Origin of the sequence: Niveispirillum sp., from assembly GCF_052437035.1 — a bacterium.
Taxonomy (GTDB): domain Bacteria; phylum Pseudomonadota; class Alphaproteobacteria; order Azospirillales; family Azospirillaceae; genus Niveispirillum.
On the sequence record NZ_JBQVOH010000011.1, the window covers coordinates 57,672 to 113,982 of the forward strand.

A 56,311-nucleotide genomic window follows, 5' to 3' on the forward strand; every position below is an offset into this window, starting at 1 on the left:
TCGGGTTCAGGTCCATGGCCAGATCGGACAGCAGCCCGCGCGCATCCACCGTAACCACCAGCACCCCGAACGGCACCCCGCCCGGCCCCGCCACGGGTGATGCCATGCGCAGCACGGGGCGGGCCATCACCTCCACCTGCGGCGTGCCGCGCACGATATCCAGGTCATCAACATGGATGGCACCCGGCTCCAGCCCCGCGACCTTGCCCATGGCGGCCAGATCGGCCTTCAGCCGTTCTTCGGCCTCCAACTGCCCATCATCATTATCGACGCTGGCCAGCACCTGCCCATCGGCAAGGGACAGGTAGCTGACCCGGATCACGCCCGGCCGCGCCTGGATGAAGCCGCTGAAGATCGCCTCCATGCGGCGGCGCCACAGCGTCGCCGTGGAGTTTTCGACCGTGTCAAATCCGCCCGCCGTCACAGCGCGGGCCAGACCGGATGCGGGCGGTGTCAGTGTCAGGAAGCGCACCTGGGCGCGCCAATCCTCCAGCGTGCGGGACAGGATATTGGCCCGCTGCACCGCCAGGGTCCGCAGCCGCACATCCATTTCCGCCTGATAGCGCGACCGCTGCTCACCCCCCGCCACAAAGGCGATGGCCAGGACAAGCAGCGCCAGCCCTGCGACCAGCAGCAGCATGGTCCTTGGCCGCAGCCCGCCTTCATCGCCCGGATCGGAAATCAGCACCCCGTCACCCCTTTGGTGCGATACAGACCTGTCGCCTGCACACTTTCACACGTATGCCAGTTGGACGGGTTTCCCGCACGGGGAATAGATATACGGGGGGCTAGAATCCCGGTGCAATGGGTTAGAAAAACAGAAAATCCGCCAGCGCCGTGACGCTTACATGCGTGAAGCACCCAGACGGCAGGCGTGGCAGGTGCAGGATAGGCGGCCCATCGCCCAGAAAGGGGCGTAGGGCGGCAATCGTGTCGGCAGGGGGCACGGTTCCCCCCGGCGTTTCCGACAGAACCAGGGCGGAAAGCGACAGCCCGCGCGCCCGCATGACCTCCACCGCCGTCAGGATATGGCTGATCGTGCCCAGATAGGTTCCGGCCACCAGGATGCCGGGCAGGCGCAGTTCGGCCATCCAGTCCAGGACGGTGGCCCCGTCATCCACCGGCGCCATCACCCCGCCAACCCCTTCGATCAGCAGCGGACCTTTCGCATCGGTGATCCGGCGGCGGCATGCGGCCAGCATGGCGCTGTAGGGCACCAGTCGCCCCTCCAGCCTTGCCGCCATGTTGGGGGCCAGCGGTGCCGCAAACCGCCAGGGCGACACCCGGTCCAGCGTTTCCGGCGTCATGTCCAGGCCCATGGCTTCAATCAGGGCGGCGGGATCGCTGCCTGTTGGGTCATCGGGATCAATGCCGCTGACCAGCGGCTTGAACGCATCCGGCGACAGTCCCGCCGCCCGCCAATGCCGCAGCAGGCAGGCGCTGACAAAGGTCTTGCCGATATCGGTGCCGGTGGCGGTGACAAAGTAAGCGCCCATGGTCAAATCCATCGTATCCTTGTGGAGCAGGTCGTTACCCTACCACCCCCCTTTCCCTCAACCCCCCCATGCATAACGGGGGATGCTGGCCTGCATTTGGGTCCTGACAGGCTCCGGTAACAGGTTTTATACCACTAGCCGGAACCCGCATGTCCTGTTGAAGGGATGAGAGATGAGCATCGCCGCCACTGCCCCGCACGCCGCCCTGGCCGGCAATCCGATCCGCAATGATTGGAGCCAGGCTGAGGTGGAGGCCCTGTTCAACCTGCCCTTCATGGACCTGCTCTACCGTGCGCAGACCCTGCACCGGCAGTTCTTCGACCCGAACGAGGTGCAAATCTCCACGCTGCTGTCGATCAAGACCGGCGGCTGCCCGGAAGATTGCAATTACTGCCCGCAATCGGCGCAGTTCGACACGGGCCTGAAGGCCTCCAAGCTGATGCAGGTCGAAAAGGTGCTGGCCGAGGCCCGCGCCGCCAAGGAGCAGGGGGCCTCGCGCTTCTGCATGGGTGCCGCCTGGCGCTCACCCAAGGATCAGGACCTGGACACGGTCTGCGCCATGGTGGAGGGCGTGAAAGCCATGGGCATGGAGACCTGCGTCACGCTCGGCATGCTGCGGCCTGATCAGGCGCTGAAGCTGAAGGATGCGGGTCTGGATTACTACAACCATAATCTGGACACGTCCGAAGAGCATTACGGCAACATCATCACCACCCGCACCTATCAGGACCGGCTGGACACGCTGGACGCCGTGCGCAGTGCGGGCATCAATGTCTGCTGCGGCGGCATCATGGGGTTGGGCGAGGGGCGGGAGGACCGCGCCAGCCTGATCCGAACGCTGGCCACCCTGCCGCAGCACCCTGACAGCGTGCCGATCAACCTGCTGGTCAAGGTGGAGGGCACGCCGCTCGATCAGGCCGATCAGGTCGATCCCATCGAGTTTGTCCGTACCATCGCCGTTGCTCGCATCACCATGCCGGCCAGCGTCGTCCGCCTGTCGGCCGGGCGTGAGGATATGAGCGATGAAATGCAGGCCCTGTGCTTTGCCGCCGGTGCCAATTCCATCTTCTACGGCGAACGCCTGCTGACCACGCTGAACCCGGCGCAGCAGCGCGACATGAAGCTGTTCCAGAAGCTGGGCCTGCGGTCGATGCAGGTCGAGGTGGAAGCGGACGCCTGCGAATGACGGGCAGCCCCGGCTGGCTGAACGACGGCATGCGGCATATCTGGCTGCCCTACAGCCAGATGAAGCATGCCGATCCGCCGCTGCCCGTGGTGGCAACCGATGGCACGCGCATCCATCTGGCCGATGGGCGCGTGCTGATCGACGGCATCGCCAGCTGGTGGACGGCTTGCCACGGCTATAACCACCCGCATCTGCGCGCAGCGCTGGAGGATCAGGCCGCGCGCATGCCGCATGTGATGTTCGGCGGCCTGTCCCATGAACCGGCGCTGACGCTCGCTACGCGGCTGGCGAAGCTGCTACCCGGTGATCTGGAACGGGTGTTCTTCGCAGAAAGCGGGTCGGTCGCGGTGGAGGTCGCCATGAAGATGGCGATCCAATACTGGCTGAACAAAGGGGAGCGGGGACGGTCCAAGATACTGTCCTTCACCGGCGGCTATCACGGCGACACCATCGCCACCATGGCCGTCTGCGACCCGGAGGAGGGGATGCATTCCCTGTTCACCGGGCTGCTGCCGGAACATTTCGTGAAGCCGCTGCCGCGTGACGGTGAAAGTCTGGCCGCCCTGGAAGGCTTCCTGGACCGCCATTCCGGGCAGATTGCCGCCATCCTGGTGGAACCGCTGGTGCAGGGGGCGGGCGGCATGGTCTTCCATGACGCCGCTGTCCTGCGCACCTTGCGCGATCTGGCCGACCGTTACGGCCTGCTGCTGATCTTTGATGAGATTTTTACGGGCTTCGGGCGCACGGGCCACATGTTCGCTTGCACGGCGGCGGGGGTGGTGCCCGATATTATCACCCTGTCCAAGGCGCTGACCGGCGGCACCCTGCCGCTGTCGGCCACCATCGCGCGGGCCCACGTGTTCGATGCCTTCTGGTCGGATGATCCGATGGCGGCCCTGATGCATGGGCCGACCTACATGGGTAATGCCCTGGCCTGTGCGGTGGCCAATGCCTCGCTCGATCTGTTCGACTCACACCCCCGTATGGCGCAGGTGGCGGTCATCAATGGTTGGCTGAAAACGGGTCTGGAACCCTGCCGGGGCCTGCCCGGCGTCATTGATGTCCGCACCCTGGGCGCCATTGGCGTGGTGCAAATGGATAGAATTGGCGATTTACGTGGTTTGAAGCGACTTTTGGTGGCTGAGGGGGTGTGGATCAGACCGTTCCGCGATATTCTCTATCTTACGCCGGCCTTCACGGCGACGGAGGAGGATGTGATGCGTCTGACGGGGGCGATCACCCGTGTTTTGGAACGGGGTCACCCATGAGCGGTGCTGCCGGCTGGCTGGACATGCTGGCGGCCCAGGCGCTGGACGCGCTGGAGATGACGGGCCGCCGCCGCAGCTTGCGCGCCTATGACCGCGACAGCATCCGCCTGCGCCTGCCCGACGGCAATGTGCTGGTCGATGTCGCGTCCAACGATTATTTGGGTCTGGCCCAGGACCCCGGCATCATCGACCGCGCCGCCGAATATGTGGCCCGCTTCGGGGCTGGCAGCGGCGCCTCGCGCTTGGTCTGCGGCACCCTTACCGCGCATCGGGAGGTGGAGGAAAAGCTGGCCGCCTTCTTAGGGACTGAAGCTGCCCTGCTGTTCGGCACGGGTTTCCAGGCCAACGCCACCTTGCTGCCGGCTCTGGCCGAACTGCTGGGCACCGACGCGGAACTGCTGGTCGACCGGCTGTCCCATGCCAGCATCCTGAACGGGGCCTTTACCCAAGGCGTGAAGGCCAAGCGCTTCCGGCACAATGACCTGAACCATCTGGAAGATATGCTGAAGGAAGCATCCGGTCCCCGCATGGTGGTGACCGAGTCCGTGTTCAGCATGGATGGCGACCGCGCCGACCTTGCCGCCATCGCCGATCTGGCCGACCGGTATGGCGCTCCCGTCTATCTGGACGAGGCGCATGCCATCGGCGTGCTGGGGCCGGAGGGGCGGGGACTGGCGGCGGAGATGCCGGGCCGCATCGCCATCACCATGGGCACCTTGGGCAAGGCGTTCGGCGGCTTTGGCGCCTATGTCGCCGGCTCACGTTTGCTGATCGATTATCTGATCAACCGCTGCGCCGGGTTCCTTTACACCACGGCCCCGCCGCCCGCCGTGCTGGGGGCGCTCGATGCCGCCCTGGATGTCATCCCGTCACTGGACATGGAACGCATGCGGCTGGCCAGCATGGCCGACGCGGTGCGCATGGCGGTGCAGGGTGTCGGCTATGATACAGGGGCCAGCAGCACGCAGATCATCCCCGTGATCGCCGGCACCGAACAGGCGGCACTGGGCCTGCAGCAGATAGTGGAGATGGCGGGCTTCCTGGCCGTCGCCATCCGCCCGCCGACGGTCCCCGCCGGCACGTCTCGCCTGCGCCTGTCGCTGTCGGCGGCGCTGGATGATCATACGGCGGGTCAGTTGCTGACCGTCCTGTCCTGCCTGCCGCCGCCGGGCATGGGTCTGCCCTGATGACCCGCCCCCTGTTCCTGTTCGTGCATGGCTGGGCCGGCACGCCCCGCCTGTGGGACGCTGTGCGCGCCGCGCTGTCGGCGCGGGGGGTGGAGGCGGGGAAGATGTTTGTGTCATCCCTCCCCCTCCCAAGCCCTGACGGTCTTGGGTCCCTCCCTCTACCGCAAGCGGGCGAGGGGCGAACCTTTCTCCCCTCGCCCACGAAGGTGGGAGAGGGAGGGGCCCATCGCGACAGCGATGGGAGGGTGAGGGAACCACGGCCTGAACCAAATCCACGCCCCCTCATCGCCATCGGCCATTCCCTGGGTGCCGCTTGGCTGCTGGCCCATGGCCCGGCTCTGTCCGGTTTCGTCGCCATCAACGGTTTCACCCGCTTCACCAGCGTCCCCGATTTTCCCGCCGGCACCCATCCGCGCATCCTGATGCAGATGCGCCGCCGGTTGCTGGCCGATCCATCTGCGGTGCTGGCTGATTTCCATGCCCGCGCCGGCCTGCCCCTGCCGGATGACCTGCCCGATACAGACGCGCTGGCGGCGGGCCTGGACCTGCTGGGCAGCATCGACGCGCGTGCGGCCTTTGCGGCCCTGTCCGTTCCCCATATTGCCCTGTGCGGCGGCGATGATCTGATCGTGCCGCCCGAACAATCGCGTGGCAGCTTCCCTGACCCGGTGATGGTGCCGGGTGCCGGCCATGCCCTGCCGGTGACGCATCCCGACCTGTGCGCCGATCACATCCTGTCCCTGGCGGCACGATGCTGAATGACGCGGACAAGCGTGCCGTGGCCCGCCGCTTTGCCGCCGCCGCCACGCGCTATGACGCGTCGGCGCGGGTGCAGGCGCGCATTGCCGCCGCCATGGCCGAAAGGCTGGCCGCGTTTGATCTGCCGGATGGGGCGCGGGTACTGGAAATCGGCTGCGGCACGGGCCTGCTGACGGCGGCTTCCCTGGCCCGCCTGCCCCATGTCGGGCACTGGCTGGCCACCGATATTGCGCCCGGCATGGTGGCGGCCTGCCGGGGCCGTCTGTCCAACGAACCCCGCCTGTCGGTGGCCGCCATGGATGGGGAGGGGCCGGCCACCACCGGCCTGTTCGACCTGATCTGTTCCACCCTGGCCCTGCAATGGTTCCCCGATGCGGGCGCGGCCCTGGCGCGGTGGCGCGGTCTGCTGCGGCCCGGTGGGCTTCTGTGCGTGGCGACCCTGGGTGTCGATACCTTTGCCGAATGGCGGGCAGCATTGGCGGCGGCGGGTGCGGCGGGTGCCGGGCCCGCCTATCCCGATGCCGCCACCCTGTCCCGCTGGCTGGGTCCCGGTGGCCGGGTGCAGCGGCAGGATTTCGTGGAACACCACCCCGATGCCCGCCATTTCCTTCTGTCCCTGCGCGGCATCGGCGCCGATTACGCACCGACCCGCCTGCCCGCATCCACCCTGCGCCGGGCCATGCGCGGGCTGGATGCAGCCAAGCCCGTGGACATCACCTATGATGTGCGCTGGCTGACCTTGCGGGCGCCTTAGCCATTCGTTTTCCTCAAGCGCCGGCGCTGTTTCCGCCAGCCCGAAAACAGCTCTAAAATTCCCATGGATGAAAATCCCGTCTCCCGCGTTTACGCTTCATTGGGACAGGATTTGGCCGGGATGAGTGACGATCTTTTCCATCAGCAACTGACGGGCCATCTGACGGCCCTTCGCCGCTATGCCTTCGTGCTGACCCGGTCTGCGGACGAGGCGGAGGATCTATTGCAGGATTGCCTGGCCAAGGCGGTGGCATCGGCGGCGCAATGGCGACCGGGCAGCGACCTGAAGGCCTGGTTGTTCCGCATCCTCTATACCTGCCATATCAGCCGGCGGCGGCGACAGCAGGTGCGCCTGCGGTCGGTCACCAGCCTGGAGGAGGAGATGGCCGAACCGGCCCAGCCGCCCGATCAGCTGGCGCGGCTGGAGGCGGCGCGGGTCGTCGCCCAACTGGAAGCCTTGCCGGAAGGACAGCGTCAGGCCATCCTGATGGTGGCCGTTGAAGATCTGAAATATGAGGACGCGGCCAAGCGTCTGGGCATTCCCATCGGTACCTTCATGTCGCGCATCGCACGGGGACGGGAAGCCCTGCGACGCGCGCTGGAGGGAGAGGAACGCCCGGCCCTGCGCGTGCTGGAGGGGGGCAAGAATGGTCGATGATGTGACCGCCGACGGGATCGAGGAAAGCGATCTGCACGCCTTCCTGGATGGCGAGCTGGACCCCGCTCGCGATGCCAAGGTTCGGGCCTATCTGATGGATCATCCCGACGCGCATGAACGGCTGGCCCGCTATGCCGAACAGCAGCTGGCGCTCGCCGCCACCGCGCAGGAACCCTCCTGGCCCGCCTTGCCGGCCCCGCTGGTGGAGGGGTTGGAACGCGGCCTGCGCCGGGGCCTGTGGCGGCAGCGCCTGTCACGCGTGGCGGCGACGGTGCTGCTGGTGGCCATGGGCTGGGGGGCCAATGATTTGCTGCGCCGGCCCGTCTTTGCCAGCCTGCCCGACTATGCGCAGCAGGCGCTCGACGCGCATGAGATTTTCGCCAACGATCCCACCCGGCCCGTGGAAATCCCCGGTACCAAGCCTGATGAGATCCGCCGCTGGCTGTCGGCCAAGCTGGGAGAGCGGGTGGCCATCCCCGATCTGCGGCGTCTGGGGTTGAGCCTGGTTGGCGCCCGCGTCCTGGGTACCGATGAGGGCGCGACGGGGCAGCTTCTTTATGAGGATGCGATCGGTCGTCGCATGACCCTGTCGCTGGCCCCGGACGAGGCGGCAGCCCCAGACAGCCCCGAGCTGGAGGAGTTCCAGGGCCTGGAGGTGGGCATGTGGCGGGGGGAGGATTTCGCGCTGGCCGTCATTTCCAATGACATGCCCGTGGAACTGGACCGGCTGATCCAGGCTGTGGACGTGGCCCTGCTGCCGGACGCCCAAAAAAATTAACTGAGGCATGGATGAAAGAGGAAACACCTGCGTTTCCTCTTCATGACCCGCACTGTGTCCCGCCCCGCCCCTGCATCGACGCCGCCATCCTGCCTTGCGCGGGATGCGCGTATCGACCTGTTCCGGGGGGCGGCCCTGCTGGCCATTTTTGTCAACCACATCCCAGGCAATCCCGCCCGTTTCCTCACCTGGAACTGGCTGGGTTTCTCCGATGCGGCGGAACTGTTCATGCTGCTGGCGGGGCTGTCGCTGGCCCTGGCCTACTGGGGTTTTCATGCCCGCCATGGCTGGCTGCGGCTGGCCCTGCGTCTGGGGTCCCGTTCCTTCCGGCTGTACCGTACCTATCTGCTGCTGGCCCTGGCGCTGGCGGCGGGCGGGGCGGCGGCCTTTGCGGCCACAGGCGACCGGGCCATCGTCTGGCATCTGGGTATCGAACCCTTGCTGGATGATACGGTCGCGGCCCTGCCAGCCCTGTTCGCGCTGCAATACCTGCCCGGCTATGCCGATATCCTGGCAACCTATGTGCCGCTGATGCTGGCCAGCGCCTTTCTGCTGCCGCTGGCGGCGCGGGGCACGTGGCTGGTGCTGCTGCCGTCGGGTCTGCTCTGGGCCTATGTGCAGGTGACGGGCGCCAACCTGTCGGCGGGGTTCCAGGGTGAGCGCTGGATGTTCAATCCGCTGGCCTGGCAGTTCCTGTTCTGCATCGGCCTGTGTATCGGGGTGGGCGCGAAGCGCGGCCTGTCCTGGCCCCGTCACCGGCTGCTGGACATGGCTTCCATCGCCTGGGTCCTGGCCGGCATGGTCGCGGTGGAACCGTGGCGGCACCTGGGGTTCGACCATCCGCTGCCCGCCTTCCTGACCCTGCCGCTGGGGCCCAAGGAAGGGCTGGGCTGGCCCCGGCTTCTGCATATCCTGGCGCTGACGCATCTGGTGGTGCGATTCCTGCCGGCGGGTGCCGATGTGTTGCGCGCCGCCTGGCTGGCACCGCTGCGCCTGCTGGGCCGGCAGCCGCTGCCCGTCTTCGCGCTTGGCGCCGTCCTCAGTTTCGCAGGGCATTATGCACTGATCGCCTGGCCCGATCCCGGCTGGGCGCGGATCCTATTCATCAATGCCGGTGGGGCTACTGCCCTGCTTCTCCTGGCTGCCCTCCTGGAGTGGCAGGCCGCCGGCATGCCACGGCCCGACATGCCCCTTCGCGGGCCGTGGCACCCTTTCCACAGCGCTTTGACGCGCGCAACCGACCCCTGACCAGTGACCATTATGATGATCCCCCCGCTCGATCCTGTGCGTCCCGGTGTTGGGGAGCTTGCTCCCTGGTTCTTGGCGCGCTCCGGCGATGTGCCACAGTTCCACCTGTCCAGCCTGGGCGGGCGCAACATCGTGCTGTGCTTTCCCGGCAATGATACGCATACCGCCTTCAGCGCACTGGACCTGCTGGCGACGGCAGGCAACGAACTGAAGGAAGTGCATGCCGTCTGTTTTGGGGTGGTGCCCGATGCGGACGCGCCATTCTTGCAGCAGCGCTGGCCCCGGCTGCGGTTCTTCCACGACGACGCCACCTATCGCCTCCGGCAGCTCTACAATATTCCGCCGGCGGGTGGATGGATCGTTATCGACACCATGATGCGCATCCTCATCCGGGCTCCCTTGGAAGCGGGGGTGTCGGTGCTCCAGCAGGTGGCATCCCTGCCGGCAAGCGGACTGGCCGGTTCCGTGCATCGCCCCGCCCCCGTCCTGACGGTGCCCGGCATTTTCGAACCGGAATTCTGCCGGTATCTGGTGTCCCTCTATCAGCAGCAGGGCGGCACGGAATCCGGCTTCATGCGTGATGTGAACGGTCAGACGGTGGGCGTCGTTGATCATAGTTTCAAGCGGCGCCAGGATCTGGAGATCCAGGAGGAAGCCGTTCGTATCGCCGCCCGGCAGCGTATCGAACGCCGTCTGATCCCCATGATCACCCGTGCCCTGAATTTCCGGACAACCCGGATGGAGCGCTATATCGTCGCCTGCTATGACGGATCGGAGGGCGGGTTCTTCCGTCCCCATCGCGACAATACCACCCGGGGCACGGCCCATCGCCGCTTCGCTGTCACCATCAATCTGAATGAGGAAGAGTTCGAGGGCGGGGAACTGCGGTTCCCTGAATTCGGCCCCCGTACCTATCGCGCGCCCACAGGGGGTGCCGTCGTCTTCTGCTGCACCCTGCTGCATGAGGCGACGCCGGTAACCGCCGGCACGCGCTACGCCTTCCTGCCCTTCCTCTATGATGAAGAGGCTGCGAGGCAGCGGGAGGCCAATATCCGCTTCCTGGGCGATGGTACGGCGCAGTACAAGGCACAGGCCAGTTAGGGGCAGTCGTCACAAAACTGTCGCCGTCCGCATGTTACCCCGCTGCCTGTCCAGGAATGCCGGATGGGGCGGATATGGCGGGCGCAGAGGCAGAACGGGTGCTGGGGGTGGAGATGCTGGAAACGGCTCTACCCCGGCACCGCGACCTGTTGCAGGCCTATTTCCGCAACCGGCTGCCCTGTCCGCAGGATGCGGAGGATCATGTGCAGGAGGTTTATTCCCGCGTCATCGCGGCCACGGCCCCGCGCACCGGCATCGCCAACTGGAAGGGCTTCCTGCTGCGCGCCGCTGCCAATCTGCTGACCGATAATTTCCGGCGCGATCAGGCCCGCGCCGGGGGGCGGCATGTGCCGCTGGACGATGATCTTGATGCCGGCAGCGATGATGTCGCCACCCCCGAACGGGTCGTCGCGGCGCGTCAGCGCCTGGGCCATGTCCAGGCCGCCCTGGCCGAACTGGAACCCGTCTGCCGCGACGCCTTTCTTCTGTGCCGGGTGGAAGGGTTGAGCCATCGCGACATTGCCGCCAGGCTAGGGATCGAGGTCGGGACCGTAACCCGGCATGTCGAACGCGCCCTGATCCATCTGGCGCGGCGCACCGGCGGGCGGGGTGCGGCATGAGCCTGCCTGCCGATCATGATCTGGAACAGGCGGCCCGCTGGATGGCGCGGCTGCGTGCCGGGCAGGATGCCGCCACCCGCCGTGATTTCCGTCGCTGGCTGGAACAGGACCCCGCCCATGCCAACGCCATGGAACGGGTGGCCAGCGCCTGGGAACAGGCGGGCCCCCGCGCGCCGGTGCCGGCGGCGCGTCATCAGCCACGGCCCTTCATGGCGGGCTTTGCGGCGATGGCGGCGTGCCTCGCCCTCCTGTTGGCCGTGCCGCCGCACTGGCTGGCCTGGGCGCGGGAAAGCCATGTGACGGCGAAGGGGGAGATACGGGCGGTCCAGCTTTGGGATGGCAGTGAGATCCGCCTGGATGCCGACAGCGCCGTGGAGGTGGCTTATGGCCCATTCAGCCGGGATATCCGCCTGACAAGGGGGGAGGCGTCGTTCAAGGTCGCGAAAAGCCGCCTGCGCCCCTTCGCGGTAACCGCCGACCACCTGACCGTGGTGGCGACCGGCACGGAATTCATTGTCGAGGATGCCGCCGATACGCGCGTCACCCTGCTGGAAGGCGGGGTGGATCTCCGCGACCCGGTCAGCGACCGGGTGACAGGCCGCCTTGCCCCCGGCCAGATGGCGGTGGCCGACGGCACCACGCCGCCCCGCATCGCCAGCGCCGATATCGAACAGGCCGGCGCCTGGCGGCAGGGTCGCCTGATCTTCAACCAGACCAGCCTGGGCGAGGCGCTGACCCGCTTCGCCCGCTATGGCGGCCCTCGCGTCACCCTGTCGGAAAACGCGGCGGCGCTGCAGGTCAGCGGCGTCTTCGCCACGGGCGATGTCGAAAAATTCGTGGCCGTGGCCGCCAAACTGCATGGGCTCGCCATCACACGCGGCGGTGACGGCGGCATGACGCTGACGGTGGAGCGGGGGAAAAGGCGGGGGTAGGGCGGCTATTCAAACAGCTCGGCATGGGTGCCGCAGGTGACGAGATACAGAACATCCCCGTCAATCTAGTACATCAGCAGGAAATCGCCGCCGATATGGCACTCCCGGTACTGCCGCAGGTCGCCTTCAAGTTGGTGATCCTTGTATTCTGCTGGTAACGGACCGTCATTGGCCGCCAGCATCAGGATTGCCTTCTTCAGAGCGACCATATCGGAACGACCGGCCCGGCTATGCCGGTCCCAGCTTTTGATGAAGCGTTTGGTCTGTTCGATATCGTGTGGACGGCTGGTCCGCTTACCCATGCCGGGCCTTCCGCGCCGCCTTCAACGCTTGGACCTCATTCATGGCTTCCTGGGTTTCCAGCGTAGGCTTGCGGGGGCGGCCATTCTTTTTAGCAATGATCTCGCTTCCGATCTCCTGGATCATATCGACATCGGTTGGCGGAACCTTTGTCAGATCCACCGCGCCATGCTGCATGATCACCTTCAGGGCGTGATAGGCCCGGCGCTGCTGGCGCTGCAGGTTGGCGACACTGCTCCTGGGCATGTCCATCATTCTCTCCTGGTGGCGGCACGATCCGCTGAATAACTATAAGCATGGTTTTTGATAGGGAAAAGCCCCAAAGCCGCCCCCACCCGATGACACTTCCATGACGCCGGGATGAAAGTTCCGCATCGGCCCGGAAACAGCCTTTCGCCTGCGTCTATCCCGTTGTCCATGCCGGCATTGCCCGGCTGTCCCACGGGAGAGTTCCGATCATGCGTATGCGTTCCCTGGCCCTTGGCGTTTCCGCCCTGGCGATCCTGTCCTTTGTGCCCGGCCATGCGGTGGCACAGGGCCAGCCGGTGGCGGCCTCACCCGCTGCCTTCACCCTGGCCCCGCGTGATCTGGGCGATGCGCTGGTGGCGCTTGGCCGGCATTACGGGCGCAATATCCTGTTCACCCCGGCACAGGTGGCGGGCAAGCGGTCGGCCCCCGTCACGTCCGCCGCCGGCTTTGATGCCGCGCTGAAGGCGCTGCTGGCCGGTACGGGCCTGTCGGCGGAGGTAGGGGCCGATGGGTCAGTGACGCTGGCCACCCGCAGCGCCGCCGCCACGCCGGCCCCCGCTGCCCGCCCCGCGCCCACCCGCGCGCCTGCCGCCGTCGCCAGTGCCGCCCCAGAACAGGCGGAGCCGCAGAAGGTGGAGGAGATCATCGTCACCGGCCAGATCTTCTACCGCAACCGCACCGCCGACCCGAACCCGGTCCTGTCCTACGACCTGGAATATTTCCAGCGGTTTGAGCCGGTGTCGGTGGGCGAGATGATGAAGCGCGTGCCGGGCGTCACCTTCGCTGCCGACGTCCTGGAATATGACGCGGTGCAGATGCGCGGCCTGCCGCCCGGTTATACCCAGGTCCTGATCAATGGCCGCCGCCCGCCGGGCGGGGAGGCCGACCGGTCCTTCTTCGTTGACCGTATCCCCGCCGAACTGGTGGAGCGGGTGGAGATCGTCCGCGCGCCCCGCGCCGACCAGCCGTCCGAGGGCGTGGCCGGCACCCTGAATGTCGTGACCAAGGAAAGCGAGGCGTTCGAAGGCGGCTTCGCCAAGGCCGGAGCCCTGATCAACGAGGATGGCAAGGTCCGCCCCTCCTTCGCCGTCGCCTATGCCGACAGCCTGGAGGACATGTCGTACTGGGCCGCCATCAACTATCAGGGCCGCCGCAATCCGAAAAAGAAGGTCACCGATTTTTATGATGGTTCGTTCAGCGAATATACAGGCAGGGAATTGCAGGATGACACCCGTGACGGCGTTGATATCTCCGCCAACGGGGAACTGGTCACGCGGCTGGGCGAAGGCTCGCTGCGCCTGACCGGCTTGGTGGTCGATACCAACCGCGATGAGGATGAAACCTCCGTCACGTTCGAGGGCGACAGCCCGGCAGCGCTGGAACAGGACGAGATGGAAGTGCAGCGTGAACGCATCGGTCAGCAGACCTACGCCCTGTCGGCAGCCTTTACCCACCCGCTGTCCATCGGCGAACTGGGCCTGGATGCCGGCTGGTCCGGCTATCGTGAGGACAGCAAGACAGAGGTGGATGAGGGCGACACGGTCGAAGAGGCTGAGTTGGTGGAGCGCGAAACGCTGGACACCACCGACGATGAACTGTCGGGCACCATCTATTACAAGTTCACGCAAGGCATGGTGGAAACCAAGGCCGGCATCGACCTTCTGCACAAGAAGCGCGACACCGCCAACCGCACCTTTGAGCTGGATGATGGCGAGTGGGAGGAGGAGACGGCCCCCGGCGCCATCTTCACCATCAAGGAACAGCGCTATGACCCCTATGTCCGTTTCTCGCTGGACCTGACCGACCATCTGACGCTCGATGCCGGTGCCCGCTATGAGATCACCCGCCGCGATGTCAGCAGCGAGGATGGCAAGGCCGATTATGACAGCGAGGCCTTCAACCCGTCCGCCCATCTGCGCTTTCAGGCGACCGAGGCCGACCGCTTCCTGTTTTCCGTCGCGCGCACCGTCCGCCGCCCCGACTATGACCTGATCAGCCCCTATCGTCAGGAGGAGGAGCCGGCGGACGAGGATGAGCTGATCGGCAATCCGCTGCTGGCCAACGAACGTGCCTGGGGCGTCGATGTGGGCTATGAGCGGCAGCTGGGCCGGCGCGGCATCATCGGTGCCAACTTCTTCTACCGCGACATCACCAATCTGATTGAGCTGTTCAATACCGGTGAAGATGCCGAGGCCGGCGGCAATGTCTATGAGGCGCGCAACGCCGGCAAGGGGCAGAGCTGGGGCATGGAGATCGACTTCTCCACCCCGCTGGACTTTGCCGGCCTGCCCGATACGGGCCTGTTCGCCAACTATACCTGGCTGGACAGCGAGATGCGCGACCCCACCCTGGGCACCAAGCGCCGTTTCAACAACCAGCCCCGGCATATCTACAATCTGGGCTTCATCCAGACGATCCAGAGCCTGGATGCCAGCCTGGGCGCGTCCCTGTCGGGCCGGTCGAAGGCCAAGGAAGTTTCCTTGGATGAAGAGGTCGATCTTTCCTACGGCAAGGACCTGGAAGCCTTTGTCGAAAAGCGCTTTGCCGATCGGTTCGTCCTGCGTCTGTCTGCCTCCAACCTGCTGAACCGCAAGAAGAAGGAAGGCTTCGTCACCTTCGATGGCGACAGCGTGGCCGACATCATCGACGCCCACCGCGCCGGTGAGGTGGAGGAAAGCGAGCGCGAAAGCGAACAGTCCGGCCGCCTGTTCCAGGTAACCCTGCGCGCCACGTTCTGAGTTGTTTGATCTGTCGTTCCCTCACTGTCCCATCGGCTGGCGCCAATGGGCCCCTCCCTCTCCCACTTTCGTGGGCGAGGGGTGGAAATTAAGCCCCTCGCCCGCTTGCGGGAGAGGGAGGGGCCCAGGCCTGCCAGGGTCTGGGAGGGTGAGGGAACTACGCCCCATGAAAGGACCCCCATGCGCCCCCTGATCCCGCTCGCCCTGATCCTGACGCTTGCCGCCTGTGGCAAAGAGCCTGCCGCCCCCGTAACGGCCTCCCTTCCCCTGGTGAAACCAGTGGCGGAAACCGCACCCGGACTGCCCGATGGTGGGGTGAAGGGCGATGCCGATGACCCGTCCTTCTGGCTGCACCCGGACGACCCGGCCCGCAGTCTGGTGATCACGGCGGCCAAGGGGGCGGGTTTGCGGGTCTACGACCTCCAGGGCAAGCTGGTGCAGCGCATCGATGCCGTTACGGATGGCCGCTACAACAATGTCGACGTCGCCTATGGGATCAAACGCCCCGATGGATCGACCATCGACATTGCGGTGGCCAGCGACCGGGGGCGTGACCGTCTGATGGTCTGGGCCATTGACCCGGCCAACCCGGCTTCCCCCCTGACCGACATTACCGACCCCAACCAGGGTCAGGTCTTCCCCACCCGCCTGTCGCCTGACGGCACCGCAGAGATGGCGAACCCCGTGGCCGATCAGGCCAGCGCCTATGGAATGACCCTTTGGAAGGACAAGGCGACGGGGGAGGTGCGGGCCGTGGTGGCGCAGCGCAATGCGGCGCGTCTGGCCGAACAAAGGCTGGTGCTGCGCCCCGACGGCACGGTCGGCCATGAACGCACCCGCCACTGGGACTTCCCCACCACCCATAAGGGCCAGAACCTCACCATCGAGAATGACAATGACCCGGCACTCGACTGGCAGCCGCAGTTCGAGGGGCTGGTGGTGGATGAAGAAGTCGGCATCCTGTTCGCAGGGCAGGAGGATGTGGGTCTGTGGCGCGTCAACCTGACGACCGGCAAGGCCGACGATCAGCCCTTCTATGAAACACGCGGATCGGCGAAAAGCCCCTTCAACAACCCCGACAGCAAAGTCGCCCGCGATGTCGAAGGTCTGGCGCTCTATCGCGGCGCGGACGGCACCGGCTACCTGATCGCCTCCAGCCAGGGCGACGCCCATGGCGATGAAAAGGCACCGGACGCCGCCGGCCTGGATGACAGTTTCGCCCTGTTCGAACGCGGCGGCCAGAACCGCTATCTGGGCAGCTTCAAGCTGACGGCCAATGGCGCCATCGATGCCGGCCAGGAATGCGACGGCGCCGAACTGATCTCCATCCCCCTGCCCGGATATCCGGCGGGCCTGCTGATGGTGCAGGATGGGTATAATGACGATCTGAACGGCATGAGCGGGGAGCCGGAGGCCACCAACTTCAAATACGTCTCCTGGGCCGACGTGGTTACGGCCCTGCCGCAGTTGACGGTGAAGCCGGGCGGGTGGTCGCCGCGGTGAGGGGGTGTTGTCGCATGCGCTTTGCCTATGCGACCTACGCACCTGTTGTAGGTCGCATAAGGGCGCACGCCGGCATGCGACAACCCGTCAGCCCCCCACCAAAGCCTTGAAATACACCAGCGTCTCCGCCTCCAGCGCCTTGACCCAGGCGGTGGGCCAATGGCTCAACTTCACGATCACGGTGCGGCTGGCGGGGTCGATATAAATATACTGGCCATGCACGCCCTTGGCCATGAAGGCGTCGCTGTCGGGCAGGGTCCACCAGAAATACTGGTAGCCCTGATCCCGGCCCGGCGCTGCCGGCTCTGTCCCGTCGGGCACGGTGGATTGCCGGACCCAGTCGGCGGGCACCACCTGCCGGCCATTGGCCCGACCGCCCTCCAGCATCATCAGGCCCAGGCGGCCATAATCGCGAAGCGTAGCGTTGAAACCCGCGCCAGCCCAGGCGCGGCCCGTGCCCGGCGGCCCATCCAGCAGCCAGGTCCCCGCCCGTTCCATCCCCGCCGGCCGCCACAGCTTTTCCGCCATGTAATCGGCAAGCGTCCGGCCCGTGGCGCGTTCCAGGGCCCAGCCGACAACCCCCGTTTCCAGCGTTGAATAGTTGAAATGGCTGCCCGGCGCATGGTCGCTGCCGATGCGGGTAGCAAGGTCGGTGAACCGCTCCCGCTCCGTCACGAAGCTGCTTTCATACAGCTCTGCCATCTGGCTTTTGGTGCCGGTGCCATAGGTTTCGGCAAAGGCCGCCCCCGACCGCATCAGCAGCGCCTGACGCAGAGTCACCCCCGCGTACCCACTGCCCGCCAGTTCCGGGACATAGCGGGTCAGGGGGTCATCGACACTGCCGATGGCCCCATCCCGGATCGCAATGCCGACCAGGATGGAGGTGATGGATTTCGCCATGGAGAAGGAGATGAACCGGCTCTCCGGCCCACTGTGATTGCGGTAGATCTCATGCACGATCCGCCCGTCGCGGATGACCAGCATGGCATTGGTCCGCGTGCGTTCCAGAAAGGCGGCGGTATCGTATTGCTGCCCCTCGAAACTATAGGTGAGATCCAGGGGCCGGACTGCCGCCGGCAGTTTCCAGACCTTGGGCCCTGCCGGCACGGGGGCCGTCTCGAACATCTCATCCATATGCCGGAAGGTCAGGCTGTTCAGCCCCTCCCCATACAGCACGCGTCGCATCTGCTGCTGCGACGGCGTCACCTCCGCCTGAACGGAACCGGCCAGCAGCAGGGACAGCAGCAGGAAGGGCAGGGGGCGGAACATGGGCGGCAGCCTCGGGTAGGGATACTTCTCCGCTCTACTAAGCCGCCTGTTCAGCGTCAATCACCGCCTTCAGTTCCACCGCCGGGTCGGCGGCGCGTGCGCTGTCGATCTGCCTGCCGCCGGTGATCAGGGCCTTGGCCTGGATGAAATCACGGGCATTGTTCAGGCAGTCAATCGCGATCAACCGCCCGCCGCGCAGATACAGGACGGAAAAGCCGGCGGCGGCGGCATCGCCGCGCACCAGCACGTGATCATACTCCATGGCCAGACCCACGGCCTGCATCTTCACATCATACTGGTCGGACCAGAACCAGGGCAGGGCGGCATAGGGCTTTTCCAGGCCCAGCAGCGTGTCCGCCGCCACCTTGCCCTGATCGACCGCGTTCTGCACCGATTCCAGACGGATGGCCCGGCCCGCAAAGCCATTGGGATGCAGGGCGCAATCGCCGATGGCAAGGATATGCGGGTCTGGCGTCCGGCACAGCGCATCCACCACCACCCCGTTGGGGCAGGGCAGGCCGGCCAGCGCCAGCGGTTCGACATTGGGGATGATGCCGATACCGACAATCACGATATCGGCGGGAATCGTGGTGCCATCGGACAGTTCCACCGCCGTCACCCGGCCCTCATCCCGCAGGGCCGATACCTGGGCCGACAGGCGGATATCCACCCCGTGACGGCGATGCAGCCCGGCATAGAAGGCGGAGACGGGCGGAGAGGTGACACGGGCCAGCAGCCGTTCCTGCGCCTCCAGCACCGTCACCTCATGGCCGAGCGCGCGCAGCACCGCCGCCGTTTCCAGGCCTATATAGCCGCCGCCCACGATCACCACGCGCGCACCCGGCACAAGATCCGCCTTCAGCGCATCGATATCGGCGATGGTGCGGATGGCATGCACGCCGGCCAGATCGGCCCCCGCACAGGACAGGCGCCGGGGCCGTCCGCCCGTGGCCCAGACCAGCTTGCCATATCCGATGTTTGCGCCATCCTCCAAGCTCAGGGATTGTGCCGCCCGGTCCACCGCCGTAACGCGCCGACCGGTCAGCAGACTGACCTGTTTCTCCTGCCAATATTCCGGTTTGCGCAGGGCCAGACGTGCCGCGTCACGCTTGCCGGCCAGATATTCCTTGGACAGGGGCGGGCGTTCATAGGGGGCGGCGTCCTCATCCCCGATCAGGGCGATGGACCCGGCAAAGCCACCCTGGCGCAGCGACTGCGCGCATTGCGCCGCCGCCTGTCCGGCCCCGGCGATGACGATATCGTAGTCGGTCTGGCCCATGGCAACGGTCCTTTGCAAGAAGGCGCAGCTGTCCCGTTCCCGACCACGAGGGGCGGCGGGATCAGGGGCCAGCGGTATAGGGAATGCGCGCGGGCCTTATTCCGCCGCGCGCTGCCCGGTCAGGGAGATATATTCAGCGAAGATATCGCCCTGGATCGTCGTATGCTGACGCAGACGGCGATAGGCGATTTCGGGATCGCCCTGCTGCACCGCCTCCATGATGGCGGCATGGTCACGCAGGTTTTCCTCTGCCCGGCCCGGGTAGTTCAGCTGATAGCGGCGGTAGGGAACAAGCTGCAGGGCCAGCTTGTCGGTCATTTCCACCAGCACGTCATTATGGCTGCCCCAGACCAGCAGCTGATGGAACTTGCGGCTGGCCGCGTAATACTCGTCCTGGCGGCCGGCATTATAATGGTCTTCGGACTGCTTATGCACCTCAGCCAGCTTGGCCTTCTCTTCCGGCGACATGCGGCGGGCCGACAGCTTGGCGCACAGGCCCTCCAGCTCCGACATGACCTCGAACATATGGATCATGCGGCGGATATCCATGCTGGCCACCACGGCCCCCTGGCGCGGCCGCTTTTCCACCAGCCCGGATTCCACCAGTTGCAGCACCGCCTCGCGCACGGGCGTGCGGGAAACGCCGAACCGGGTGGCGATGGCTTCCTCGTCCAGGCGTGAGCCGGGACGCAGGCGTCCCATGAAAATGTCCTGTTCCAGGGACACACGCACATGTTCGGCATGCGTTACGTGTGTGGGCTTGTTCATCCATCCTCCGCCGCGCGGCACCCGCGCTTGGCCATTCCGCCTCTGCCGATGCCGCCGCCATCGCAACCCGTACAGGGCGCCATCCCTGTCATGTATCGGTCATGGACGACGACAAGTCAAGCCGTCGCAGCGGTTCTTGAATACGGATAAGCCACTCTGTGCATACTTTGTCGACGTGCCGACCGTGGGATACCAACGCGGGGCGACGGGAGGGGGCGGACAAAACAGGCGGATTTCCAGGGCCTTCGGCGTGGCCGTCAGCGGAACGCCAAACTTCCTGCACCGTCGCACAATTTCTCACTTCGTATACATTGCGCGGCGTTAAAAAATATTATACAGTCCGAACCGTATTCAGAAAATGCCCGCCCCGAACGTCTGTGGCGGGACCTTGTATCCGGCGATGCCGCCGGAATTCCCAGAATGATCCGCCGTGAATGCGGGTGACAGGAAAAGAGCCGCCGAAGCGCGGCGATCAGGGAGGATAAGTCGATGTCACGGAGATACCGTGTGGCAGGGCTGGGCGTGTGCGCCAGCGCGTTCGCCATGCTTGCAACCATGCCCGCCGCTATCGCGCAGCAGGCCCCCGCTTCCAACACGGAGGTGGCACAGGCCGCCCCGGCGCAGGCCATCGGTCTGGATGAGATCGTGGTGACGGCCAACCGCCGGCAGAGCAACCTGCAGGAAACGCCGGTGGCCGTTTCGGCCTTCACCCCGGCCATGTTCGACGCGGCCCCGCCGAAGGATCTGGGCGATATCGCGGCCTATGTGCCCAACTTCTCCGCCGCGCGCGTCACCGGCTTCAACGCTGCCTCCTTCGCCATGCGCGGCGTGGGGCAGGTGGACATCATCGTCTATTCAGAGGCGCCCGTGGGCGTGATGCTGGATGATTTCGTGATGCCCAGTGTGCAGAGCCAGCTTCTGGATACGTTCGACGTGGAACGGGTGGAAGTGCTGCGCGGGCCCCAGGGCACGCTGTTCGGCAAGAACACCACCGGCGGTGTCGTCACCGTATACACAAAGAAGCCGTCCCTGACCGATCAGGCGGGCGAGGTACAGTTCACCGCCGGCAGCTTCGGCACGCGGGCGGCCAAGGCATCCGTGAACCTGCCGCTGGTGGAGGACAAGCTGGGCGTGCGTCTGGTCGCCGCCTATAACAAGTCTGACGGCTATTACAAGAACGGCGCCTGCTATGGCCCCGTGCCCGGCAGCAATGCGCGCGGCTGCGGCGATGGGTCAAAGCTGGGTGGCGAAGATATTTTCAATGGCCGCGCCAAGGTACTGTGGAAGCCGGCGGAAAATGTCGAGGCCTTGTTCCAGGTGGAACGCGTGCGCGACAATTCCGACAGCGTGCCCGTTGTCAACACCACGCCCTCGGACAGCCGCTGGGCCTTCTATAATCTGGGCTTCAGCCAGGATGCCGGCGACCCGCTGGACCATGCCGGCATCACCAACCGCGATGACAGCCTGCTGAACATGTCGGACGGGCATCAGGTCGATGTCGACGGCTATTACAGCACCATCAACTGGGACGCCGACAAGGTCACGCTGACCTCCGTCACCGGCTGGCGCAAGCAATATTCACAGCTGCCCAGCACCTATACGGGTGAGGTCGGCCCCATCTCCCTGTTCGATGCCAACCGCACCGACCTGCGCAAGACGTTCCAACAGGAATTTCGCATGGCGTCCAACTGGGACGGCCCGGTGCAGATGGTGGCCGGCGGCTTCTATCAAAAGAATGATGTGAATTTCTGCGTGGCGCAGATCCTGGGCTTCCTGGATCTGTTCGGGACCACATTGCCCTTCGGCACCTTCAACAACAACCCGCAGGTCCTGTGCAACCAAGAACGTCAGAAGGCCTATGCCGCCTATGGCGACGTCACCTGGGCGGTCAATGACAAGCTGACCTTGATCGGTGGTGCCCGCTGGACCAAGGAGAAGAAGGCCTGGGCCGGGCGCAATCAGGTGTTCGTGCAGGCCCTGTCCGGCACCTTCGACCCGAATTTCACCTGGAATAAGCTGGGCAAGCTTCTGAACGCCGGTGATTTCAACAAGTATCCGACCGGCGTAGTGCGCGACAGCGAGACCTGGTCGGAACCCACCTGGCGGGCCAGTGCGTCCTACAAGGTCACCGACGATCTGATGGCCTATGCCACCTATTCGCGCGGCTTCCGCTCGGGCGCTTATAATGACCAGACGGGCACTACCGGCGTGGCTATCCCGGCCCTGGCCGCCCGCCCGACCAATCCGGAACTGGCCGACAGCTATGAAGCCGGTATCAAGACCGACTTCCTGGACAACCGCGCCCGCCTGAACGCCACGGCGTTCTACGTGAATTATAAGGACATGCAGCGCGGCCTGGTCGCCACCCTGACCAACTCCTTTGGTCAGCAGGTGCAGGAAACCCGCTTCTTCAACGCCGGTGAGGCGACCGTGAAGGGGCTGGAGCTGGAAGGCAGCATCCTGCCGACCGAAGGTTTGGAAATCCGCGGCGTGCTTGGCTATCTCGACGCCAAGTATGACAAGTTCGAAGCCGATACCGATTTCGACGGCGACATCGATATCGACTTCTCCAACCGCCCCTTGAACCGTGCGCCGAAATGGCAATGGACGCTGGACGCTACCTACACGATGGATCTGGCCGACAAGGGCGAGATCCTGTTCAACGGCGCCATCCAGTTCGAGGATGAAAACGGCTATGTCTATTCCGATGTCAGCCCGGAATTTGACAGCAAGCTGGTCAAGAAGACCCTGCTGAATGCCGCCATCACCTGGCACGATGCCGACGGCCGCTACACGGTCCAGGCTGTGGGCCGCAACCTGACCGACAAGCGCTACAACACCGCCACCAACGTGGTCGGCTCGCTCTGGACCTTCTCCACCTACGGCCCGCCCCGCTATTACGGCCTGACCCTGGGGGCGAAGTTCTAAGGTTTCCCCCCTCGAAGCGTGAACTCCCGAGAGGCGACCTGGGGGCCGGTGCAAACCGGCCCCCTTTTTCTTTTGGCATGGATGACCCATAATGACCAATGTAGTCATGATGGAGGGGGCCATGCGGGAGGTACAGCTGCGCGACGCCAAGGCTGGGCTGTCGGCGTTGGTTGACGCGGATCAGCGCGACCATACCCCCTCATTTGCGCGGATGTTGATGTCCTGTTCGATAGATGCCGACGACCTGCCGTCACGCCAACCAGGGCCAGTGCGTGAAATCATTTTTTGAAGTAGGTAGAACGATTTTTCGCAAGCACCAATGTTGCCGCTGGGTGCTGTCGAGAATAATCTCAGTTTGAGAATATTCGCCTCCCCGGCGCAGGCCGGGGCCCAGGGGCCACAAGCTGCGCCCCTTCCACCTGCCTCTTTTTCGGCAGTACCACCGTCGAGCCTTTGGCCCCTGGGCCCCGGCCTGCGCCGGGGAGGCAGTTTATTGGTCGCGGGCCGCCGATTCAGATAGCTTACGGAACAGCTATAGCCGCCGCTGACCTCACACCACGTTGAAATGCTCCGGCACGCCGCCGGGCCAGACGGTGCCCCACATCTGCATGCCGCCATCAATGGTCAGCATCTCGCCGGTAATGAACTTGCCCGACGGGGCGACCAGATAAACGACACCCTCGGCCACGTCCCAGGCATTGCCCATGCGGCGCATCGGGTTGGTATCGGCAAAGCGCGCCGTGGCTTCTGGCGGATAGACGTTGAAGCCTTCGGTGGCCACCGTGCCCGGCGCGACGCAGTTCACGCGGATATTCAGCGGCGCCCATTCAGTGGCCACCGTCTTGGACAGATAGATTACGCCGGCCCGTGCGGCACAGGTATGGGCCGCCTGCGGCATGCCGCGTTCGACATAGGCCACGATATTGACGATGGACCCCGCCTCGCCCCGGTCGCGCCAACGCTTTGCGGCGGCCTGCATCATGTGCCAGGTGCCGTTCAGGTTGGTGTCGATTACGGCGTTCCAGCCCTTCTTGGAAAAGTCGATGGCCGCCTGCGGGAACTGCCCGCCGCCATTATTCACCACATGGTCGATACGCCCAAATTCGGCGATGGTCCGGTCCATCAGCGCATCCACCTGTTCGGGGTCGCGGATGGTCATGGGCATGATGGCGATGTCGCGGCCCAGATGCCGGCGGATGCCGTCACGCGTCTCGGCCAGCTTCTCCTCCCGCCGGCCACAGATCATGACCTTGGCCCCTAAGCGGGTGAACAGATAGGCCATGGCCCGGCCCATGCCGCTGCCGCCACCCGACAGCACCACCACCTGATCCTGCAAAAGATCGCTGCGATAGACGGTGGGCAGGGCGGCAAGCTGCTCGTCGCTGAAACCCCATTGTCTGGTTTCGGTCATGGCTTACCCCTCCAGCCGCCCGATGATGGCGACCGATGTGATGTTGCGGTTGGGAAGGCCGCCCAGATTGTGGGTCAGGCCCAGGCGCGGGTCCGGTAGTTGCCGTTCGCCCGCGCGCCCTTGAAGCTGCAAGTAAATCTCGTAAACCATGCGCAGGCCTGTGGCCCCGATCGGGTGGCCGAAACATTTCAGGCCGCCATCGATCTGACAGGGGATCTTGCCATCGCGGTCAAAGAACCCGTCCATCACGTCGCGCACGGCCCCGCCTTCGGGCGACAGGCCCAGATCCTCCATCACCACCAGTTCGGTGACGGAGAAACAATCATGCACCTCGATCAGCGACAGCTCGGCGCGCGGGTCCCTGATCCCCGCCTCCTCATAGGCACGCTTGGCCGCGATGCGGGTGGTCAGGGTATAGGACCCGTCCCAGGACCCGTGCGCCAGCTCCACGCCGTTGCTGGGCGCCAGCTGCAGCGCCTTCACCGTCACCGGATTATGCTTGCCCAGCGAGCGGGCAATCTCCGGCGTGGTGACGATGGCACAGGCCGCCCCGTCCGACACGCCGGCACAGTCAAACAGGCCCAGCGGATAGGCCACCATGCGGGCATCCAGCACCTGTTGCTCGGTGATGGGATTGCGCAGATGCGCCTTGGGGTTCAGCGCGCCATTGGCGTGGCTTTTGACGGAGATATGGGCCATGGCGCGTTTCAGGTCGGCCATGTCCGTGCGCGTGCGCGCCGCATAGGCGGCCCCCAACTGGGCAAAGCCGCCGGGCGCCGTATTCTGCGGCAGCCAGAGATCCTCAAACGTGCCCTTGGTCCGCTCCGGCAGGCCACCGAAGCCGGTATCCTTCAGCTTTTCCACGCCCATGGCGATGGCGATATCGCAGGCCCCTGCCGCCACCGCATAGACGGCTCCGCGCAGCGCCTCCGTCCCCGTGGCGCACAAATTCTCCACCCGCGTCACGGGGATGTTGGGCAGGCGCAAAGCCATGGACAAAGGCAGGGCCGATTTGCCCACGCTCTGTTCATCAAAGAACACGCCCATCCATCCGGCCTGGATATCGGATTTATCGATGCCGGCATCGTGCAAGCACTCCTGGAACGCCTCCAGCATCAGATCGTCGGGCCCGGCATCCCAGCGTTCGCCGAAGCGCGAACAGCCCATGCCGATGATCGCCACCTTGTCGCGGATACCCTTGGCCATGATCAGGCCCCTCCCTGCGGTGTGGCTTTCCAGAAATACCGGCGGAAGCCGCGCTTCTCGTCATCATCCTTCAGGCGGAAGACAAGGCGGACGGGCAGGCCGACCGACAGCTGTCCCGCCTGGATATCGGTGAATTCCATCATGACATTGGCGCCATTGGCGAACTGCACATTGCCATAGGCCAGCGGCGGGCAGGGGGTGAAGCCCAGCCAATCCTCGGTAAATGTCTTCACCACCGCCGCTTCATCGGCCAGCCGGACGGGTGTCTGCGTATCGATGGCCCCACAGGCCGGGTTCACACAGGCGCGGGTACGCGGGAACTGCACACAGCCGCACGAACCACAGCGCCCGCCCGTCAATCCATTGACCATGTCGCGCTTGCGATAGGCCACTGTATGGGCCGTGCGCTTGTCATGTTCGGCCCGCATGCCGAAATGGATATCGACCATGCCAGAGAACGACATGTGCTTCAGATACCGATCCTCCGCCTGCCGCCGCGACAGCCAACCCGCAACCCCCGTGGCAGGGATGAAATCGGCCAGCGCCTTGGTGGTGCGCAGAAGGATGGCATCCGCCCCCTGCCCATACCCGACCAGCAGGATGACCCGCCCCGGCTGCGTGCGGCCCAGGATATCGGCCAGCATCAACAGCGCATGCGCCGCACCCGTATCGCCCACGGTGCCGGCCAGCGGATCAACCACGCTGTCGGGCCGCATTCCCAGCTTGGCGGCAAGGGTCGCCTGTATCTTGGCCATGGTGCCGGGCAGGATGAAATGGTCCACCTGATCGGCGCTAATCCCCGCCTTGGATAGTGCGCCTTTCACGGCAACGGGCACGATCTTCAGATAGCCCTCATCGCGCGCCCACCGTTCCTCCAGAACGTAATCGGCGGCTTCCCCCGCGGCCCGGTAATGGTCCACCAGATCGCGGAAGATGCTGTGCCCGCCCAGGAATTCGGCGATGACCCCCGGCCCGGACCCGACGGTCACGGCGGCGGCACCATGGCCATAGGTAAAATCCTGCACCGAACCCGGCCGCGCCAGCCGCCGGTCGGCGGCGGTCAGCAAACTGGTGCCCGTCTGTTCCAGTGCGGACAGAAGCGCGCTGGTCCCGGCCCGCAAACTGCCCGTGGCATCCGCAGGGCGCGTGCCCCCATCAAGACCCAACGCGTCGATGATCAGGCCCGCATTCGACCTGTCCTGAAAGGGCAGGGTAGTGGAGGCAAAGACCAGCCGGTCGGGCGACAACGCACGGGCGGCCAGCAGATCGCGCGCCGCCTCCACCGCCATGGTCAGGCTGTCCTCATCCCAATTGGCGACGGCGCGTTCGCCCTTGCCCTGGGCCGCCAGATTGGGGTCCAGCCAGTCAAGGGCCGCCGCCATCGCCTTGCGCGACAGTCGCAGCCGGGGGATGTAGGCGCCGAAGCCGGTGATGCCGGTGGGGGATTGGGTCACTTGGATGGACCTTTCTGAAATGACAAGCGGTGCTCCCTCACCCTCCCGGGCCTTACGGCCCAGGCCCCTCCCTCTCCCGCGAAGCGGGCGAGGGGCTTGAATTTCACTCCTCGCCCACGAAGGTGGGAGAGGGAGGGGCCCATCGCTGCCAAGCGATGGGAGGGTGAGGGCCCAACGCCTCAGAAAAACTAAGCCGCCTTCACAGCCTCAATAAACTTGCCCAGCACCTGCGCCACCCGCAGATGCTCTGGCACCGCATCACCGATGCGGCGGTCCAGTTCTTCATGCCAATGGTAGATCCGGCGTTCCTGATAGTTCAGGGAAATGCCCGTAAAGCCGCCGCTTTCAACCGATTTCTGGATGCTGTCCGCGAACTGCGTATCCTCTTCCAGGATACGGTCGAAGTTTGAAATCCGGGTTTCCCAGATTTCGGGGCGCGGACCATCGCCCCAGTCGGGGGAGAACCAGCAGACCTCAATATACATGCGGCGGATATCGATGGGCCAGAACACGATAAAGGGCATGCCCGTGGGCGCCGGCGGCACCACGATATTGGGATAGACATTGATCGACACATTGGCCGTACGCGGGATTTCGCCCACGGTCGGAATGTCGGGCAGACCCTTGGTGCCGGGGTCCTGCCAGCCGGGACGGCGGTTGGGCGTGACCATGCGCGAATGGCCGCCGGGCCACAGCGTCATGAACGATCCGCGATGGTCCAGGAACCGGTCCACCGTATTCTGGTGGATGGATTTCAGATGATAGACCTCCAGGAATGCATCCAGCAAGACCTTCACATTGCATTCCACCACCACCCCATGCCGGTCGGCCAGGCGCAGATTCTGCGGCTGAAATTCCGACAGGTCGGGCACGACGGGGGCCAGATAATCCATCAACGGCCCGGCATCGGCATCCATATTGATGAAGTGCCAATTGCCGAAATTCTCGCACCGCACCTCGATCAGCGATTTGCATTTCAGGTCCAGCCCGACAAAGTCCCGCTTGTCACGCAGATTGATCAGGTCGCCCTTCAGATTATAGGTCCAGCCATGGTAACCGCAGACCATGCCACGGCCCTTGCCCTTTTCCTCCGTCACCACCGGCGCGCCACGGTGGCGGCAGGTATTATAAAAACAGCGGATCTTGTTGTCGTCGCCGCGCACGAAGAACAGCGGATCACCCAGCCGGTCCCATTTCAGGTACGACCCGATCTCCGGCACCTCGTCCGCATGGATCGCATAGACCCAGGTGCGCCGCCACAGGGCCTGACGCTCCAGCTCATAGAATTCCGGGTCGACATAGCGGCCGGCGGGGATTTCCGGCAGTTCCGGGAAGTCATCCGGCGGGCCTTGCCGCGTGGACTCATACTGCATGCCGGCCTTGATACGGTCGATCTCCAGGGCGTCCATGGTCCTTCCCTTTCCTTCTCTGTCTGCGCCCCTGATCCGCCACCGGGAGGACGGAATAAGCGCTTGTGCATTTTCCGCATACATAGCAGATCATCGTGCATACAGAAAGCACGTATTTTGTGTACGTCAAACGATCCTGGCCGAACGCAGCGCCGAAATGGCGGCGGCGTCATAGCCCAGTTCGGTCAGGATCGCGTCGGTATGTTCGCCCACGGTGGGCGGGCGTGAACGAATGCTGCCGGGGGTGGCGGACAGGGTCACGGGCGGCCCGGCAACCGGGGCAGGGCGGGGCAAGCCCGGATAATCCACCGGCTGCAACAGGCCCGTTGCCTGCACCTGGGCATGGTCCAGAACCTGCTGCGGTGACAGGACGGGACCGCCGGGAATACCGGCCACCGCCAGCGCCTCCACCGCCTGATCGGTGGTGCGGGTGCGGCACCATTCGGCCATGCGGGCGCAGAGTGCCCCATTATTATCGCCACGCGCCTGATCACTGCCAAAGCGGGGATCGGCCTTCCAGCCGGGTTCCCCCACCATGTCGCACCAACGCGCGAACAGGCCATCGCCCACCGTATGGATCAGGACATGGCCGTCCAGGGTGGCGAACACGTCCGACGGGGCCGATGTCTGTACCCGGTTGCCGGTGCCGACCCGGTTGATGCCCGTCACCGCCTGTTCCACCAGAAAAGCATTGAACAGGGTGACGCCAGTGACCAGAAGGCTGGCCTGCACGGACTGCCCCCGCCCCGTGGCGCGTTTCTCCATCAGGGCCGCCATGGCGCCCAGGGCCGCGAACATGCCGGTCCCGAAATCCACATAGGGCGCGCCGGCCTTCATCGGCTGTTCGGGCGTGCCGGAAAAATACATGGCGCCCGACATGGCCTGTCCCACCCCGTCGAACCCGCCGCGCGCCGCCCAGGGGCCGGTAGCACCGAAGCTGGAGATCAGGACGGGGATGATGTCGGGCTTGATGGCACGCAGGCTGTCCTCATCCAGCCCCATGGCGGACAGGGTCGGCGGCGGCAGGTTGGCAACCACGACATCGGCGGTGGCGACCAGACGGCGCACCACCTCCCGCCCTTCCGGCTTGGTTGGGTTCAGGGTCAGGGAGCGCTTATTGACGCCCATCTGCAGCCATCCCGCGCCCTCGCCACCGTCGGTCACCGGCGTGATGAACCGATCCTCACCCCCGCCCAGCCGTTCGACGCGGATAATTTCGGCCCCGAAATAGCCCAGCAGGGTGGCGCAATAGGGTCCGGCGACATAGCGCCCGAAATCCAGCACCCGTACCCCGCTCAGAACCTGTGACACGTCCCACCCTCCTCGCCGGGCCTTCCCGGTCTGTTGCTTTGCATACAGGATATAGCCATTTTACGTAAATATTCAAGCACGCATAAAGTTAGGATTTCTGCGGCTTACGGACGCCACTGCATTATATCGTATGCCGCACCGCAGCAAAAATCGGCGGTTTCGACTTTTTAATTTTACACAGAAACGGCATTGTGTGTATATTTTTCGAAACCAAACGGGATCGGTATGGGCCGCGCCCCTTTGCATGGCTCGTCGCAATCTGCGCGCCCCACCGCCCCGACAAGAAGTTCCAGGGAACCAGCGATCTGGGAGGATCATCCATGGACGGGATCAGTTCGTCTTTCGACTATCGCAAGGGCTGGTCGATCAATCCGGCGGCCAAGCCGGGCGATGTCGACGCCAAGGCACCCTTCATCGACAATGGCACGGAGAAGTTCGACCCCGCCCAATATTACGACAAGGGCTGGATGGCGCAGGAATGGGAGAAGCTGTGGACCAAGGCCTGGCTGATCGCCTGCCCGTCCAGCGATGTGCGCGAGGAAGGGGATTTCGCGACGTTCGAGATCGGTGCCGAGAATATCGTCGTGGTCCGGGGCGATGATGGCAAGGTCCGCGCCTTCTATAATGTCTGTCCGCACCGGGGTAACCGGTTGGTGCATACAGCACTCGGCAGTCTGGCGAACGGCTTTGCCTGTTCCTTCCATAGCTGGAAATTCAACCTGGATGGCAGCCTGAAGAACATCACCGACCGGGAGACGTTCCGTCCCGAGGTGGTGTGCCATAATCCGGGGATGAGTGGGGTTCGGTGCGAGGAACTGGCCGGTCTGGTCTTCGTCTCCATGAACCCGGACGCACCCGACCTGCGCGGCTGGCTGGGGCCGGTGGCGGACCATCTGGAGAGCTACCAGATCGACAAGATGCATGTGGTCCGGCAGGTGCGCAGCGAATGGGCCGCCAACTGGAAGATCGGTGTCGATGCCTTCTATGAGGTTTACCACCTGCATGCGGTGCATCCGGAAACCCAGGGCGTGATGGAGGATTACTTCGTCCAGTACGACCTGTTCCCCAACGGGATGAGCCGGATGTGCATCCCCTTCTACCGGCCCAGCCCGCGCGTGCCGGACCAGTTGGGCGTGAATGAGGGGCTGAAAATGATGATGCCCGACGCGGCCCTGGACCCGACCGGCTTCACCGGTACGGCACAGGAGGTGCGGGCGGCGGCCCAGAAGGCCAAGCGTGAACGCGCCGAACGGCTGGGCCTGGGCTATGAAAAGCTGACGGATGCGCAGCTGACCGACAGTTTCGCCTATGGCCTGTTCCCGAATGTGCAGATCGGCTGCCATCCGGAGGGTGTGTTCCTGATGCGCTTCATCCCGCACCCGGAAAACCCCGAGCGTTTCTTCTACGACATCACCATCCTGTTCCGGCCCGTGGGTGCCGTGGCAGAGGCGGCGGGCAATTATGATGTGCCGGCCTGGATGGGCCTGCCCGAAGGCACCGACATTTCCGGCCGCGTGCGCCCGGATTGCGTACATGTGCCGCTGGGCGAACCGGCGAACCTGGGTCTGGTGCTGGATCAGGATAGCGAGCTTCTGCCCGTCGTGCAGAAGGGCCTGCGGTCGCGTGGGTTCAACGGCATGCTGTTCGGTGAACAAGAACAGCGCCTGCGCCATTTCCATGTCGAACTGAACCGCTACATGGCGGGGGCGCCGCGATGATCTTTTTCATCAGCCGCTTCACGGTCAAGCCGGAATGCGAGGCGGAATTCATCCGCCTCGCCACCGCTCTGACGGAGAAGGTCCGCGCGCATGAGCCCAAGACCCTCTACTACGCCTTCTACCGGGCCGATGGGCCGGGTCGCTTCGTGGTGGTGGAAAGCTTCCCCGACGAGGCGGCGGAACATGAGCATCAATCCACGCCCTGGTTCACACAGATCGTGCCGCAGATGATCCCGTGTTTCGACGGGCCCTATGTGCGGGAATATTTCCATCCGCTGAACGCATCCGTGAAAGGTTCGACGGCATGAGCAAGGCCGAACAGTTCATCCATGCCACCACGCTTGGCGACCTGCTGCTGTCGGCTGCCCATTCCTGGCCCGATACGGACGCGCTGATCTTTCCCGATGAAAGCCTGACCTACCGGGATCTGGCCGCCCGCGCCATGCGCCATGCCAAGGGGCTGATGGCGATGGGGATCAAGCCGGGCGACCATGTCGGCGTGCTGCTGCCGTCCTGCATCGAATTTGTCGATATCCTGTTCGGCGTAGCGCTCGCCGGCGGCGTGACGGTGCCGATCAATGCCCGTTACCGCGCGCATGAACTGGCCTATGTCACCGACAATGCCGATCTGGTCACCATCATCACCACCGAACAGGTGGCCGATCAGCTGAATTTCGTGGATCGCCTGTGTGAGGGGCTGGCGGGGCTGGCCGAACAGACGGACCCGATGGCCCTGTCGTTGAAGGGCTGCCCGCGGCTGCGCTCCATCATCCTGCTGGGCGATGGCGGACGGCCCTTTACCGTCACGGCGGACCGGTTCGATGCCATGGCCGAAACCGTCACGGATGAGGCGGTGCATGAACGAAGGGCCTTTGCACGGGTCCGCGCGCCCGGCATCATCCTGTACACGTCGGGCACCACGTCAAACCCCAAGGGCTGTTTGATCAGCCATGAGGCCATTGTCCGCACGTCCCAGGCATTGGCGGAACGGTATGAGCTGACCGACCGTGACCGGTTCTGGTCGCCGCTGCCCTTGTTCCATATCGCGGCCATCCTGCCGCTGGTCGCCATCTATGCCAAGGGCGGCACCTATCTGTCGATGCAGCATTTCGATGCCGGCGTGGCCCTGAAAATGCTGGAAACGCACAAGGTGACGGCCACATACCCGTGCTTCGCGCCCATCATGGTCGACCTGATCCACCACCCGGATTTCGCGACCACGGACCTGTCCTCCATGCGGCTGATGAATTCGTCGCTGGCGGTACAGACCGGCGCGATGAAGGAGATGCTGGCCAAGGCCATGCCCAACTGCATCCAGGTCGGCACCTATGGCCTGTCGGAAGCGGCGGGCACGGTCTGCACCAGCAGCCTTTCCGACAGTTACGAGGTGCGCACGACACGGCTGGGCCGCCCCCTGCCGGGGATCGAGGTGAAGATCGTCGATGCCTTTGGCGACCCGCTGCCGGCGGGCGAAAAGGGCGAGATCCTGGTGCGCAGCCCCGGATTGCTGGATGGCTATTACAAGGACCCGGTGAAAACGGCAGAGGCGCTACAGGGCGGCTGGTTGCACACCGGCGATGTCGGGTCGCTGGACGCTGATGGCAACATCATGTTCCATGGCCGCACCAAGGACATGCTGAAGGTTGGCGGGGAGAATGTCGCCGCCGCCGAGATCGAGGCCTATATCGGCACCCACCCGGCGGTGAAGATGTGTCAGGTGGTGGGCGCGCCCGATCCGCGCCTGGTGGAGGTGCCCGCCGCCTTCATCGAACTGCATCCCGGCACGTCGCTGACGGCGCAGGAAGTGCTGGATTATTGCCGTGGCAAAATCTCCAGCTTCAAGGTGCCGCGCCATGTGCGGTTCGTGACGCAATGGCCCATGTCCACCAGCAAGATCCAGAAATACAAGCTGCGTCAGCAGCTTGAAGCGGAACTGGCGGCGGGTGCCGCCGCCTGACGGGAGTTTGGTTCATGTACACCATCGTCGCCAAGCTGTTCGTGAAGCCGGAAATGGAGGCGGAATTCGTCGCCGCCATGACGGCCCTCACGACCAAGGTCCTGGCCCACCAGCCGGATGTCAGCGTCTATCTGTTCAAGAAAATCCGTGGCCGCGCCCATGCCTACGCCGCCATCGAACAGCACCCGTCCCAGGATTATTTCCGCCAGGTCCATTGCACCACGCCCTGGTTCCAGGAACTGGTGCCCCTCGTGATGCCGTGTCTGGCGGAACCGATGGTGCTGGAGGAATTTGACGATCTGTGAGGGGCGTGTCTACCTCACCCTCCCACCCGTTAACACGGGCGGGCCCCTCCCTCTCCCGCAAGCGGGCGAGGGGCGGAATTTTTAACCCCTCGCCCACGAAGGTGGGAGAGGGAGGGGCCCGTTGGCCCCAGCCAACGGGAGGGTGAGGGTAATCCCGCCCAAAAGCCCTTGACCCGCGCGCACAACCGAATCACTATAAATCACCGATAAACCACAACCGGAAACCCGCCATGTCCGGCGATGCGCGCGCCCGGCACCTGCGTCGGAGCGCCACGGATGCTGAGCGGCACTTCTGGGGCTGGGTACGCGGCCGGCGGTTCATGGGGCTGAAATTCCGGCGGCAGGAACCGGTGGACCGCTACATAGCGGACTTCATCTGCCCCGAACTGAACCTGATCGTGGAGATCGATGGCAGCCAACATGGCCCCACTATCGATGCCACGCGCACCAGTGTGCTGGAACGCGCCGGCTTTACGGTCATCCGTTTCGACAATCACTATATATTGACCAACCGCGAAGGCGTGCTGCGCGAACTGGCGCAACGCATCGGTCGCTATGCCGAGTATATGCGCGGGGTCGAGGGCGTCGTTCCGGCAGCACCGGTTGCGATAGCACGGCTGGGAAGGGCGCGGGTGGGCAAGTAGCGACGTCGTTCCCTCACCCTCCCACCCGTTAACACGGGCGGGCCCCTCCCTCTCCCGCATAGCGGGCGAGGGGCTAAAACTTCACCCCTCGCCCACGAACGTGGGAGAGGGAGGGGCCCGTTGGCCCCAGCCAACGGGAGGGTGAGGGCAACCCCACCCCCTACAGCACCAACCCGATCGGGTCTTCCAGCCGCCGCCCCAGTGCCGCCAGGAACTTCGCCCCCAGCGCGCCATCCACGGCGCGGTGATCACAGGACAGTGTCAGGCTCATCACCGAGGCAAAGCGCACCCCGCCATCCGCCGTTTCCCGTGCTTCCCGCCTTGTCGTGCCGACGGCCAGGATGGCGCCCTGGGGCGGGTTGATGATGGCCTGGAACTGGCGGATGCCGAACATGCCCAGGTTGGAGATGGTGAAGCTGCCACCGCTGATATCCTCCTTGGCCAGCGTGCGTTTGCGCGCCCGGTCGGCCAGATCGGCTGCCCTGGCGCCGATGGTCCAGGGATCAAGGGCATCGGCCCCGCGCACCACCGGCGTCAGCAGCCCGCCATCCACAGCGACGGCGACGGAAATATCGGCGGCACGGAACCGCCTGATCCCATCCTCGGCCCAATGCACATTCACATCGGGCACTTCCATCAGGGCCAATGCCGCCGCCTTGATCAGCAGGTCATTGACCGACAGTTTGCGCGGGCTGCTGGCGCGTGCGTTCAGCTGTTCGCGGAAGGACAGCAGCGCATCGACGGTGACGTCGGATGTCAGATAGAAATGCGGGATCGTCTGCTTGGCATTGACCAGGGCCGTGGCAATGGCACGGCGCATGCCCGTCACGGGCAGCAGATCATAGGCGGGAGCCGCTGCCGGTGGGGCCGTGGCCCGGTCGGCGGCGTCGCGCACATCCTGCTTCGTGGCGTGCCCCTTCGGCCCCGTGGGCGTCACGGTCGACAGGTCCACGCCCAGATCACCGGCCAGCTTGCGCGCCGCCGGGCCGGCGGCGGGGGCAGGGGAGGCAACGGGGGCGGGTGCGGCGATCAAACCCCGCACCTTGGCCGCCGCCTGCACATCGGCCAGCGATACGCGTCCTCTGGCACCCGTGCCCTTGATGCCATGCAATGTCATGCCCAGCTTGCGCGCGATCTTCTGCGCGATGGGGCTGGCATGCGGTTCGGGACCGGTGGGCTGCGGTTCCGGCACAGGCTCAACCGTCGAGGCAGGGGTGACAGTGCCGCGCGATGCTGCCGCCTTCTCCACATCCTCCTGACTGATCCGCCCCTTCTGGCCTGTCCCGGTCAGGGTGGACAGATCAATCCCCAGCTTGTTGGCCAACCGCCGCGCCAACGGGCTGGCATGCGCCGCCTCGTTACGGGCGGCCAGGGTAGCGGGATCGAGGGGGGGCACGGGTGCCGTCTCACCACCACCTTCCCGGCGAAGGCCGGGACCCAGAGCCACAGGCGCTGCGCTTTTCGGGGCGGGGGCAGGAGGAGAGGTCGGGCAGGTGGCCCCTGGGTCCCGGCCTTCGCCGGGATGACGGGGAGAGGAAGGAGCAAGCGAGCCTGCCCCTTCCTCCTTCGGCTCAAACGACACATCAATGGCCTTGTACCCGGCCACGAACGCATCAATGGCACTCTCCGGCACCGACGCATCGGCCAGCACGGCGATCAGCGCGCCGACCGGCAGCACATCGCCCGCCTGGGCCAGTTGCCGGCGCAGCATGCCGCCGACCTCCAGGTCCAGCGTATTGACGATCTTTTCCGTTTCGATATCGACCAGCTCCGTGCCCTTCTCGGCACTGGCACCGACCGCCAGATGCCAGGCGGCGACGGTGCCTTCCGACATTTCGATGCCCCATTTGGGCAGGGTGATCGGGTGGATTTCAGCCATCGGCCAGCACCTTGCGAACAGCGGCCTCGATCTGCGCGGGGCCGGGGACATAGGCGCGTTCCAGCTCGCGGGCGAACGGAACGGGCGTGTGGGGGGCGGTGACGATCTGGATCGGCGCCTTCAGGTCGCGGAAGCCCTTTTGCGCCACGATGGCGGCAATGTCGGACGCCACCGAACAGCGCGGCGGGCTTTCATCCACCACCACCAGCCGACCCGTGTTCGACACGCTTTCCAGGATCGTTTCCTCGTCCAGCGGGCTGGTGGTGCGCGGGTCGATCAGGTCGCAGGTGATGCCATCGGCATTCAGCTTTTCCAGCGCCTTTTCAGCAAAAGGCACCATGCGACCGAGCGCCACGATGGTGGCATGCTCGCCCTCGCGCACCAGCGCCGCCTCCCCGAACGGGATCGCGTAGTCACCTTCGGGAACCTCGCCCTTGCGGCTGTACAGCGCCTTATGTTCGAAAAACACCACCGGATCATCATCGCGGATGGCGGTCAGCAGCAGGCCCTTGGCGTCATAGGGATTGGACGGCACCACCACCTTCAGGCCCGGCACCGCCGTCATGAAGGGGTAGATGGTCTGCGAATGCTGGGCGGCGCAGTTCATGCCGGCCCCGAACGACATGCGGATGACCAGCGGCGTGCGCGCCTTGCCCCCGAACATGTAGCGGAACTTGGCGGCCTGATTGAAAATCTGGTCCATGGCCACGCCGACAAAGTCGGCGAACATCAGTTCGGCCACAGGGCGTAGGCCCGCAAGCGCCGCGCCATTGGCGGCCCCAATGATGCAGCTTTCCGAAATGGGCGTGTCGATCACGCGGCCTTCGCCAAACTTGTGGATCAGGCCCTTGGTCACGCCGAAAATGCCGCCGGCGGCGTCGCGCTGACCCGATGTGCCGCCGGCCCCGCCGGACACATCCTCGCCCAGGACGATGACGCGGGGATCGCGGGCCATTTCAAGATGCAGGGCCTCGTTCAGGGCCTCGCGAAGGGTGATGACGGGCATCGAACCTCTCCCGCTCAATAGCTGATATAGACGTCGGTCAGCACATCCGCCGGCACCGGCGGGGCGGCTGACTTCGCGGCGACCGTGGCGGCATCAATCTCGGCCAGAACCTCCGCATCGATGGCGTCTAGCGTAGCCGCATCGATCAGGCCGGCCTCTGTCACCCGCGCGCGGAAGCCCTTCAGGCAGTCGCTCTCTTCCCGGAACTTCTCCACCTCGCCCTTGGCGCGGTAATTCTGGGGATCGCCCTCGAAATGCCCGAAATAGCGGGTGCAGGTGGCATAGACCGCCGCCGGCCCACCGCCCGTGCGCGACACTTCCAGCGCCTGGCGCATCGCCTCGTATACAGAGAAGAAATCAAACCCGTCAGCGCGGAAGACCGGGATGCCGAACCCCTCCACCCGGCGGCCCAAATCCTGTCCGGCCAGGGCGTAGGCGGCACCGGTATGTTCGGAATAGCCATTATTCTCGAACACGAAAATCTTCGGCACCTTCAACACGGCGGCCATGTTCAGGGCCTCCAGAACCGTACCCTGGTTCGACCCGCCATCCCCGGTGAAGGACACAGCGACATGCCCCTCACCGGCCAGCTTGGCGGCGATGGCCGCCCCCACCGCGATGGGCGGGCCGCCGCCGACAATGGCGTTGGCGCCCAGCATGCCCTTGTCCAGATCGGCAATATGCATGGACCCGCCCTTGCCCTTGCACAGGCCGTCGGCGCGTCCATAGATCTCCTTCATCATGCCGCCGACATCGCATCCCTTGGCGATGCAATGGCCATGGCCGCGATGGGTGGACGCGATCCAGTCCTTGTCCGTCAGATGCTCGCACACCCCCACCGCCACGGCCTCCTGACCGGCATAAAGGTGCGTGAAGCCCGCGATCTCCCCGGTGCGGTTCTCGATATGAAGCCGCTCCTCGAACTCACGAATGGTGCGCATGCGCCGATAGGCCTGAAGCAGGGCGTCACGGTTGAGCTGCATGGGTTGGTTCCTTGAAAAGATCGGGGCATCTGGTTCGCCCCTCGCCCGCTTGGCGGGAGAGGGAGGGGCCCGCCCGCGTCAGCGGGTGGGAGGGTGAGGGTGGTGGCACCACAGCCTTGTTCCCTCACCCTCCCAAGCCTTCCGGCTTGGGCCCCTCCCTCTCCCACCTTCGTGGGCGAGGGTGCTACTCTGCGTTCACGCTGGAACTGCCGGCCCCATAAACATAATCATCAATGACCTTGTGGAAGTGCCGGATGCGCAGTTCCTGGTCGCCCAGCCACAATCCGGGGAAGCCTTCCGACTGCATGCCCAGCTGCACGCCGGGCAGATTGTACGCATCCTGGTCCAGCACCTGGCCCAACGACTTTTCCCCATGGCGGTAGAAGCGGTGTTCGGGCCGTTCCGGCTTCTCCTCCCCCTGTTTCAGCAGGCGGAAATTCTGCAGGTCGTAATACATCTTGTTGGGGTCGGTCGGGTGCGGCCGCTGCCGGAACAGCATCAGGTCGTCGGCATGCACGTTCAGCGTGATGTTGGGGAAGATCAGGTAATGATAATCATCGGTCAGCTGATCATCATTCAGGTCCGAATAATCGTAACCCTGTGACGCCCCATTCTCCCGCTTCCATTTCTGCACCGCCAGCCGCACTTCCCGCGTCTTGCCATCGAAATCGGCGGGGTCCATGCCCGCCTGCTTCATGATCAGGCGGATCAGCGGCGGGATATCCGACGTTTCCTTCACGCGCGGGCTGGTGGTGGCGAACGGCACCAGATAGCGGCTGTGCCGGTCGTAACAGTCGATCTGGATATCCAGATCATTCAGGTAATAGAGCAGCTGCGGATGGATGCCCTGCACATGGTAGCTTTCGTTGAACGCATCAACGGATGCTTTCCAGTTGCAGTCCCATTCAATGGTCCAATCCCGCGTCATCGCCATACGGTCGAAATGATACGGGTCCAGATGCTCCGGAATGACGCCCAGGAATTCCCGCAGCGGCTCGGCATCCTTGTTCAGATTATACCAGACGAAGCTGCCCCAGGTATCGCACGGCACCTCCGGCAGGCCTTGGCACGGGGTGCCCTGCGGGAAGGTCTCCTTGTCCGGGATGCGGACAAAGTCACCGTCCAGGCCATATTCCCAGTGATGATAGGCGCATTTGAAACTCTTCAGCTTACCGATGCCCGGCGGGACCAACCGGTTACCGCGATGCTGACAGACATTATAGAAGGCGCGGATCGACATATCGGCTTGGCGCACGATCAGGATCGCCTCGCGCCCGATCTCCGTACACACGTAATCGCCCGGCTCCGGGATGTCATCCTCGCGGCAGCCCATCAGCCAGCTGCGTTTCCACATCCGCTCCCATTCCAGTTTCATGAAATCGGGGCTGGTGTAGCGCTCCTTGGCGATGATGGCGTGACCCAGCTGCGGGTCCGGAGCCTTTTCGATGGGGGTGCGGGTGAAATCACCCGGCTTGACCCGTTTGATCGGCATGACGCGCACTCCCGGATCAGAAATGGACGCCCTTTGTATATCCACCATCGACGATCAGGTGGGTGCCGTTGATCCAGCTGGCCGCCGGGCTGGCCAGGAAGGCGACGGCCTTGGCCACTTCCTCCGCACTGCCCATGCGCCCGAACGGATGGGCAGCGATGGTAGCGTTATAGAAATCGGGCTGCGAGGTCTTGATCATGTCCCAGGCGCCGCCTTCGACAAAGATCGGGCCGGGCGACAGGGCGTTGAAACGGATGCGCCTCTTGCCATGGAACTGGCCCAGCTGCTTGGAATAGGTGATCAGGCTGGCCTTCAGCGCATTATACGCCATGGGCGCTGCGAATGTTTCGATGGCGTTGGTGGACACGATGAACACCACCGACCCCTCGCCGGATTTCTTCAGGAAGGGCACGGCGGTTTCAACCGCGCGCACCGACCCCATCACATCCACCTCGAAATTACGCTGCCAGTTCTTCTCGCTGTCCATGCCGGCCCCGCCGGACACGTTGGGGATCAGGATGTCAATGCCGCCCAGCTGTTCACCCGCGCGGGATATCCAGGCCTTATAGGCCTCGCCATCGCGGACATTCACGGCCTCGCCCACTGCATTGATACCCTTGGCACGCAGCACGGCCAGCGTCTCCTCCACCTCTTCGGCGGTGCGCGAACAGATGGCGATATCCACGCCCTCATCGGCCAGCGTCTCCACGATCCTGCGCCCAATGCCCTTGGTCGCACCCGTGACAACGGCCTTCTTGCCCTTCAGACCCAGATCCATCGCGCTCTTCCTCCCCTATGCGTTGCGGGCTTTGTCGCCTCTGTCCCCATGCTCCGTCGGAACGCGGGAACGCGCAAGCCTGCGCATGTGCTGATTTTCATGCTCTGCGGGCTTTATATCAGCATCGACGTTTTTCTGTATACAAAAAACTGTCTCTGCGTATAGATATGAGGAGAGGCCAGCGCGCAACGCCGCGCGGCAGGCCCACGAAATCAGCAGGCCGGCGCCCTTCGACCATAAGAACAAGGCGGCCCGGCAGGATGGGGAGGACAGAGGTCCATGGATTTCCGACTGACCGAGGAGCAGCGGGAGCTGCAAGAGGCCGCGCGCCGTTTCGCCCAGGAACAGCTGCGCCCGCTGGCCAAACATCTGGACCTGACGGGGGAGGCCTGCCCCAGAGAGTGGATCGCCAAGTATGCGGATATGGGATTTCTCGGTATAAATATACCCACCGCCTATGGCGGCATGGGGCTGGGCAATCTGGAGGCGCTGATCGTCCTGGAGGAACTGGCCAAGATCTCCTCCGCTGTCGCCTTCCCAGTGTTTGAAAGCTGCGTTGGCCCCGTCCGCGCCATCGAACATTTCGGCACCAAGGAACTGCGCGACCGGGTCGTGCCCGCCGTCTGTCGCGGTGACATGATCGTGGCCATCGCCATGTCGGAACCGGAAGCGGGATCGGCCCTGACCGATCTGACCAGCAAGGTCACCGAACGCGACGGCAAGCTGTACCTGAACGGCACCAAGCGCTGGTGTTCGGGCGGCGGCCATGCCGATGGCTATGTCGTCTATGTCCGCATGTCGGAAGAGGCGGGTGCCAAGGGTATCGGCGCCGTCTTTGTCGAAAAGGGTATGAAGGGCCTGACCTTCGGCGCCAATGAACAGTTGATGGGCTTTCGTGGCATCCCCAGTTCCGACATCTATTTCGATGATGTCGAAATCCCGCGCGAGAATGTGATCGTCGGCGCCGGTGGCTTCAAAAAGATGATGGAAGCGTTCGATCTGGAACGCTGCGGCAATGCCACCATGTCGCTGGCCCAGGCGTCGGGCGCCTTGGAGGAAGTCACCGACTATGTTCAGGAACGCAAACAGTTCGGTCGCGCCATCGTGGAATTCCAGGCGGTGCAGATCAAGCTGGCCGAAATGAAGATGAAGGTGGAGGCGGCGCGCCTGCTGATCCACCGCGCGGCCAGCAACGCCCAGGATGGCATGCCGTCCCTGCTGGAAAGCTCCGTCGCAAAATGTTTCGCAAACGAAATAAGCCGTGAAGTGACAGGGGCGGCGGTACAGTTGATGGGCGGCTACGGCTATTCCCACGAATATGGCATGGAACGCCGCCTGCGCGACAGCTGGGGCTGGGGCATTGCCGGCGGCGCCGTCGATATTCAGAAGATCAACATCGCGTCCGCCATGGTGGGCCGCCGGTTTGATCAGCGGCGGTCGTGACGGGGGCGACGGACATGGACCATGATGTCTGCGCCATCACCGATCTGGGCGATGGCGCCAAGCTGCGCGTTGATGCCGGCGGAGAGGATATCCTGCTCTGCCGTAGCGGGGACGATATACGCGCCGTGCGCAACATGTGTACGCACGCCGCCAGCACGCTGGAGGATGGCAAGCTGCGCAACGGCATCCTGTCCTGCCCCCTGCACGGCGCGCGCTTCGACCTTGCCGATGGTGGCCGTTGCCTGGGCGGTGCCGGCTACCGCCCCCTGACCCTGTTCCCGGTGCGGGTGGCCGATGGCCGGGTTTTCGTGACGGTGGAGGGGTAGGGCGAAGGCCCCACCCCCATCCCCTTCAAGAAATCACCACCGCATTATCAATCACCAGCTCCGCCCCATTCACGAACCGGCTTTCATCGCTGGCCAGATAGAGGACCATGGCGGCCACATCCTCGGGGCTGCCGATGGGGGGCAGGTGCTTCTTGGCCTCCTCCTCGCTGCCGAACAGGGCGGTATTGGCGGCACGGACCATGGGCGTGTCCATGGCACCGGGATGGATGGTGTTGACGCGAATGTTATAGCCCTGCATCTGGCAATGGATGGCGATGGATTTGCTCATGCCCCGCACCGCGCCCTTGGCCGCCGAATAGGCGAAGAACACCGGATAGCCCAGATGCGTGGCGACGGAGCACATATTGATGATGCTGCCGCCACCCCCCTGCTTCATCAGGCCGATAGCATGTTTGCAGCCCAGGAAGGTGCCTTCCGAACTGACGGAATTCACTTTGCGGAACTGTTCCAGCGTCGTGGTCTCCACCGTTTCGATCACTACCGTCCCGGCATTATTGACCAGCACATCCAGCCGCCCGAACCGCGCCTGGATCGCCGCCATGACCCCGGCCCAGCTTTCCTCGCTGGTCACGTCATGGCGCATGAAGACCACATCGGCCCCGGTTTCGGCCCGGATCTCGGCGGCGGCCTGCTCCCCCGCCGCGTCCGCCACATCGGCCATGACCACCGCCGCCCCTTCGCGCGCCAGGGCCAGCGCATCCGCCCGGCCCAGCCCCATCGACGCACCCGTCACCAGGCACACTTTCCCACTCACACGACCCATCATTTCCTCCCGTTTGCTTTCCGTTCCTCAAGCGCCGGCGCCGCATCCGCGGCTTGGCTCACGCGGCACGTGCCGCGCGGCGGCAGTCGCCGCCGGGCCTATCGGCCCTTAGTTTTTAGTCTTCCGGCGCCAGCGTCACGCGCAGCCCGTCCAGCGCATCCGTCACCCGGATCTGGCAGGACAGGCGGGAGGTGCCGTCGCGGAAATGCGGGCTGTCCTGCACCAGTTCGCGTTCATCCGGGGCCTGCGGCGGCAGCACCGAAACCCATTCCCCGTCCACATAGACATGACAGGTGGCACAGGAGCAGCAGCCCCCACAGATGGCCGCCACATCCAGGTCGTTATCCTTCAGATTCTGCATCAGCGAGGCATCGGGATCGGCGGCAAACGCATGTTCGCGGCCCTCCCGGTCGGTGGCAATAATGGTGGGCATGGTTCCTCCCGCATGAATTTCTGCTTTGCCGCTTAAAATATACATTTTCCATCGACATGCATACAGGATTTTGCCCATACTGATACAACAGGCCCGGAACAAGGGCCGGACCAGACCACAGACGGGGGAGAGGGCGCGACCATGACAGGCTGGCGCTTCTGGGAAGACATCATGGTGGGGGAGCGCACGCGCAGCCGCGACCATGCCGTGACCGCGGCGGACATGACGGAATTCGCCGTCCGCTACGACCCGCAATATTTCCACACCGACGCCACCCTGGCCGCGCAGTCGCCGTTTGGCGAACTGATCGCCAGCGGGCTTTACAATTGCGCCCTGTGGCGCGTGCTGGATCATGAGGAAAATGGCGACATCGCCTGGGTCTGCGGCATCGCCTGGGACAATGTCCGCTGGGCGGCCCCCCTGCGCCCCGGCGACATTGTCCACGCCACCTCCGTCGCCCTGTCAAAGCGTCCGTCGGGCAAGCGCACCGATGCCGGCATCGTCACCCTGCATCATCAGTTGGTGAACCAGCGGGGCGAGGTGGTGATACGCTTCGACAGCACCTCCTTCGTGCGCCTGCGCGCCACGGGCAGCCCGGCGCCCGACCCCATCCCGTCCCCGTCGCGCATCCTGCCCACGGAAGGCACCGGATCATGAGCCGCATTTTCGGCCCCATCATGCAGAACGGCTTCGTCGTCCGCGATCTCGACGCGGCGATGCGCCATTGGGTGGAGGTGCTGGGCGTCGGCCCCTTCTACGTGCTGCCCCGCGTCGCCTTTGCCGAGACGACATATCGCGGGCAGAGCGTCGATATCGAAATGGCCGTCGCCACCGCCTATAGCGGCGATTTGCAGATCGAGCTGGTGCAGCAGTTGAACAGCGCCCCCAGCGTCTATCGCGCCTTTCTGGATGCGGGCCGCCAGGGCCTGCACCATGTCGGCGTGGCCAGCACCGATTACGCCGCAGATCTCGCCCGCGCCACCGCCCACGGCCTGACCATCGCCCAGGGGGGCCGCACCCAGGCCGGCACCGGCTTTGCCTATTTCGATAATGAGGGCGCCTTTCCCGGCACCATGGTGGAGCTGTTTGAGGCCACCCCCGCCCTTATGAAATTCTTCGCGAAGGTTCAGGCCGCCAGCCGTGACTGGGACGGCCACGACCCGATCCGCCGCCCCGTCCCCCGTGCCTGAGGCCGCCTGCATGTCCACCCGTTTCGATGTCTGCCTGATCGCCGGCGGCAAGTACCACGATATTGATTTCGCGCGGCTGGAGCTGTTGAAGCTGCTGGCCGAGCATGAAACCGTGCGCGTCACCATCCTGAATGATTACAGCAATGCCGACGCCATCCGCCGCGCCGACCTGTTGATCACCTATACCTGCGACATCGTCCCGGACGATCACGGGCTGGCGGCCCTGCGCGATTTCCTGGGCAAGGGGCGGCGCTGGTTCGCCCTGCACGGCACCAACTCCATCCTGAATTTCCTGGCCGATGGCAAGGTCGACTGCCCCGATTGCGCCCCCGGCTTCATGGAAATGCTGGGCAGCCAGTTCCAGGCCCATCCCCCCATCGGCCGGTTCAAGGTGAAGGTGGCCGATCACGACCACGCCCTGACGCGCGGCCTGCGCGATTTCTTTGTGGAGGATGAGCAGTATCTCTGCACCTTCCACCCCGGCAACCACCCCCTGCTGACCACCCGCTTCGCCGGCCAGACCCCCGAATTCACCCACAGCGACTGGCCCGACGCCGAGCATCTGGTGATGTACACCCGCCCCAGCCATGGCGGCGAAGTCCTCTACCTGACGCTCGGCCACTGCCGAGGTCGCTTCGACCTCCGCCCACTCGCCGACTTCTACCCCTTCGTCGAACGCGGCGCCTGGTCACACCCGGTCTATTACGAGCTGCTGCGGCGGGGGATCAGGTGGGGGATGGGGGGGTAGGGGGGAGAAGAGACCTACTGGAACTCGCCTCCATCCTTCAGGGTCGGTCAGATCCCAATGGAATCGTGTTGGGCCTGCCTCAACCGTCATCCCCGCGAAAGCGGGGACCCAGCGTAAGGCGCGGTCAGCGCCGATATGAGTCATGTCACGCCTATCGCGGGCATTACACTCGGGAAACCTTCAGCCCAACTCTGACAAACACCAGCTGGGCTGAATAGTGTCTCCCTAAACTGACATTGCGATAGCCAGCTTATCCGCAAACCCGTTCGGCAAATAATTTGTCCGGATTGCCTTTGCTTGTGCCGATTTCCGGATGGATACGGTGTTAGCCGTACGCAAAACCAGACGATGTCCGCCAAGGTGCGCTAGACCCGCTCTGCTACACGCCGATCACGTAGACAGGCTGCCGCCGCCTCTCCACCGCGCGCAGGGCCAAAACCCTGGTGTGGGAAGATTGGCTGCCACCGTCAAACCGGGCCCCGATCGACTTGCTAGAAACGGGTGACAGACCCACCGAAGTCAGCGTAAAGTCGCGCTTAGAGAGTGTAGCCATGACAAATTGATCGGTTATTTAATTATTAGCACTAGAACTTCACATCCAATCAATAGGTTATGGCTACGCTCACTGGTACGATAAATTTGCAGGCTAGACCTACCATGTGAGGGGAACGCGAGTTATGGCCGATACTTTAATTTCAAAGGTCACATTTGAGACCCAACAAAATGCCCAGATCGTTTCCGACGGGAATAATGGCTATATAGTGATATGGGAGTCCTATGAAGAAGACGGGAGTCGTTATGGTATATTCATGCGTCGGCTTGATAATACTGGACAGCCTATTGGCGACGATATATTAGTAAACACGACAAAAGTCGGAAGCCAGTTTGACCCATCCATTGCTGTTTCAGCTACTGGGTCTTATATGATCGCTTGGGTCTCGGCCAGTGGATCAGATGACACTGGTCCGGTCATGGCACGCGCTTTCGACAAAAGCGGGAAGGAGTTGATGCCGGAGACCGTGATCTCGAATGGCATGCGCGGGGCGTTGCCCGATGTCTCCGCATTCCCGGACGGCTCCTTTGCAGTCACATGGAATGGCACATTGAATAGCACTGAAGGAACTTTGCTGAAGATTATCCCCAAATCCCTCCTAAGCAGTTTCAATGGTGATACATTCAATAATTTATCAACAAATAGAATAAACAATAATATTAACAGTCAAACTGTAACTGCCATTTCAGATAGCGGAAATATCATGGCAGTATGGTCATATACCGATAGTAACTTGCCGGCAAACAGTACAAAGCTGATAGATCTTTACTATAGAGTAATTAACAAAAACGGAGTCCCGATTACATCCACAGCACTACTTCCCATTAGTGATGAATTCAATCAGTTTTCTCCTGATATAACTTATATTGGGAACGAGAAATTTGTTGTGGTTTGGTCGGACGGTCGTACAGGCGATGTATACGCGAAAGTCTTCAACAGTGACGGCGTAAGTACAACCGGCGAGATCGCTGTCTCCACAGGCCGCCCGAATGATTTCGATCCTGCGGTGGCCCCCGACGGAAAAGGTGGCTTCATTGTCACCTGGACAGTGAGCGACCAGGGAGATGCGACAAAGGAAAATATTGCCGCAAGGCGGTTCAACACCGACGGTCAACCTCTAAGTGACGTATTTAACGTAAACGAATTACGCATCGGCGAACAGGGAAAATCTTCTGTCGCGACTGACGAAGTCGGAAATGCTATCGCAGTATGGCAGTCAATGAACACGCCAGTGGGTACACGATACTTTGACATATATGGAAATTCTATACCCTATACTGTTCAGCCGAGTTACAGTTCGCTTGGGGACGCAATCAAGGACCAGTGGGACCTACTGACGGGCGAAGACGAAGCTTTCAGCGACCTGATCGCTGAACGAGACGGTGACCCGATTGATACAAGAGTCAGCAATGCCTGGAAGACGCTAACGGAGGAACAGGCCGGAGTAACAGCCAACGGGACATTGACGGTTGGGGGGAACGGCATATCCAACCTGCTGGACCAGATGGCCAGGACGATCTTCGGCACGTCACCCACGGGCAACGTTGGCGAAATGACCTCCGGGTACATCTACGACATCAGCTACTATAAGGCCGTCAAGGGCCAGCCACATCCTGGCATCGACCTCGACGCCTATAACGACAAAGCCACAACTGTTCGAACACCCGTTTCAGGCGAGGTTGTATCGGTCAAACCTGGCGGAGTGGGCGCAGACGGGCTATCCCAAAGTTACCTTTCGATCAAGGATCCCGACGGGCGGATATGGGTATTCATCCACCTCGAAGCTTCCTCGGGTGTCGAGAAAGGGAAGATGGTCGCCGCGGGCGACATAATCGGCACCGTTAAGCCAACGGCCGCAGCGAACCTCCACCTAGAGGTGCGGACCGACGGCGCCGTTAGTCCGCTGTCCGGCATTCCTTCGGTCCTCGATGCCTCCGGTAACGTTAACGCTTCTGCCTTCACTACCGCAGAAACGTACATCAAGGAGCACACGATGAGCCCCTTGGAGGCGTACTGGCGCTACCGTCAGGGGCTGCCAAACGTTGGAGGCGCAGATCCGAACTACAGAGTTTGGACGCAAGGCGACGACATCCTAAGCTATACGGATATAAACGGTTTGGTTGTAGATGGCGCAGGCGGTACTGATGTACTTCGTATAGAGGGCACGGGGTCAGTACGTTACACCGCCAACTCGCGCGGCTACACGGTGTTCCAAGGGGACGCGCGGGCAGAAATCGTGAACGTCGAGGGCATACAGCATGGTTCTGTCTCAGTATTTTTAAACTCGCCCACTAACCTCTTCCGGATATTTGACGGAGAGGCGGTCTACTTCGACACGGGAGAAGTTTACTCTGGCCCGCTCGTGCAAGTGAGCCGAAAGGTCGCTGGACTGTCCACGTCCGAAACCATTGAGGGGACAGCTTCATCGGAACTTATCGACGGCGGGGGCGGCATCGATCTATATCGGACGAGGGTCGATCTAACCAAAGCCAACTTGGTCCAAGAAGCGGGCATATGGAAGTTCACGGTCGGAAACGCAGCCGACTACTTGGTTTCCGTCGAAGCCGTGGCTGGCGCTAATGGCACGCGGATCTTGTCCAGCCCCGGCACCGGCTTCAGCGAGGCCGACTACCTGCGGCGTAACCCCGACGTCGCGAACGCCGTTCAAGCCGGCGTGGTCTCATCTGGGCTAGAGCATTGGCAGAAGTTCGGATGGGCCGAAGGCAGGCAGGGCATCGGGATATTCAGCGAGGAGTTCTACCTAGCGAACAATCCGGACGTGGCAGCCGCGGTGCGGGCGGGCGCCCTGGCATCGGGATACGCGCATTGGGAGGCCTACGGGCGCGCAGAAGGGCGAAACCCGAGCATCCTCTATGATGAGGACTACTACCTGGCGCACAACCGCGATGTTGCAGCCGCCGTGGAGGCCGGGCAGGTACGGGCAATCGACCACTTCATATCGTATGGCTTACGGGAGGGCCGCGCGGGTTCGGCGTTCTTCGATCCCGAAGCATACCTCCTTTCCAATCCCGACGTCGCCAAGGAGAAAATGAACCCCTACCTCCATTTCATAACATATGGGTGGAACGAGGGACGGCTTGTTCAGGTTGACGATGGGTTGCTGATGTGACCACTCGCGCGATGACTTTATGTCTAGCCTCAACTGAAGCCAAGATGACTATGGAATGGGCCGCATGCATAATGAAAAACCACAAAGCGAACCAGTCAGAATGGTAATAGCCTGCGCAGCCTTTCACCATAGGACGGGGCCATGACGGAGCTTTCGATCGCGGGATGGATACCGGTGTGGACCGACGCAGGGTTCTCTGTCTAGAGAACACAGGACTAGGTGCATTTGCTTGGACCAAGACGCAGGAGCAGACAGTCGACAGGTTTGTTATACCGGCCTATGACTGGTCGGAGCCTCATGCGTTGTTGATAAGCACGTTTCGACGGCCACGCCGCATGTCACGATAGAACCTATTGGACAACGTTGGCTTTCAGGCACGCCGCCATCTCCGCGAACGGGGTCAATGGGCGCAAGCCGGCCCTCCCATTTCTCCCTGTCCATCAAACCTAGGTTTGGCGGACAGGGAGAAATGGCTGCCCCACCCCCTAACCGCTGACAACCCCACCGCCCCCTGCTATACTCCCCCCATCAACACCACCCCTGTATCCACACCCATTCAGAGCGGCCCAACCGCCCGCTCTGAAACACCCTCAATTTTGTGTCGCATATGTTGCACAGGGCGCGCGGAGCGTGGCTGGCGGCGGGGTTCAGGGCAACGCGCACTGCAACGCACCTGCATTTTCTGTTTCACTTGGTTGCGCGGGCGGTCGTTGTGCCGGCTCAGGCGTCCAGCAGTTTCCAGACGCCGTCCACCCCGGCCACGGGTTTGCCGGCGACGGACAGCAGGCCGCGGGCATAGATGATGCTGCGGCCGGAGCGCAGGATTTCGCCGCTGGCTTCGATGAAGTCGCCGGTTTGGCAGGCGCCGATGAAGTGCAGGTTCATCTGGATGGTGGCGCAGGGGCGGCGGTTGACGCTGTCCCAGACGATCAGGCCGATGGCGTGGTCGGCCAGCGTGGCGATCAGGCCGCCATGGATGGTGCCGCGTTCATTGCGGTGCTTGCCCTCGCACAGCAGGCCATAGGTGCGGGCCGTGCCCTCGCCCCGCCACCAGAAGGGGCCGACCAGACCGGCATAGTCGGCCCATTCCTCCATCGTCCAGCCATCGGCCAGCAGGTCCGCCCGCGTCACCATTCCCGCTCCCTCCGGGCACGCCGGTGCCCGTCTCATGTTTTCTGATCCGGTTTTAAGTATACACAAATATCACTATACGTATAATAAATCCGCGACAGACAGCAATGGGAAATGGGGAGGGTGCGATGGCCGGGTTGGTTGGGGTGGAGCGGGAAGGGGCGGTTGCCATTCTGCGGATGATGCTGCCGGCCAAGCGCAATGCCCTGGTGCCGGAACTGGTGGCCGATCTGACGGCGGCGATGGACGGGCTGGCCGCCGACCGGTCGGTGCGGGCCCTGGTGCTGACCGGGGATGGCGGGGCCTTTTGTGCCGGCGGCGACCTGGGCGCCATGGACGGGGCCGATCCGCTGGGCGTCACCGCCATGATGCGGACCTGTCAGGGGATCGTGCGGCGGCTGGTGTCCCTGCCCCTGCCGGTGGTTGCGGCGGTGGAGGGGGCGGCGTTCGGCGCCGGCTTTTCCATCGCGCTGGCCTGTGATCTGGTGGTGGTAGGGCCGGGCAGCCGTTTCTGCGCCGCCTTCGGCAAGGTCGGGCTGATGCCCGATCTTGGCCTGCTCTGGTCCCTGCCGCAGCGCGTACCCATGGGACGGGTGCGGGAAATCCTGATGCTCTGCCCCACGATCAGCGGGGCCGACGCCGTGGCCGAACGGATGGCCGATATCCTGGCCCCGGAAGGCGAGGTGCTGTCCACGGCCCTGGCCCGCGCCGCCCTTCTGGCAGACGCCGCACCCGGCGCCGTCACCGCCGTCAAATCAGCGCTCGCCGCCTGGCCGCAGGGGCTGGACGATGTCTTGCGGGCGGAGGAGGCGGGCCAGGCCATGCTGATGGCCACCCAGGACCACAGCACCGCCCGCGCCGCCTTCTTCGCGCGCCAGCCGGTACGGTTCGACGGACGTTAGGGGGTGCCGAACAGCTGCCGCCGGATGGCATCCGCCGTCCGGTGCAGCAGGGGCAGCAGGTCCGCCACCCGCTCCATCGGCATGGCGGTCAGGCTGGCGCTGGCCGAGAGGGCGGCGATGACGGTGCCGGCGCGATCGCGCACCGGTACGGCGGCACAGCGCAGGCCCGTCAAAATCTCCTCATCATCCAATGCCCAGCCCTGGGCCTGGACCCGGTCCAGCTCGGCACGCAACCGGACCGGGTCGGTGATGGTACGCGGGGTCAAGGCCACGAAGGGACCGCCCGCCAGATAGCGCGTCCGGTCGGGTACCGGCAGATGCGCCAGCAGCACCTTGCCGATGCCGGAGCAATAGGCCTCCAGCTGCATTCCCTCGGCCGAGAATATCTTCTCCCGCCCGAAGCCACGCTTCAGCAGGTAAGTCACCATTTCCCCGTCAAAGCTGCCCAGATGCACACAGGCCCGGCAGTCGCGGGCCAGGGCCTGCACCAGCGGCCGGGCGACATCGACCAGCATATCCTCCAGCCGCAGCCCCGCCGACAGCGACAGCAGCGCCGGGCCCAGCCGGTAACGCCCCCGGCCCAGCCGGATCAGATAGCCATGCCGCGTCAGATCCTGGGCCAGCCGGTGGATGGTGGACAGCGGCAGGGACAGTTCCCCCGCCACCTGGGTCAACGAACAGGTCCCCGCCCGCGCCACCAGCGGCAGCAGCGACAGCGCCTTGTCCAGCAATCCGGGGGCGGGTTGGTCGGTCATGGGTGGGGGCCGGGCCAGGGGGGGGAACCACCCCCCACCCATAACCAAACCGCTTCCCCCGCTCAACGCCCCTTTTCGGGGGCGAAGACCAGCAGGGCATTGCCCGGCATCTTGAAATACAGGCCATAGCCGGAATTCAGCACGACATGGCCGTCGCCGATGGCGGGGCCGGGGCCGCTCATCGATCCGCCGCGCGCCTCCACCCCGTTCACGGCCTTCACGGGCTGTGTCGTGTCGAACCGCCAGACGATCTTGCCGGTCGCCCCGTCATAGGCGCGGACCCAGCCGTCGGAATGGCCGGCAAAGACCACGCCCGGCATGGCCGTTATGGCCGCCGTAATGCCCGGATCGCAGAACTCCCGCCCGCCGCAGACATCCTCTGCCGGGTGGCTCCAGAGAAGCTTGCCGGTGGCGGCATCGATGGCATAGAGGCCGGGGCGCGGCGGATCGGTCGGCTTGCTGCCGTCCCGCGCATTGGCCATGTCATAGATGGGGACGTAAAGCCGCGCCCCCTCCGCCGCCATGCCGAAATGCACGCCGCCTTGCACGCCGCCCCGCCCGACGCGCGTGCTCCAGCGCAGGGCGCCGGTATCGGGGTCCACGCCATGGACCACGCCACTCTTCTGCCCGCCCAGCAGCATCTGCCCACCGCCGGGCAAGGCCGCCAGGATGGGGGAGGCGGCATAGTCCAGATCCGGCCCCCGCTCCTTGGGACAGGAGGGGTGGTCGCCCATCATGCAGGCCACGTTCCAGGCATCGTTCGCCACCGTCTGGCGCAGCCAGCGGCGCTGCCCGGTCTTCAGGTCAAAGGCCATCAGGGCATCGCTGTTGCCGTCCGCCGGGCTGGCATAATTCTCCCCCGACCCGACATAGAGCAGGCCGCGCGCCGCGTCCACGGCGGGGCTGTTCCAGACAGGCGCCCCCGACGGTCCCAGGATAGGCGTGCCGACGCTGGTCCTGCCCTGTTCGGTCGGCTCGTTCGGGATCGTGTGGCTTTTCCAGACGGGCTGGCCCGTGGCCGCATCCAGGGCCGCCACCGCCCCCCGGAATGTGCAGCAGGGGTATGAGGGGTCCGCCGGGGCCGTCACCTCCAGCGAGGAGACGGGCACATAAAGCCGGCCCGCATGCAGGGCCGGGCTGCCAGTGATGGTGGCACTGGAATGGTCATCGACCTTGGTCATCCAGACCTCTGCGCCCGTCCGCATATCCAGCGCATAGGCCCGCGCCAGCACATCCCCGAAATAGAGCAGGGGCCGGGCAGGGGCCTGTCCCTTGGTCCAGCTATCCAGCACAATGGCCGTCCGCACCTCTGCCTTGGCCTGATAGGTCCAGCGCACACAGCCGGTGTCCAGGTCGAAGGCATAGACGGTGCCATCCTTGCTGCCCACGAAAACGGCCCCCAGGCCGATCGCCGGCTGTGAGCGGGCGCGCATGGCATTGGGGAAGGCGAAAGCCCATTTCAGGCGCAGCTTCGGCACATCCGCCGCCATCAGCCCCGCCGTCTTTGCCGGTACAAACCGGCTGGTGTCATGGCCCCAGCCAACGGGCGCCGGCGGGCGGTCCATGTCGAAACGGGCAGCAGCCCCCTCGCAACGCGGCGGCATCGGGTCGGCGGCGGCGCTGTTCAGCTTCTGCCGCGACAGGTACTCGGCAATCTGCTGCCGCTGTTCACGCGACAGATGCGCCGCCTGGGCCTGCATCATGCCGTCATTCATGGCGCTGAACAGCATGGACGGCGTCATCATTTCCAGCCAGGTGCGATGCGGCGCCTTATAGACCCCGCCCTGATGACAGCCGGCGCAGTTCTCCTGATAAAGCAATGCACCCGGCATCTTTTCCGGATCGGCAAAGGCATCACGCCCCGCCTGGAACTGATCCACGGACTTCACCGTCTCTCCACCCGGCGGGGCCGCCAGGGCCGGAAGGGCCAGCGCCAACCAAAGGGCAGCCATAGGCAGCCCCCTTCTTATGCACGAGGTCATTCTTCCTCCCGGATTGAACTCTCATTATGTGTTTTTTAGATGATATATTTTTATACAAAGCCTTTCCAGGAAAATGCACGACCGATGAAACCTGTATAATTTCCATAATGAAAGTTATCACTCGCGGGGCTCGCCAAAGAACCGGCGCCCGGATTGGCCCCCTGGCACAATCCATTTTCGGCACCTCCGCTTAACCACTTGGTAAGGTTTGGCCGCTCTGTTATGGATCGTATACCAAAACAGGGAGCTTCAACCGGACATGAAGTATCTACTGCTGGCCACAGCGGCCCTTTCCTCCACCCTGGCCTTTGCGGCTGAACCTCAATTCGACATGAAGCGCGTATCGGACGATATCCGCGTCATGTCGGCAGATGATTTCCAGGGCCGTGCGCCCGCGACAGTGGGCGAGACGAAAACCGTCGCCTTCCTGATCGAGAAGATGAAGGCGGCGGGGCTGGAACCTGGCGGCAGCATCGGGACCGATGGCAAGCGCGGCTGGACACAGGATGTGCCGCTGCGCATGTCCGATATCGTCGGCAAGCCCAACTTGTCGCTGAGCTATGGCGGCAAGGCCCATGCCCTGAACCAGGGCAAGGAGATCGCCGTGCGCGCCGCCCTGACAGGCCAGGACAGCGTGACCTTGAAGGATGCGCCCCTGCTGTTCGTCGGCTATGGCATCAAGGCCCCGGAACGCAGCTGGGATGATTTCAAGGGCCAGGACGTAAAGGGCAAGATCCTTGTCGTCCTGATCAACGACCCGGATTTCGAAGGGCCGGAGGGCAAGTTCGGCGGCAAGGCCATGACCTATTATGGCCGCTGGACCTATAAGTATGAGGAGGCAGCGCGCCAGGGTGCCGCCGGTGTCCTGATCGTACATGAAACGGCCCCTGCCTCCTATGGCTGGGCCACGGTCGCCAGCTCGAACCCGAACACGATGTTCGACATCGTGCGCGCCGATCCCAAATCCGCCCACACCCCGTTCGAAAGCTGGATCCAGCGCGACGTGGCGGTGGACCTGTTCAAGGCATCGGGCCTGGATTTCGAGAAGCTGCGGGCGGACGCCCGCAAGGACAGCTTCCAGCCGGTGCCGCTGAAGGCCACCCTGTCGGCGGATTACAAGGTGAAGACCGAAGTCATCACCTCCAAGAACGTGATGGGCCGCCTGACCGGGACCAAGTATCCCGATGAAACCGTGGCCTACACGGCGCATTGGGACCATATCGGCGTGGGCGAACCCGACGCCAATGGCGACAATATCTTCAACGGTGCCTTGGACAATGCGTCCGGCATCGCCAGCCTGCTGGAACTGGGCCGTGCCTTCAAGGCGGCGGGTCGGGCAGAACGCTCCGTCCTGTTCCTGGCCGTAACGGCAGAGGAAAAGGGCCTGCTGGGCTCCACCTATTACGCCAGCAACCCGGTCTATCCGCTGGGCAAGACGGTGGGCGTCATCAACATGGATGGCACCATCGGGCCGGGTCCCGCCAAGGATTTCACCATTTCCGGCACGGCCAAGCTGGGCCTGCTCGACATGCTGATCGAGGAAGGCAAGAAGGCAGGCCGTACCTATACGCCTGATCCGCGTGTGGAGGCCGGCGGCTTCTTCCGCTCCGACCATTTCCCCATGGCCAAGGTCGGCGTGCCCGCCATTTCCTTTGGCGGTGGCATCGATCTGGTGAATGGTGGCGTGGCGGCGGGCAAGGCCTGGCGCGATGCCTATATCAAGGATAAGTACCACCAGCCCGACGACGAATGGTCCCCGGACTGGAACATGGACGGCGCCAAGCTGGACATGGGCTTGCTCTACAGCCTGGGCCGCCGTCTGGCCGATGGCCGCGACTGGCCCAACTGGAGCCAGGATAGCGAGTTCCGGGCCGCGCGCGACGTGAGTGCGGCGGAGCGGAGGTAAACTACTGTCGTACCCTCACCCTCCCAAGTCTTTGCAGACTTGGGAGGGTGAGGGTACGACGCCTTCTCTGACAACCCTGTCAAACCCCTGGACAGACCCCATTCGTTTCCCCATGATAACGCTAACAATCCAAAAAGGATCGGCGTTCGGGAGGAACAATGCGGTTGGGTCGATGGGCATCGCTGCTGGCGATGGGTTTGCTGCTGGGGACATCCGGCGTCGGATATGCAGGTGAGGCGCGGTTCGACTGGTTCGAATATCGCGGATCAGATCCGGCAGATGCCAAGACCCTGGGCACCAACGAATACCGCAATCCCATCATTGCCGGCTTCTATCCAGACCCGTCCGTCACACGGGTCGGCGACGATTATTATCTGGTGAATTCCAGCTTCGGCTGGCTGCCGGGCCTGCCCGTTTTCCATTCCCGTGATCTGGTCAACTGGACCCAGATCGCG

The 56,311-nt window shown here is 64.0% G+C and carries 51 protein-coding genes (2 of these 51 only partly in view); 29 read left to right on the plus strand and 22 right to left on the minus strand.

Features of this window, described 5'->3' with window-relative positions; all coding sequences use genetic code 11:
* Together ACT6Q8_RS21555 and bioD are read right to left on the minus strand one after the other, a co-directional pair.
* On the minus strand, positions 1–688 hold the 5' end (the start) of the coding sequence (locus tag ACT6Q8_RS21555) for a PAS domain S-box protein (RefSeq protein ID WP_156344849.1). It extends 1,832 nt beyond the left edge of the window; the window shows 688 of its 2,520 coding nt (coding positions 1–688); it begins with the start codon at positions 686–688; the stop codon falls past the left edge of the window.
* 121 nt (positions 689–809) lie between these two features.
* Complete coding sequence (gene bioD, locus ACT6Q8_RS21560; RefSeq protein ID WP_054170029.1) at positions 810–1,496, minus strand: dethiobiotin synthase; 687 nt, start codon at positions 1,494–1,496, stop codon at positions 810–812.
* Between the two features lie 172 nt (positions 1,497–1,668).
* Here bioD and bioB point away from each other — a divergent pair, with 172 nt between their 5' ends.
* The 11 genes from bioB to ACT6Q8_RS21615 all read left to right on the plus strand — a co-directional run bounded on the left by bioB (position 1,669) and on the right by ACT6Q8_RS21615 (position 11,986).
* On the plus strand, positions 1,669–2,682 hold the full coding sequence (gene bioB, locus ACT6Q8_RS21565) for a biotin synthase BioB (protein ID WP_444734463.1): 1,014 nt from the start codon (positions 1,669–1,671) through the stop codon (positions 2,680–2,682).
* Positions 2,679–3,950, plus strand: a complete 1,272-nt coding sequence (locus ACT6Q8_RS21570) for an adenosylmethionine--8-amino-7-oxononanoate transaminase (RefSeq protein ID WP_444734464.1) — start codon at positions 2,679–2,681, stop codon at positions 3,948–3,950. Before bioB ends, ACT6Q8_RS21570 begins: the two co-directional genes overlap by 4 nt.
* On the plus strand, positions 3,947–5,137 hold the full coding sequence (locus ACT6Q8_RS21575) for an aminotransferase class I/II-fold pyridoxal phosphate-dependent enzyme (RefSeq protein WP_444734465.1): 1,191 nt from the start codon (positions 3,947–3,949) through the stop codon (positions 5,135–5,137). The genes ACT6Q8_RS21570 and ACT6Q8_RS21575 overlap by 4 nt, the downstream gene beginning before the upstream one ends.
* Positions 5,137–5,895 (plus strand): alpha/beta fold hydrolase, encoded by a 759-nt coding sequence (locus tag ACT6Q8_RS21580; RefSeq protein ID WP_444734466.1) that lies wholly within the window; start codon positions 5,137–5,139, stop codon positions 5,893–5,895. Before ACT6Q8_RS21575 ends, ACT6Q8_RS21580 begins: the two co-directional genes overlap by 1 nt.
* Positions 5,889–6,650, plus strand: a complete 762-nt coding sequence (locus ACT6Q8_RS21585) for a methyltransferase domain-containing protein (RefSeq protein WP_444734467.1) — start codon at positions 5,889–5,891, stop codon at positions 6,648–6,650. The genes ACT6Q8_RS21580 and ACT6Q8_RS21585 overlap by 7 nt, the downstream gene beginning before the upstream one ends.
* A 120-nt stretch (positions 6,651–6,770) precedes the next feature.
* Positions 6,771–7,307 (plus strand): sigma-70 family RNA polymerase sigma factor, encoded by a 537-nt coding sequence (locus ACT6Q8_RS21590; protein ID WP_444734468.1) that lies wholly within the window; start codon positions 6,771–6,773, stop codon positions 7,305–7,307.
* Entirely contained in the window at positions 7,297–8,085 is a 789-nt protein-coding gene (locus tag ACT6Q8_RS21595) for an anti-sigma factor family protein (RefSeq protein WP_444734469.1), read from the plus strand. The genes ACT6Q8_RS21590 and ACT6Q8_RS21595 overlap by 11 nt, the downstream gene beginning before the upstream one ends.
* Positions 8,086–8,127: 42 nt before the next feature.
* Complete coding sequence (locus ACT6Q8_RS21600) at positions 8,128–9,333, plus strand: OpgC family protein (protein WP_444734470.1); 1,206 nt, start codon at positions 8,128–8,130, stop codon at positions 9,331–9,333.
* A 72-nt stretch (positions 9,334–9,405) separates the two neighbouring features.
* Positions 9,406–10,434: a 2OG-Fe(II) oxygenase family protein gene (locus ACT6Q8_RS21605; protein WP_444739422.1), complete on the plus strand. Its 1,029-nt coding sequence runs from the start codon at positions 9,406–9,408 to the stop codon at positions 10,432–10,434.
* Between the two features lie 74 nt (positions 10,435–10,508).
* Complete coding sequence (locus ACT6Q8_RS21610) at positions 10,509–11,054, plus strand: RNA polymerase sigma factor (RefSeq protein ID WP_444734472.1); 546 nt, start codon at positions 10,509–10,511, stop codon at positions 11,052–11,054.
* Positions 11,051–11,986, plus strand: a complete 936-nt coding sequence (locus ACT6Q8_RS21615) for a FecR family protein (protein ID WP_444734473.1) — start codon at positions 11,051–11,053, stop codon at positions 11,984–11,986. Before ACT6Q8_RS21610 ends, ACT6Q8_RS21615 begins: the two co-directional genes overlap by 4 nt.
* 65 nt (positions 11,987–12,051) lie before the next feature.
* Here the strand turns inward: ACT6Q8_RS21615 and ACT6Q8_RS21620 are convergent, their stop codons facing one another.
* On the minus strand, positions 12,052–12,288 hold the full coding sequence (locus tag ACT6Q8_RS21620) for a type II toxin-antitoxin system YafQ family toxin (protein WP_444734474.1): 237 nt from the start codon (positions 12,286–12,288) through the stop codon (positions 12,052–12,054).
* Complete coding sequence (locus ACT6Q8_RS21625; protein WP_444734475.1) at positions 12,281–12,541, minus strand: hypothetical protein; 261 nt, start codon at positions 12,539–12,541, stop codon at positions 12,281–12,283. The genes ACT6Q8_RS21620 and ACT6Q8_RS21625 overlap by 8 nt, the downstream gene beginning before the upstream one ends.
* A gap of 203 nt (positions 12,542–12,744) precedes the next feature.
* On the opposite strand from ACT6Q8_RS21625, the gene ACT6Q8_RS21630 reads away from it, so the two are divergent.
* Both ACT6Q8_RS21630 and ACT6Q8_RS21635 read left to right on the plus strand, forming a co-directional pair.
* Complete coding sequence (locus ACT6Q8_RS21630) at positions 12,745–15,273, plus strand: TonB-dependent receptor domain-containing protein (RefSeq protein WP_444734476.1); 2,529 nt, start codon at positions 12,745–12,747, stop codon at positions 15,271–15,273.
* 180 nt (positions 15,274–15,453) lie between these two features.
* A complete protein-coding gene (locus tag ACT6Q8_RS21635; protein WP_444734477.1) occupies positions 15,454–16,776 on the plus strand; it encodes a phytase in 1,323 nt (440 codons plus the stop codon).
* An 87-nt stretch (positions 16,777–16,863) separates the two neighbouring features.
* On the opposite strand, the gene ACT6Q8_RS21640 is transcribed toward ACT6Q8_RS21635, so the two are convergent.
* The 3 genes from ACT6Q8_RS21640 to ACT6Q8_RS21650 form a co-directional block, all read right to left on the minus strand.
* Positions 16,864–18,045, minus strand: a complete 1,182-nt coding sequence (locus tag ACT6Q8_RS21640; protein WP_444734478.1) for a serine hydrolase domain-containing protein — start codon at positions 18,043–18,045, stop codon at positions 16,864–16,866.
* Between the two features lie 37 nt (positions 18,046–18,082).
* A complete protein-coding gene (locus ACT6Q8_RS21645) occupies positions 18,083–19,324 on the minus strand; it encodes an NAD(P)/FAD-dependent oxidoreductase (protein ID WP_444734479.1) in 1,242 nt (413 codons plus the stop codon).
* A 96-nt stretch (positions 19,325–19,420) separates the two neighbouring features.
* Positions 19,421–20,092 (minus strand): GntR family transcriptional regulator, encoded by a 672-nt coding sequence (locus ACT6Q8_RS21650; RefSeq protein ID WP_054167816.1) that lies wholly within the window; start codon positions 20,090–20,092, stop codon positions 19,421–19,423.
* 489 nt (positions 20,093–20,581) lie between these two features.
* On the opposite strand from ACT6Q8_RS21650, the gene ACT6Q8_RS21655 reads away from it, so the two are divergent.
* Together ACT6Q8_RS21655 and ACT6Q8_RS21660 are read left to right on the plus strand one after the other, a co-directional pair.
* On the plus strand, positions 20,582–23,020 hold the full coding sequence (locus ACT6Q8_RS21655; RefSeq protein WP_444739423.1) for a TonB-dependent receptor: 2,439 nt from the start codon (positions 20,582–20,584) through the stop codon (positions 23,018–23,020).
* Positions 23,021–23,111: 91 nt separating this feature from the next.
* The gene (locus tag ACT6Q8_RS21660; protein WP_444734387.1) at positions 23,112–23,309 is read left to right on the plus strand and encodes a hypothetical protein; all 198 of its coding nucleotides are present in this window, start codon (positions 23,112–23,114) and stop codon (positions 23,307–23,309) included.
* Positions 23,310–23,570: 261 nt separating this feature from the next.
* Here ACT6Q8_RS21660 and ACT6Q8_RS21665 read toward each other — a convergent pair whose 3' ends face one another.
* The 5 genes from ACT6Q8_RS21665 to ACT6Q8_RS21685 all read right to left on the minus strand — a co-directional run bounded on the left by ACT6Q8_RS21665 (position 23,571) and on the right by ACT6Q8_RS21685 (position 29,811).
* Positions 23,571–24,431: an SDR family oxidoreductase gene (locus tag ACT6Q8_RS21665; protein WP_054167819.1), complete on the minus strand. Its 861-nt coding sequence runs from the start codon at positions 24,429–24,431 to the stop codon at positions 23,571–23,573.
* 3 nt (positions 24,432–24,434) lie between these two features.
* A complete protein-coding gene (locus ACT6Q8_RS21670) occupies positions 24,435–25,637 on the minus strand; it encodes an acetyl-CoA acetyltransferase (RefSeq protein ID WP_444734388.1) in 1,203 nt (400 codons plus the stop codon).
* A gap of 2 nt (positions 25,638–25,639) precedes the next feature.
* Complete coding sequence (locus ACT6Q8_RS21675; RefSeq protein WP_054167821.1) at positions 25,640–27,091, minus strand: hydroxymethylglutaryl-CoA synthase family protein; 1,452 nt, start codon at positions 27,089–27,091, stop codon at positions 25,640–25,642.
* 188 nt (positions 27,092–27,279) lie between these two features.
* The gene (locus ACT6Q8_RS21680; RefSeq protein WP_054167822.1) at positions 27,280–28,500 is read right to left on the minus strand and encodes an aromatic ring-hydroxylating oxygenase subunit alpha; all 1,221 of its coding nucleotides are present in this window, start codon (positions 28,498–28,500) and stop codon (positions 27,280–27,282) included.
* 126 nt (positions 28,501–28,626) lie between these two features.
* Positions 28,627–29,811, minus strand: a complete 1,185-nt coding sequence (locus tag ACT6Q8_RS21685; RefSeq protein ID WP_444734389.1) for a CaiB/BaiF CoA transferase family protein — start codon at positions 29,809–29,811, stop codon at positions 28,627–28,629.
* Between the two features lie 320 nt (positions 29,812–30,131).
* Here ACT6Q8_RS21685 and ACT6Q8_RS21690 point away from each other — a divergent pair, with 320 nt between their 5' ends.
* The 5 genes from ACT6Q8_RS21690 to ACT6Q8_RS21710 all read left to right on the plus strand — a co-directional run bounded on the left by ACT6Q8_RS21690 (position 30,132) and on the right by ACT6Q8_RS21710 (position 34,435).
* Positions 30,132–31,529: an aromatic ring-hydroxylating dioxygenase subunit alpha gene (locus tag ACT6Q8_RS21690; protein WP_444734390.1), complete on the plus strand. Its 1,398-nt coding sequence runs from the start codon at positions 30,132–30,134 to the stop codon at positions 31,527–31,529.
* Positions 31,526–31,837 (plus strand): putative quinol monooxygenase, encoded by a 312-nt coding sequence (locus ACT6Q8_RS21695; RefSeq protein ID WP_054167825.1) that lies wholly within the window; start codon positions 31,526–31,528, stop codon positions 31,835–31,837. Before ACT6Q8_RS21690 ends, ACT6Q8_RS21695 begins: the two co-directional genes overlap by 4 nt.
* Positions 31,834–33,486 (plus strand): class I adenylate-forming enzyme family protein, encoded by a 1,653-nt coding sequence (locus ACT6Q8_RS21700; RefSeq protein WP_444734391.1) that lies wholly within the window; start codon positions 31,834–31,836, stop codon positions 33,484–33,486. The genes ACT6Q8_RS21695 and ACT6Q8_RS21700 overlap by 4 nt, the downstream gene beginning before the upstream one ends.
* Before the next feature lie 14 nt (positions 33,487–33,500).
* Positions 33,501–33,791, plus strand: a complete 291-nt coding sequence (locus tag ACT6Q8_RS21705) for a putative quinol monooxygenase (RefSeq protein ID WP_054167827.1) — start codon at positions 33,501–33,503, stop codon at positions 33,789–33,791.
* A gap of 230 nt (positions 33,792–34,021) precedes the next feature.
* Positions 34,022–34,435, plus strand: a complete 414-nt coding sequence (locus tag ACT6Q8_RS21710; protein WP_444734392.1) for an endonuclease domain-containing protein — start codon at positions 34,022–34,024, stop codon at positions 34,433–34,435.
* A gap of 160 nt (positions 34,436–34,595) precedes the next feature.
* On the opposite strand, the gene ACT6Q8_RS21715 is transcribed toward ACT6Q8_RS21710, so the two are convergent.
* The 5 genes from ACT6Q8_RS21715 to ACT6Q8_RS21735 all read right to left on the minus strand — a co-directional run bounded on the left by ACT6Q8_RS21715 (position 34,596) and on the right by ACT6Q8_RS21735 (position 40,573).
* Positions 34,596–36,314 carry a 2-oxo acid dehydrogenase subunit E2 gene (locus ACT6Q8_RS21715; RefSeq protein WP_444734393.1) on the minus strand — a complete coding sequence of 573 codons (1,719 nt, stop codon included), beginning with the start codon at positions 36,312–36,314 and terminating at the stop codon, positions 34,596–34,598.
* On the minus strand, positions 36,307–37,320 hold the full coding sequence (locus ACT6Q8_RS21720; RefSeq protein ID WP_444734394.1) for an alpha-ketoacid dehydrogenase subunit beta: 1,014 nt from the start codon (positions 37,318–37,320) through the stop codon (positions 36,307–36,309). The genes ACT6Q8_RS21715 and ACT6Q8_RS21720 overlap by 8 nt, the downstream gene beginning before the upstream one ends.
* A gap of 14 nt (positions 37,321–37,334) precedes the next feature.
* Positions 37,335–38,303 carry a thiamine pyrophosphate-dependent dehydrogenase E1 component subunit alpha gene (locus tag ACT6Q8_RS21725; protein ID WP_444734395.1) on the minus strand — a complete coding sequence of 323 codons (969 nt, stop codon included), beginning with the start codon at positions 38,301–38,303 and terminating at the stop codon, positions 37,335–37,337.
* A gap of 184 nt (positions 38,304–38,487) precedes the next feature.
* Complete coding sequence (locus tag ACT6Q8_RS21730; protein ID WP_444734396.1) at positions 38,488–39,795, minus strand: aromatic ring-hydroxylating oxygenase subunit alpha; 1,308 nt, start codon at positions 39,793–39,795, stop codon at positions 38,488–38,490.
* Positions 39,796–39,811: 16 nt separating this feature from the next.
* Complete coding sequence (locus tag ACT6Q8_RS21735; RefSeq protein ID WP_054167832.1) at positions 39,812–40,573, minus strand: SDR family NAD(P)-dependent oxidoreductase; 762 nt, start codon at positions 40,571–40,573, stop codon at positions 39,812–39,814.
* 279 nt (positions 40,574–40,852) lie between these two features.
* Between ACT6Q8_RS21735 and ACT6Q8_RS21740 the strand changes: the two genes are divergently transcribed.
* Entirely contained in the window at positions 40,853–42,016 is a 1,164-nt protein-coding gene (locus ACT6Q8_RS21740) for an acyl-CoA dehydrogenase family protein (protein WP_444734397.1), read from the plus strand.
* Positions 42,017–42,030: 14 nt separating this feature from the next.
* The gene (locus tag ACT6Q8_RS21745) at positions 42,031–42,342 is read left to right on the plus strand and encodes a Rieske (2Fe-2S) protein (protein ID WP_444734398.1); all 312 of its coding nucleotides are present in this window, start codon (positions 42,031–42,033) and stop codon (positions 42,340–42,342) included.
* 25 nt (positions 42,343–42,367) lie between these two features.
* Here the strand turns inward: ACT6Q8_RS21745 and ACT6Q8_RS21750 are convergent, their stop codons facing one another.
* Together ACT6Q8_RS21750 and ACT6Q8_RS21755 are read right to left on the minus strand one after the other, a co-directional pair.
* Positions 42,368–43,117 carry an SDR family oxidoreductase gene (locus tag ACT6Q8_RS21750; protein ID WP_444734399.1) on the minus strand — a complete coding sequence of 250 codons (750 nt, stop codon included), beginning with the start codon at positions 43,115–43,117 and terminating at the stop codon, positions 42,368–42,370.
* Between the two features lie 124 nt (positions 43,118–43,241).
* Positions 43,242–43,559 carry a 2Fe-2S iron-sulfur cluster-binding protein gene (locus ACT6Q8_RS21755; protein ID WP_054167836.1) on the minus strand — a complete coding sequence of 106 codons (318 nt, stop codon included), beginning with the start codon at positions 43,557–43,559 and terminating at the stop codon, positions 43,242–43,244.
* A gap of 141 nt (positions 43,560–43,700) precedes the next feature.
* On the opposite strand from ACT6Q8_RS21755, the gene ACT6Q8_RS21760 reads away from it, so the two are divergent.
* From ACT6Q8_RS21760 to ACT6Q8_RS21775, 4 genes are all read left to right on the plus strand, one after another.
* On the plus strand, positions 43,701–44,216 hold the full coding sequence (locus ACT6Q8_RS21760) for a MaoC/PaaZ C-terminal domain-containing protein (RefSeq protein ID WP_444734400.1): 516 nt from the start codon (positions 43,701–43,703) through the stop codon (positions 44,214–44,216).
* Entirely contained in the window at positions 44,213–44,749 is a 537-nt protein-coding gene (locus ACT6Q8_RS21765) for a VOC family protein (protein WP_444734401.1), read from the plus strand. Before ACT6Q8_RS21760 ends, ACT6Q8_RS21765 begins: the two co-directional genes overlap by 4 nt.
* Before the next feature lie 10 nt (positions 44,750–44,759).
* On the plus strand, positions 44,760–45,497 hold the full coding sequence (locus ACT6Q8_RS21770; RefSeq protein WP_444734402.1) for a ThuA domain-containing protein: 738 nt from the start codon (positions 44,760–44,762) through the stop codon (positions 45,495–45,497).
* 677 nt (positions 45,498–46,174) lie between these two features.
* Positions 46,175–49,180: a M23 family metallopeptidase gene (locus tag ACT6Q8_RS21775; protein ID WP_444734403.1), complete on the plus strand. Its 3,006-nt coding sequence runs from the start codon at positions 46,175–46,177 to the stop codon at positions 49,178–49,180.
* A gap of 720 nt (positions 49,181–49,900) precedes the next feature.
* Here ACT6Q8_RS21775 and ACT6Q8_RS21780 read toward each other — a convergent pair.
* The gene (locus ACT6Q8_RS21780; protein ID WP_054167838.1) at positions 49,901–50,314 is read right to left on the minus strand and encodes a PaaI family thioesterase; all 414 of its coding nucleotides are present in this window, start codon (positions 50,312–50,314) and stop codon (positions 49,901–49,903) included.
* Between the two features lie 125 nt (positions 50,315–50,439).
* Here ACT6Q8_RS21780 and ACT6Q8_RS21785 point away from each other — a divergent pair, with 125 nt between their 5' ends.
* On the plus strand, positions 50,440–51,213 hold the full coding sequence (locus ACT6Q8_RS21785) for an enoyl-CoA hydratase/isomerase family protein (protein WP_444734404.1): 774 nt from the start codon (positions 50,440–50,442) through the stop codon (positions 51,211–51,213).
* On the opposite strand, the gene ACT6Q8_RS21790 is transcribed toward ACT6Q8_RS21785, so the two are convergent.
* Together ACT6Q8_RS21790 and ACT6Q8_RS21795 are read right to left on the minus strand one after the other, a co-directional pair.
* On the minus strand, positions 51,210–51,968 hold the full coding sequence (locus tag ACT6Q8_RS21790; RefSeq protein WP_444734405.1) for an IclR family transcriptional regulator: 759 nt from the start codon (positions 51,966–51,968) through the stop codon (positions 51,210–51,212). The two genes, ACT6Q8_RS21785 and ACT6Q8_RS21790, sit on opposite strands and share 4 nt — an antisense overlap.
* A 62-nt stretch (positions 51,969–52,030) precedes the next feature.
* Entirely contained in the window at positions 52,031–53,920 is a 1,890-nt protein-coding gene (locus ACT6Q8_RS21795; protein WP_444734406.1) for an outer membrane protein assembly factor BamB family protein, read from the minus strand.
* 289 nt (positions 53,921–54,209) lie between these two features.
* On the opposite strand from ACT6Q8_RS21795, the gene ACT6Q8_RS21800 reads away from it, so the two are divergent.
* Complete coding sequence (locus ACT6Q8_RS21800) at positions 54,210–55,856, plus strand: M28 family metallopeptidase (protein WP_444734407.1); 1,647 nt, start codon at positions 54,210–54,212, stop codon at positions 55,854–55,856.
* A 158-nt stretch (positions 55,857–56,014) separates the two neighbouring features.
* On the plus strand, positions 56,015–56,311 hold the 5' portion of the coding sequence (locus ACT6Q8_RS21805) for a glycoside hydrolase family 43 protein (protein ID WP_444734408.1). 1,398 nt of this gene lie beyond the right edge of the window; the window shows 297 of its 1,695 coding nt (coding positions 1–297); it begins with the start codon at positions 56,015–56,017; its stop codon lies off the right edge, out of view.

What these genes read in the sequence shown, in the direction of transcription:
- bioD (WP_054170029.1), bottom strand. Translation starts at nt 1,496, where the DNA reads ATGGGCGCTTACTTTGTCACCGCCACCGGCACCGATATCGGCAAGACC.
- bioB (WP_444734463.1), top strand. Translation starts at nt 1,669, where the DNA reads ATGAGCATCGCCGCCACTGCCCCGCACGCCGCCCTGGCCGGCAATCCG.
- ACT6Q8_RS21570 (WP_444734464.1), top strand. Translation starts at nt 2,679, where the DNA reads ATGACGGGCAGCCCCGGCTGGCTGAACGACGGCATGCGGCATATCTGG.
- ACT6Q8_RS21575 (WP_444734465.1), top strand. Translation starts at nt 3,947, where the DNA reads ATGAGCGGTGCTGCCGGCTGGCTGGACATGCTGGCGGCCCAGGCGCTG.
- ACT6Q8_RS21580 (WP_444734466.1), top strand. Translation starts at nt 5,137, where the DNA reads ATGACCCGCCCCCTGTTCCTGTTCGTGCATGGCTGGGCCGGCACGCCC.
- ACT6Q8_RS21585 (WP_444734467.1), top strand. Translation starts at nt 5,889, where the DNA reads ATGCTGAATGACGCGGACAAGCGTGCCGTGGCCCGCCGCTTTGCCGCC.
- ACT6Q8_RS21590 (WP_444734468.1), top strand. Translation starts at nt 6,771, where the DNA reads ATGAGTGACGATCTTTTCCATCAGCAACTGACGGGCCATCTGACGGCC.
- ACT6Q8_RS21595 (WP_444734469.1), top strand. Translation starts at nt 7,297, where the DNA reads ATGGTCGATGATGTGACCGCCGACGGGATCGAGGAAAGCGATCTGCAC.
- ACT6Q8_RS21600 (WP_444734470.1), top strand. Translation starts at nt 8,128, where the DNA reads ATGACCCGCACTGTGTCCCGCCCCGCCCCTGCATCGACGCCGCCATCC.
- ACT6Q8_RS21610 (WP_444734472.1), top strand. Translation starts at nt 10,509, where the DNA reads ATGGCGGGCGCAGAGGCAGAACGGGTGCTGGGGGTGGAGATGCTGGAA.
- ACT6Q8_RS21615 (WP_444734473.1), top strand. Translation starts at nt 11,051, where the DNA reads ATGAGCCTGCCTGCCGATCATGATCTGGAACAGGCGGCCCGCTGGATG.
- ACT6Q8_RS21620 (WP_444734474.1), bottom strand. Translation starts at nt 12,288, where the DNA reads ATGGGTAAGCGGACCAGCCGTCCACACGATATCGAACAGACCAAACGC.
- ACT6Q8_RS21625 (WP_444734475.1), bottom strand. Translation starts at nt 12,541, where the DNA reads ATGATGGACATGCCCAGGAGCAGTGTCGCCAACCTGCAGCGCCAGCAG.
- ACT6Q8_RS21630 (WP_444734476.1), top strand. Translation starts at nt 12,745, where the DNA reads ATGCGTATGCGTTCCCTGGCCCTTGGCGTTTCCGCCCTGGCGATCCTG.
- ACT6Q8_RS21635 (WP_444734477.1), top strand. Translation starts at nt 15,454, where the DNA reads ATGCGCCCCCTGATCCCGCTCGCCCTGATCCTGACGCTTGCCGCCTGT.
- ACT6Q8_RS21640 (WP_444734478.1), bottom strand. Translation starts at nt 18,045, where the DNA reads ATGTTCCGCCCCCTGCCCTTCCTGCTGCTGTCCCTGCTGCTGGCCGGT.
- ACT6Q8_RS21645 (WP_444734479.1), bottom strand. Translation starts at nt 19,324, where the DNA reads ATGGGCCAGACCGACTACGATATCGTCATCGCCGGGGCCGGACAGGCG.
- ACT6Q8_RS21650 (WP_054167816.1), bottom strand. Translation starts at nt 20,092, where the DNA reads ATGAACAAGCCCACACACGTAACGCATGCCGAACATGTGCGTGTGTCC.
- ACT6Q8_RS21655 (WP_444739423.1), top strand. Translation starts at nt 20,582, where the DNA reads ATGTCACGGAGATACCGTGTGGCAGGGCTGGGCGTGTGCGCCAGCGCG.
- ACT6Q8_RS21660 (WP_444734387.1), top strand. Translation starts at nt 23,112, where the DNA reads ATGACCAATGTAGTCATGATGGAGGGGGCCATGCGGGAGGTACAGCTG.
- ACT6Q8_RS21665 (WP_054167819.1), bottom strand. Translation starts at nt 24,431, where the DNA reads ATGACCGAAACCAGACAATGGGGTTTCAGCGACGAGCAGCTTGCCGCC.
- ACT6Q8_RS21670 (WP_444734388.1), bottom strand. Translation starts at nt 25,637, where the DNA reads ATGGCCAAGGGTATCCGCGACAAGGTGGCGATCATCGGCATGGGCTGT.
- ACT6Q8_RS21680 (WP_054167822.1), bottom strand. Translation starts at nt 28,500, where the DNA reads ATGGACGCCCTGGAGATCGACCGTATCAAGGCCGGCATGCAGTATGAG.
- ACT6Q8_RS21690 (WP_444734390.1), top strand. Translation starts at nt 30,132, where the DNA reads ATGGACGGGATCAGTTCGTCTTTCGACTATCGCAAGGGCTGGTCGATC.
- ACT6Q8_RS21695 (WP_054167825.1), top strand. Translation starts at nt 31,526, where the DNA reads ATGATCTTTTTCATCAGCCGCTTCACGGTCAAGCCGGAATGCGAGGCG.
- ACT6Q8_RS21700 (WP_444734391.1), top strand. Translation starts at nt 31,834, where the DNA reads ATGAGCAAGGCCGAACAGTTCATCCATGCCACCACGCTTGGCGACCTG.
- ACT6Q8_RS21705 (WP_054167827.1), top strand. Translation starts at nt 33,501, where the DNA reads ATGTACACCATCGTCGCCAAGCTGTTCGTGAAGCCGGAAATGGAGGCG.
- ACT6Q8_RS21710 (WP_444734392.1), top strand. Translation starts at nt 34,022, where the DNA reads ATGTCCGGCGATGCGCGCGCCCGGCACCTGCGTCGGAGCGCCACGGAT.
- ACT6Q8_RS21715 (WP_444734393.1), bottom strand. Translation starts at nt 36,314, where the DNA reads ATGGCTGAAATCCACCCGATCACCCTGCCCAAATGGGGCATCGAAATG.
- ACT6Q8_RS21720 (WP_444734394.1), bottom strand. Translation starts at nt 37,320, where the DNA reads ATGCCCGTCATCACCCTTCGCGAGGCCCTGAACGAGGCCCTGCATCTT.
- ACT6Q8_RS21725 (WP_444734395.1), bottom strand. Translation starts at nt 38,303, where the DNA reads ATGCAGCTCAACCGTGACGCCCTGCTTCAGGCCTATCGGCGCATGCGC.
- ACT6Q8_RS21730 (WP_444734396.1), bottom strand. Translation starts at nt 39,795, where the DNA reads ATGCCGATCAAACGGGTCAAGCCGGGTGATTTCACCCGCACCCCCATC.
- ACT6Q8_RS21735 (WP_054167832.1), bottom strand. Translation starts at nt 40,573, where the DNA reads ATGGATCTGGGTCTGAAGGGCAAGAAGGCCGTTGTCACGGGTGCGACC.
- ACT6Q8_RS21740 (WP_444734397.1), top strand. Translation starts at nt 40,853, where the DNA reads ATGGATTTCCGACTGACCGAGGAGCAGCGGGAGCTGCAAGAGGCCGCG.
- ACT6Q8_RS21745 (WP_444734398.1), top strand. Translation starts at nt 42,031, where the DNA reads ATGGACCATGATGTCTGCGCCATCACCGATCTGGGCGATGGCGCCAAG.
- ACT6Q8_RS21755 (WP_054167836.1), bottom strand. Translation starts at nt 43,559, where the DNA reads ATGCCCACCATTATTGCCACCGACCGGGAGGGCCGCGAACATGCGTTT.
- ACT6Q8_RS21760 (WP_444734400.1), top strand. Translation starts at nt 43,701, where the DNA reads ATGACAGGCTGGCGCTTCTGGGAAGACATCATGGTGGGGGAGCGCACG.
- ACT6Q8_RS21765 (WP_444734401.1), top strand. Translation starts at nt 44,213, where the DNA reads ATGAGCCGCATTTTCGGCCCCATCATGCAGAACGGCTTCGTCGTCCGC.
- ACT6Q8_RS21770 (WP_444734402.1), top strand. Translation starts at nt 44,760, where the DNA reads ATGTCCACCCGTTTCGATGTCTGCCTGATCGCCGGCGGCAAGTACCAC.
- ACT6Q8_RS21775 (WP_444734403.1), top strand. Translation starts at nt 46,175, where the DNA reads ATGGCCGATACTTTAATTTCAAAGGTCACATTTGAGACCCAACAAAAT.
- ACT6Q8_RS21780 (WP_054167838.1), bottom strand. Translation starts at nt 50,314, where the DNA reads ATGGTGACGCGGGCGGACCTGCTGGCCGATGGCTGGACGATGGAGGAA.
- ACT6Q8_RS21785 (WP_444734404.1), top strand. Translation starts at nt 50,440, where the DNA reads ATGGCCGGGTTGGTTGGGGTGGAGCGGGAAGGGGCGGTTGCCATTCTG.
- ACT6Q8_RS21790 (WP_444734405.1), bottom strand. Translation starts at nt 51,968, where the DNA reads ATGACCGACCAACCCGCCCCCGGATTGCTGGACAAGGCGCTGTCGCTG.
- ACT6Q8_RS21795 (WP_444734406.1), bottom strand. Translation starts at nt 53,920, where the DNA reads ATGGCTGCCCTTTGGTTGGCGCTGGCCCTTCCGGCCCTGGCGGCCCCG.
- ACT6Q8_RS21800 (WP_444734407.1), top strand. Translation starts at nt 54,210, where the DNA reads ATGAAGTATCTACTGCTGGCCACAGCGGCCCTTTCCTCCACCCTGGCC.